The following is a 57,671-nucleotide window of genomic DNA, read 5'->3' as shown; positions in this document are numbered from 1 at the left end:
CGATTTTCACCCTTGACAGCGGGACAACCAGAACCAGGATTGCGCTTATTGCATGGACTATCTGGCTGATAAAAATAACAACAACGGGTACGCTGTAATAGATTTTCGCCTGTGGTTGCTTTATTACGCAGTTGCCCTGATGCACCTGCTAACATTGCCCGTGCTAATACAGGATAGCCTGCAGTGACTAAGGGATGTCCGGCCAAGTCGCTATTGGTGACTAAAGCACCGATGCGCAAACCTCCATCAGTAGTAGGTTCGACTGCTGCTAATTCAAGGCGCGTGATATCAACCAATTTTTGAGGCGTCTCAATCTCAATCTTCATTAAATCTAATAAATTGGTGCCACCAGCAATAAATGAAGCGTCTTTAGGAGTAGCAAACATCACGGCTTGTTGCGGTTAAAGAGCCCGGATATATTCAAAGCGTTTCATGAACGTTCTCCTTTAGCACTGGCAGCACTGGCAGCATTGGCAGCACTGGCAGCACTGGCAGCATCGGGAACATAGGCATGGACAGTCGGCTTTACTATGGACTGATTGCCAATTTGTGCTTCGCTTGGCGGTGGTGACCAAATACCGCTAATAGTTAGAGCCGCTGCCTCATTATTGCGTGTATCGTTAAGCACTGAAGAAGAATCTGATAGTTGGTTTTCGAGTACCTGTGAGATGGCTTTGATAATATTAGGATAGGCTGAACAGCGACAGATATTGCCACTCATGCGCTCAGCAATTTCTTGTACTAGCAGCCCATTGGGATTTTGCAAATCAGTAGTGACATGACTTGGCCATTGTTGCTTGATTTCTTCTATCAATGCCGTTGCTGAACAAATTTGCCCAGGCGTACAATAGCCACACTGAAAGGCATCATGATCTTTAAAAGCTTGTTGCAACTCTGATAGCGATTCAGGTAGTCCAATACCTTCAATGGTGGTAATCTCATCACCATCGTGCATGACCGCCAATGTCAAACAAGAATTGATTCGTCGCCCATTAATAAGCATGGTGCACGCGCCGCATTGCCCATGATCGCAGCCTTTTTTGGGTCCGGTGATATGTAAATGGTGACGACAAACGTCAAGTAGTGTCGTGCGCGGGTCAAGAGTATCAAACTCATAATCCTGCTGATTAATCGTTAATGTTAAGTTAGACATGCTGGCTTCCCGCTGGCAAAAGATAATAAAATCTTAGAGGGTAAGTCGTTATTAGTCTACAAACGATATGTTAGAGCAATGTTATTAATGTACAACGGACGTAGTTTTAGAAAACCCTTATTTACTGTTAAATTTACCCCAGTCACCCATAGCTACAAGTCTCTTGATTTTATTTTGAGCAGATTTTATTAGATTTATTTCTCTTCAGAGATGGATTGCTCTTGAAGTTTTGCTAGTGTCTCAATAAAACTCATAATTTGAGAAGTACTCATAAGATAAGGATTAAATTCATGGCTTGCTGAGAACTTCTGCATATATTCTTTATTCTCATCGCTCGGCGTTAAGTATTTCATTGACCATTTATCCCAGCGCTGTTGTTCAACCTCATGACAATCAACGATCTGAAACGAAAAATGGCGATTGTCCTTGATTAACTTTGCCAACAATTCATTAATAACAGGTCTTGTACCCTCAATACTCTGGAGAAAATAATCCTCATTCATCACCAATACGCCACTAATACCATTGCGCTCATTGTTCCGTCGCGCTTGCTCAAGGATTCGTGCGACTTCGATATTCGCATTATCGGTGTTATAACGACTGATATAAGTTAGGCGCAAGATAATACGCTCGCCATGCTGTGTATCTAGAGTATTTTTTTCTGAAAGATTGGCCAGCTTTGGTTCCATCATTAGTTTCCTTTTAATAAACGATTATTGTCATTTGATTAGTTATGCCTATTTAAGACACCATAGGGAACAAGGTTACTGGCTATAATCATAAAACCTGTATAAGAGATGTAGGTTAAACACAGGATTATGTTGTCTGGCATTTATTCTAAGCACTTAAATTTCAAGTATTTATATTATAATAACCTAAATTCTAAGCGCGTAAGCTAATGATTTTCATGCATTTTAAACCATTTATCATGACGTCTTTTATTGGCGTCATGATAAATGGTGATACGTTACTTGTAGCTATCTTAATCAGCTTTTGGTGACTTGATAAAAAACGATATCATCAGCCCGAAAACCGCTAAGACAATGCCCAAAATAAACGCCGTTTGTACCCCAGCGGTCAATGACGTACTTACTAAAGACGGATCTGATGGATCGGCAACCGTCTTTAAGAAGTTATTTTGCGAAGTAGACATTATCGTGATGGCAAGCGCGGTTCCGATTGAGCCTGATACTTGCAGTAAGGTGTTTATCAACGCGGTTCCATCTGGATATAGGTTTTTGGGTAGCGCATTTAGACCATGGGTTTGCGCCGGCATCATAATGAATGTCACACCAATCATAAGACCTGAATGCAAAAAGATGGCCATAGGAATAGTAGTTTCGGTAGTCACATTCGATAGCAACCACAGCATGATAATCATGATGATAAAGCCCGGTGTCAGTAGCCATTTTGGACCATACATATCATAAACACGCCCTGCGACTGGAGACAAACACCATTTAATGCGCCCCCCTGGCATCAGTATAAGACCGGCCGTAAGCGCTGTTAAGCCAAGACCAATTTGTAAGTATAAAGGCAATAGAATCATACTTGATAAAATAATCATGAATGTCGCCGAAACACTCAATAAGGCTAAGGTAAACATAGGATATTTTAAAGTGCGCAAATCTAACATGGGCTTATCGAGTTTAAACTGTCTTGATGAAAATATGATCAGAGACATGAGGCCAATTATCAGGGTGCTAATGACCACTGGACTGCCCCAGCCTTTGTGTCCTGCGACACTAAAGCCGTATACGATGCCACCAAAGCCAATCGTCGATAACAAGATTGAAAGCACATCTATTTTGGGTTTTGTCAGAGTCGTAACATTCTGTACAAAAAGCAATCCATGTACCAATGAAAAAAGCAAAAATGGAATAAGTAACCAAAGAATCCAATTCCAACTCAAGACCTCAATGATTAACCCCGCAGTGGCCGGTCCAATAGCCGGTGCTGACATCATCACCAGCCCAACCAACCCCATAATGGTCCCTCTTTTATGAATAGGGAAAATCACTAATACGGTATTGAACATAAGCGGGATTAATAAGCCGGTGCCGATTGCCTGAATGACACGGCCTAGAAGCAGTGCACTGAAAGTGGGTGCCATACCAGAGACTATCGCGCCGGCAATGGAAAACAGCAATGATGCCACAAATAACTGCCGAGTACTAAACCACTGAATGAGTAGTGCGGACACGGGAATAAGTATCCCCATCGTCAATAAATAACCTGTGGTTATCCATTGTACTGTCGAAGAAACGACATCAAATTCAATCATTAAATTGCCAAGCGCCATATTTAAAGCTGTTTCGCTAAATAATCCAACGAACCCTGCGATTAAAAAGGCGATTAAAATTGGGATTGGTTTGATACCGGTTTGACTTTGTTCCATTGCAAGGCTAGACATTAAAACTCTCTATGATTATTAACAGAATCAATTTTTGATACGCTAAGTGGGTATTTCTCAGTAAATTATTTTATAAATAATGAAGGGATTTGCTCTGCGATTGTTTCCAGTGGTTTGCCGCTTTTCATCGTTAACGCTAGCAGGATGCCGCCTTCCGTCAGTGCATGGAAAACGGTGGCTAAACTGGTGGCTTTTTGCTCAGGATAGCCTGCTTCAACAAACTTCTCTGTATAAAGAGATTGCCAATCCTTGAAAGTCGCTTCACACGCCAATCGGATCGGCTCGCTTGTAGAATGCTTTTCTCCAGCAATGGTGCCAATCGGAGAACCAATCGGATCACCACCATCACCGAATACTTTCGATAATTCATAGACATAAGCTTGCAAGGCCTCGATTAGATTGCCAGTAGCTAGATTAGGAGTAGCATCAAAGACCTGCTTAATATCTTCCATCACCAGTTTTTTGGTATTTTCAATCGCGGCAATGGCCAACTGCTCCTTGCCTTCTGGAAAGTAATAATATAGCGAGCCTTTGGGAATCCCGCTCTCTTCAATGATGTCGTTAAGCCCCACGCCGCAATATCCCCGTACCTTAAAAAGACGTGATGCCGTCTCAATGAGAACGTCCTTTGATTTTACTTTTTTATTCATGACCAAACCCTTTTTTAAAATTATAACAACTGGTCTATTAGTGAGCGTATGGTAGAGATGAAACCAACCTATGTCAATGTCTTAAAATATGACAATGGTAATTGTCCTCTGTATTCTGTATACAACAAAAAATACAAAAAAACACCCAACCAAGTTGAGTGTTTTTTATCTTGAAAATAGATATTAATTTGGGAGTATTTCTAAAGAAGAGATGACATTAATCATTTATCATGCTTGGTACTATAAGCGTTCAAAATTAATATAATGTCATTCTAGTATTTTCTCTATACAATCGTTTTATCAGCGTTCAGTAAACGTACCATGAACATGTTAAATATAAAATTTGCGCTTAAGTCTAAAAATTCACAACAATCACAACAATCACAACAATCACAACAATCACAACAATCACAACAATCACAACAATCACAACAATCACTATTACGCTTCAATCATGAACGTATTAACAGCCCCTAAACCTTTTTAATAGAGAGTATTCAATTAAATGATAGAGCTTCTAAGCGATCCTTCGATATGGCTTGGTTTCTTCACACTGGTTAGTCTTGAGATTATTTTAGGTATTGATAATCTCGTTTTCATTGCCATTCTCGCGAATAAGCTGCCCCCGCACCAACGCAGCAAAGCGCGCAATCTGGGTCTTGGACTCGCGCTCATTATGCGCTTAGGCCTGCTGTTTGTGATGTCATGGCTCATAACTTTGACTGAACCTGTGGTGAGTTATGGCACGTTTGATTTATCCGTCAGGGATTTGATCTTGATAGTCGGTGGCTTCTTTTTATTACTCAAAGCCACGCTTGAGCTACATGAGCGCCTAGAAGGCAAGCTTGAGACCAATAATAATAGCAAAGTCTACGCAGGCTTTGCCGCGGTCGTTGCGCAAATCGTTATCCTAGATGCCGTGTTCTCGTTTGATGCGGTCATCACAGCAGTCGGCATGGTCAAGCATTTAGAAGTGATGATGGCCGCGGTTATTGTGGCGATGGCGGTAATGGTTTTGGCCGCCAAAACCTTAACGGATTTTGTTGGTAAGCACCCAACTGTCGTTATCTTATGCTTAAGCTTCTTACTTATGATCGGCTTTAGCTTGATCGTTGAAGGCTTAGGCTTTCACATTCCAAAAGGCTACTTATATGCCGCCATTGGTTTCTCTATTATTATTGAAGCCTTTAATCAATTCATGCAGCGTAACCGTACGAAATATGAGAGCGCCATTCCGCTACGCGACCGAACCGCAGACAATATCTTAAGACTGATGGGCGGCAAAACCGCTAATCACGAGGAAGAGTCGCTCACAGAAGACGATACTTCAGTACAGACCATCCCTTTTGCAGAAGAAGAGCGCTACATGATTAGTGGGGTGCTGGCGCTTGGCGAACGTGATGTTGAAACCATCATGACGCCGCGCTCAGAGATATCTTGGGTGAATATCGAAGGCAGTCTAGACGAGATTCGCGAGCAAGTATTATCCACGCCGCACAGCTTATTACCTATTTGCCAAGGACAGTTAAACAAGGTGCTCGGCGTCGTACGGGCCAAAGATATCTTAGCGGCACTCGACAAACAACCTAACGATATCCATCTGGCTCTAACGCCTTTATTCAGCAAGCAGCAGCCCGTTTTTGTCTCTGACACCATTGATAATTTGCGTCTTATCAATTTACTCAAGAATGCCAAAGGTAACTTGGCCATCGTAGTCGATGAGTATGGGCAAGTGGCAGGACTGGTGACGCCTTTGGATTTATTTGAAGCGATTGCTGGTGAATTCCCTGATGAAGATGAGACGTTAGTGATTTTTAAACAAGAAGACCACTGGATAGCTGAGGGCACTATTAGCTTGGATCAGTTGCGCCTTGAACTAAATGAGCCAAACCTCTTGGCAGATGCCGAGCAACTGACCATCGGTGGCTATATCAATTTTAAACTCGATGGCATCGCGCAAGTGAATGAACACGTCAGCAGCGAAGGTTATACTTTTACTGTGTTAGAAATGCTGTCTGCAAGAATTCTTTTGGTCAAAATTGCAAAAGAGCTCAGTTAATAAAATTAACAATAGTATCAATGATTTATATAGCTAGTGCTAAGCGTGCTAGCTATAACCTTTATCACAGAGGCTACGGAAAATTTATCACAGTCGCACTGTATCTGTTTTAAGGTGAAGCCACTTTATTAGCTCCCACCAAATATATTGCTAGCCTATAGCCATATCCGCACTCTAAAAAACATCCAAACAATGCCTTAAAAACTAAGGTTTTCTGCTCATCTTACGTTTTAACACTGCACATCTTTATACTTTCTTTATACCCCACCGCGTTATCTTGACAACACTTTTATACCTCTCTCGGCATACTGTTGCTATTAAGAAGTAAGCAATAAAGAAGTAATAAAAGATCAGTCTAACCATCGCTGATCTTCATTATTCATGGTTCGTTGTGCATTTTTGGAGAGTGTCATGGAAGTTTTTGCAGGGTTTCTAGCCCTTGGTTTATTCATCTATTTGTTATATGTACTGATTAAACCGGAGGCATTTTAATGACAATATATGCGCTATCACAGCTGATTATTTATCTAATCATTCTATTTACTTTAGGGTATTTTCTATCAGGTTACCTGCTGCAAAGGATGCAAGCCCCCGTCTCTCGGCTTGAATCCCGTATTTTTACGACGCTGGGTATGATCGGTCAAGATACCAAAGGCAACCCTGCTTTTGGTATGAATTGGAAGCAGTACGCTGGCGCCATTGTGCTATTTAACCTCATTGGATTATTGGGGTTATTTGTGTTGCAGTTGGTGCAAGGACACTTGCCGCTAAACCCTGCCAATATGTCAGGCGTCACGTGGGACTTGGCAATGAATACCGCCATCAGTTTTATCACCAATACCAATTGGCAGGCTTACGGCGGCGAAAGTAGCATGAGCTACCTGACCCAAATGATGGGTATGTCGTTGCAAAACTTCTTATCAGCTGCAACCGGTATCGTGGTGGCTTTTGCCTTAATGCGTGGTCTGGTATTTAAAAAGAGCGCGCATCTGGGTAACGCTTGGATAGATTTATGGCGCTGTAATCTTTATATTTTGCTGCCGATAGCGGCAATTATAGCCGTGCTGTTGATGAGCCAAGGCGTCATACAAACGCTATCCCTGTATACCGAGGTGCAGACTCTACAAGGTGAGTCGCAAACGATTGCTTTGGGCCCTGTTGCCTCGCAAGAAGCGATTAAGATGCTCGGCACCAACGGCGGTGGCTTTTTTAATGCCAACTCTGCTCATCCGTTTGAGAATCCCACCCCCTTTTCTAACTTGATCCAAATGTTGGCTATTTTCCTTATCCCAACGTCGCTTTGTTTTTGTCTTGGCAAAATAAGCGGCAACCTAAAGCAAGGTATCGCTATCTTAAGTGCTATGACGGTCTTGTTTATAGCGATGTATTCTTTGACTGTCAGCAGCGAGCTTGCCGGCAACCCTTGGTTGGCGTCACAAGTTCAAGGCCTTACCGATGCGAGTGTGAGCGGCAACATGGAGGGCAAAGAAGTGCGTTTCGGCATTGTTGCCACGTCATTGTTTGCCACGATTACCACTGCCGCTTCGTGCGGAGCGGTCAACGCCATGCATGATTCATTTACGCCCCTCGGTGGACTGAGCACCATGTTGCAAATGCAATTGGGCGAAGTGGTGTTTGGCGGTGTGGGTGCAGGTCTCTACGGTATGCTGCTATTTGCCATCTTGGCGGTATTTATATCGGGGCTGATGATTGGCCGTACTCCCGAATATCTTGGCAAAAAAATCGAACCGTTTGAGATGAAAATGGTGGTCTTGGGCTTATTGGCCGCGCCAACGATGGTGCTAGTAGGCACCGCTATTAGTGTGATGACGACCAGTGGGCAAGCCGGTATCTTCAATCCGGGTGCTCATGGTTTTAGTGAAGTGCTCTATGCCTTTAGCTCGGCGGCCAACAATAATGGCTCTGCCTTTGCAGGCTTGGGTGCCAACTCTGTGTTTTATAACTCCATGCTTGGGCTGGCGATGTTGGTTGGTCGCTTTGGGGTCATTATTCCGGTACTGGCTTTAGCAGGATCGTTGGCCAAGAAACCCAGATTAGAGGTTAATAGCGGCACCTTGCCAACCACCACCCCATTATTTGTCGGGCTTTTGGTCGGCACAGTGCTGATGATTGGCGCCCTGACCTTTGTCCCTGCTTTAGCGCTCGGACCCATCATAGAGCAGATTTGGATGTTGGGAGGCTAGCCGATTAAGTATAGGCAAGCATTAAACGAGTCGTTATTTAGTTATTTAGTTAGTTAGTTAACTTATTACTAATAACGTGACTCGCTACCCAATAGTGAATCGACCCATTTTATGATTACGTGAGGAATAAAAAACATGAGCGTTTTATCAGACACTAATACACAGGCTGCAAATTTACAGTCGCAGCAAGACCCCAATCATTCAAACTTACCCGAAAAACCAGCGCAAGGCCTCCTTGACCCTGCTTTGATCAAGCCCGCCTTAAAAGACGCTTTACTTAAGCTTGATCCAAGAGTGCAATGGCGCAATCCGGTGATGTTTGTGGTTTATATCGGCTCGCTACTGACCAGTATCTTAGCCATTACAATGTTGATTCAAGGGCAAGCTGGCATTGTTTTTACCCTATCCATTACCTTTTGGCTATGGTTTACCCTACTGTTTGCAAACTTTGCAGAAGCATTAGCCGAAGGACGTAGCAAAGCCCAAGCCGCCAGTCTAAAACAGGCGCGTCAAGACGTTCAAGCTCGCAGGCTTGCGGGCACTGACAGGCATTCTGTACCTACCATGATTCAGGCAACTGAGCTTAAGCAAGATGATATCGTTCTGGTCAATGCAGGCGAGATCATTCCTGCTGACGGCGAAGTCATAGAAGGTCTAGCATCCGTCGATGAATCGGCAATCACCGGTGAATCTGCACCGGTGATTCGTGAAAGTGGTGGCGATTTTAATGCGGTGACAGGTGGCACTAAGGTGTTGTCTGACTGGTTAATGATACGTATCACCCAAGCTCCTGGACAAGGGTTTTTGGATCGTATGATTGCCTTGGTAGAAGGTGCCAAACGCACTAAAACGCCAAATGAGATAGCGTTGACCATTTTATTGGTGGCGCTAACGCTGATATTTTTGCTGGTATGTGTGACCTTATTGCCTTTTTCACAGTTTGCCGTATTGTCTTCGGGCAATGGCGAGCCGATATCGATTGTGGTCTTAGTGGCGCTGTTGGTCTGCTTGATACCAACGACCATTGGTGGTTTGTTATCAGCGATTGGCGTGGCGGGCATGAGCCGGATGATGCAGGCCAATGTCATCGCGACCTCTGGACGCGCGGTAGAAGCAGCAGGCGACGTTGATGTTTTGCTACTTGATAAGACTGGCACGATTACTTATGGCAATCGACAAGCGTCGCAATTTATACCCGCACACGGGGTGACAGAAAGTCAGCTTGCGGAAGTAGCGCTGATCAGCTCATTGACCGATGAGACACCAGAAGGTCGCAGTATCGTCAAGCTTGCCCAAAGCCGTTTTGATATTGATGAAAATACATGGAAAGCAAAGCCGTTTGACACCATTGAATTTACCGCACAAACGCGCATGAGTGGCACCAATATTGATCAGCGCCATATCCGTAAGGGGGCGTTTGATGCAATCGTAAAATGGGTAGAAGCACAAGGCGGCATCTTACCTACTAATCTACAGCAACAAGTAGAGGAAGTCGCGCGCCGTGGCAGTACGCCGCTACTGGTCGCCGATAGCCAGCAGTTGCTTGGCGTCATCGAGCTTAAAGACGTGGTCAAATCCGGCATAAAAGAGCGCTTTGCCGAGCTGCGCAAGATGGGCATTACCACCGTGATGATTACGGGCGATAATCCTCTGACGGCGGCGGCCATTGCTGCCGAAGCAGGAGTCGACGACTTTATGGCGGAGGCAACCCCTGAGCAAAAGCTTGAGAGAATACGCAGCTATCAGCGTCAAGGTAAGCTAGTCGCCATGACTGGCGATGGCACCAATGATGCACCGGCACTGGCGCAAGCAGATGTGGCTGTCGCTATGAATAGTGGTACTCAAGCGGCTAAAGAAGCCGCCAACATGGTCGATTTGGACTCAAATCCGACCAAGCTGATTGAAGTGGTGCAAACCGGCAAGCAGATGCTCATGACTCGCGGCGCACTGACGACATTTAGCTTAGCAAACGATATCGCCAAGTACTTTGCCATTATTCCAGCCGCCTTTGCCAGCACCTACCCTGCGCTTGGGGTATTGGACATTATGCGACTAGGCAGCCCTCAAAGCGCGATTTTATCGGCTATTATCTTTAATGCGTTGATTATTGTGTTTCTCATTCCACTGGCGCTGCGCGGCGTGACTTATAGACCTGATTCTGCCATCAATCTATTGCGGCGCAATTTGCTGATATACGGCTTGGGTGGGCTGATTCTTCCCTTTGTCGGTATCAAAGTAATCGACATGCTCATTAATGCCTTGCACTTGGTATAACCAACGATACGGATGACGACTATGCAACCTAATAAATCTACGCAACCTAATAAATCTGTGCAATCTAGTAAGTCTATACAAGCTGATCCTGTTGACTCTAAATACCAACAAGCCGATGTTAAAAAGGCGGATGGAAACAACTTTTCTAAATTGGACAACTCTATATTGGACAATAGTGCTGCCCGTATGCCGATGCTCAAGCCCGCGCTATCATTATTTATAGCCTTGGCGCTCATTTTAGGTTTATGCTATCCCTTATTGATGACCGGCGTTGCCCAAGTGACCATGGCGGATAAAGCCAATGGCAGCTTGGTAGAACACAATGGCAGCTTAGTGGGTTCTGCGCTTATCGGTCAGCGCTTTGATCAGCCAGAGTATTTATGGACGCGCCCCTCAGCAGCGGGAGACGGTTATGATGCCGCGCAATCTTCGGGGAGTAATTTGGGACCTTTAAATCCTGAATTGGTCACTGCTGTCGAGGCGCAAGTACAAAGACTAAAAGCCGCTGATCCACAAAACACCGCGCCCATCCCTCTTGATTTGGTCACCATGTCAGGCAGTGGTTTAGATCCGCACATCTCACCGGCGGCAGCCGAATGGCAAATCAACAGAGTGGCGCGTATACGTGGCATCAGTGCTGAACAAGTCCAAACAGCCATCGATGAGCATACAGAAGCGCGACAATTCAATCTGTTCGGCGAACCGCGCGTGAATGTATTGGCGGTCAACTTAGCCTTAGATGAGATGGCAGTCGTTAAATGAGTCAACCCATTAATCAGCAGTGAGCATCAGCATGAGTGAGCAGCGCCCCAATCCAGAGGATTTACTCCAGCAAATAAAGCAGCAAGAAAATACGCGCAGCAGAGGTAAACTAAAAATCTTCTTTGGGTCATCAGCAGGCGTTGGCAAGACTTATGACATGCTCTCTGCCGCCCATCGAGATCAAGCGCATGGACTGGATGTCTTAGTCGGCATCGTAGAAACTCATGGCCGTAGCGAGACAGCAGCATTGTTAGATGGATTGACAATCCTGCCGTTACGTCAGGTTGAGTATCGAGAGCAAACCTTGGCGGAGTTTGATATTGATGGGGCTTTGGCGCGGCATCCAGATATTTTATTGGTTGATGAGCTGGCTCATAGCAATATCCCAGGCTCCAGACACCCAAAGCGCTGGCATGACGTTGAGGAGTTATTAAAGGCAGGTATCAGCGTCTATACCACAGTCAATGTTCAGCATTTAGAAAGCCTGAATGATGTGGTGAATCAAATCACCGGGGTGGTGGTACAAGAAACCATCCCCGATTGGTTCTTTGATCAGGCCAATGAGGTGGTATTGGTCGACCTGCCAGCCGATGGGCTATTGGCTCGACTGCATGACGGCAAAGTCTATATCCCAAGCCAAGCCAAGCACGCGATAGAAAACTTCTTTCGAAAGGGCAATCTGCTTGCCCTTCGCGAGCTGGCATTACGCCGAACTGCTGACCTAGTCGATGCCGATATGCGAGACTATCGCAATCAATCGCGTATTTCATCTATCTGGAATACCACCGATCAGTTATTAGTAGGTATCAGTACGCGCGCGCATAGCGAGCGCCTTATTCGTCATGCCGCCAGACTCGCCAGCAGCTTACACTCGCAGTGGTATGTTATCTATGTCGAGACACCGCGAAATGCCTATGAGCTGTCCAAAAATAAGCAAAGTATTTTAGAGGCATTACGCTTAGCAGATGAGTTGGGCGCTAAGACAGAAATCATCAGCGCCATTAGCGTCGCTGAAGGCTTGGTCAGTTATGCCCATCAATTTAATATTGGACGTATTATTATCGGGCAAAATCACTCTAGGTTTTATTATGATCAATCATTGGTCAAACAGATCTCACAGCAGGATATCAATTTAGACTTGATATTGGTCAATCAAGCCAAACAGACAAAAAGCCCCCGTAGCAAACGACAACTGCCTACTTGGGATATGGCCGCCCTAGCCTCTAAAGACAATCGCATCGGTTATCTGATGGCCGTTTTAGGTTGTACGCTCGTCACCGTCAGCCTAGTCGCCCTCACTCGCTGGTTTGATTTAGCCAATGTGGTGATGCTGTATTTGTTGGTCATTGTGTTCATCTCGGTTCGCTTTGGACGCGCCCCAGGCATCTTTGCAGCGCTCTTAAGCGTCATCAGCTTCGACTTATTTTTTGTAGAGCCCAAGCTTTCTTTTAGCGTTAGCGATGTGCAGTACTTAGTCACCTTTGCGGTGATGATTGTCGTCTCATTGATTATTAATAACTTAGCGGTTGGGCTGCGTTTTCAGGCGCAAAATGCCCGTAGACGTGAGCAACAAGCGATCTCTATGAGTCATTTGGCACAAAGTCTCAGTGCGGCGCGCAAAAATGAAGAAATCATCAACCAAGCCATTATTTGGCTAACCAAACATATCGCTAGTAAAGCGCTCATAGCGATGCCCAATGCTGATGGTAAATTGACTGTCGTCTCAGAATCGAGTATTCCTTCAGAGTTTAATTGGAATGTGACCCAATGGGTGTTTGATCATAAAGAAAGCGCGGGTCTAGCGACACATACGCTGGCCGCCAATCCTATGCAATATCGGGCGCTTGCGACCTCAAGTCAGGTACTGGCGGTATTGGCACTGATGCCAACCGACATCGATAATTTTAATCAACCGGAACAACAACGTACCCTCGATGTCGCTATCGCCCAAATTACTTTAGCTTTAGAGCGCGTCTATTACGCCAAAGTTGCACAAAATGCCCTTATCAAAGTAGAGTCAGAACGCCTGCGCGGCTCGCTGTTATCCGCCTTGTCTCACGATATTCGCACACCAATTACCGTGCTATCAGGATTGGCGGCTTGTCTTGCCAGCCAAAACCTAGCGCCTGCTGAACAAAAGCAGCTTGCTATCGACATCGAACAGCAAGCCAATGTCATTCAGCGTTTGGTCATCAATATCTTAGATTATGTGGCGCTGCAATCCGGCGGTATGAAACTCAATAAGCAATGGGTAAGCTTGGAGGAGATTATCGGTAGTAATATACGCCAACTCGAACCGTATCTACAGAATCGACAAGTCAAGATAGACGTGGCCAGTGCTGTCGATTTTATTTATACCGATGAATTAATTTTGGTGCGGATTTTAAACAACCTGCTGACCAATGCGATTAATTACACCTCAGACAATGCAACTATCACCATTCAAGCGACACTCACTAATCAGCACAACACTCAAAACCTGCAGAATAATAGAAACCTGCAGAATAATAAAACCGTGCAAAGCTACCAAATAACGGTAACCGACAACGGTCAAGGGCTACCAGTAGGGATGGAAGCTCAAGTATTTGAACGTTTTACCCGCGGTGATAGTGAAAGTAATACAACAGGATTAGGATTGGGACTGGCGCTCAGTAGAGACTTGGTCCAGCACTTAGGAGGCACGCTAAACGCGAGCAATATACAACCGCACGGCGCACAATTTGTTATAGTGCTACCATGGCAGCCTTTAGAAAATCTAGATATATTTGATGATAAATTCACATCAAATACGACTCAGATAGATACAAATATAGATGCAAACATAACTACAAATATAGCTACCAGCTCAGAAAACTCATAAGATAAGTTTTTTCAACATTATTAGAAACTTGGGCGCAGTTATTACTTCATTATTTCATTACTGCCTCAAGCTTCCCCTATAAGTAGCAAATACCCTACCATGAAAACCATCTTAATCATTGAAGACGAAGCCCATATTGCCCGCTTTATCAAATCAGCGATGGAGCAAGAAGGCTATCAAGTCTACGCTGCCGATAGCTCGCAACGCGGGTTAATTGAAGCCGCCTCTCGCCGTCCAGACTTATTGATATTAGACCTAGGTCTCCCAGATGCGGATGGTTGCGATGTCATCTCAGACATTAGAGCGTGGTCATCGCTGCCCATTTTAGTACTGTCGGCGCGCAGTGACGAGCAAGATAAAATCAAAGCTTTAAATTTAGGTGCCGATGATTATTTGGTAAAACCCTTTAGCATGGGCGAGCTAATCGCTAGGGTCAACGCCCAGATGCGCCGCTGGCAAGCCGGTTATGAGGCACCGGTTGTCTTAGAATTGGGCAATGTCACTATTGATTTGGCACAACGCCAAGTCAAGAAAAACGGTGAAGACATTCATTTAACCCCGATTGAATATCGCTTACTGACCGTACTCATTAAAAACGCCGAAAAGGTCATGACGCATCAGCAACTGCTAAACGAAGTCTGGGGAAAAGGCCACAACCACCAAGAGCATTATGTACGCATATTTATGTCAAATTTACGTCAAAAACTAGAGGACAACCCTTCTAGACCTAGTTATTTCTTCACTGAAATTGGTGTTGGTTATAAGCTGCATATTCCCAAATAGCTATCACTATTAAATAGTTATATTATTGAAATTTCCATTAATTAATGATTTATAAATAACAGTGATCCTTATTTACAGCGTCAATCACTGCTTAAAAATTGCTGTTATAGATATTGCCCTACGTCTCGCATCGGGCTAAGCCCTGTTTCTGTTTACGTCTCATCATTTAATATCGCTGCGGTTTCCTCGACCTACCTCAACTTTTAGGGATTTAGGGGTATTGGTTATATGAAATAGGTGCATTTTACAGTGTTGTATATTCCAATTTGTGGATTGACAGGTTTAATCACAGATGTGTACACTTGTATACCTAAAATCATGTACAGTTGATTCACTTTTAACTGTGTAATTAGCCTCCTAATGCTGTAATTGGAAAATACTCCTTAATCCTTTTGAAGATAAGAGATGCACGATGCGTGATGACACGGAACTGTCAGTTTATGAGCTAGGGCTAATTAAAAACTCTCTGAGAGAACGATTAGTCACAATCGAAGAGTTTAGAACTGATCTTGTGACCGAAGATGAAGAAGAAGAAATGAACAAGCGCGTGGATGCTTTCGGACTGGAATTAAAGACCATTAGCGACAAAGTTGAAGTAATCATTTTAAATAAGTTGGATGCAGCTAGCCAATAACCTACCTAGTAGTAAACATACCGCTTTGGCTATTTGCCATACTAATTTTTATGCTGCGGCGCTGCGTTAGCCTACTAACACAGCCATATCTAACGCTCACATGCTATTAGCATCATAAAAACATCATAATAATTTGAACAATCGCTCAAAAAACATTACAATTCATAAATACAATATTTAGTGGATTTCTTACGCTTTTAATAGAGCAATCACTCAAAACATAGCAAATTTTGGACTCAGGATTAACCTTTCTAAGCTTAAAAAAGCCGCCAGTCATTCTCAACAATATGGTGTCTATCTATATAACTAAAAAGTAACATATAACCACCCGTAATGAAAAAGTAGATTATAGTAAGACTAATGACATCTATAGATGCTTATAAACAATACTTTTTAAATTCTATCCCTTGCACCCTTTGCCCCACTATTTAGCCGGACATTTCATGATTAAAAGAATATTTTTAATACTGTTAATATTGATATTAGCGGCAAGCTTTTTTTATTTTGACCTAAATCAATTATTGACGCTTGACGGCTTAAAAGGGTCGATGGCGCAATTTAATGACTACAAAGCTCAATCACCGCTGTTGATTATTGGTGGGTTCTTTTTGCTTTATGTCGTCGTCACCGCCCTATCCTTACCGGGTGCAGCTATTTTAACCTTAGCAGCTGGGGCGTTATTTGGCTTATGGCAAGGGTTACTGGTCGCATCCTTTGCCTCCAGTATTGGCGCGACACTCGCCTTTTTAACCTCCCGTTATTTACTGCGCGATTCCATCAAACAGCGCTTTCCTGAACGCTTAGCAGCCATTGATGCTGGCGTTGAAAAAGAAGGCGGGTTTTACTTATTCACCCTGCGCTTGGTGCCGATATTTCCCTTTTTTTTGATTAATTTACTCATGGGCGTCACCGCAATTAAGGCGAGGACATTCTACTGGGTAAGCCAAGTTGGTATGCTTGCAGGCACCTTTGTATTCGTTAATGCCGGTACGCAACTGGCGCAAATTGACAGCTTGTCAGGGATTTTATCGTTTAATTTAATTGTCTCATTTGCGTTGTTAGGTTTCTTCCCATTAATAGCAAAAGGGATATTAAATATGCTAAAAAAGCGCCGCGTCTATAAAAACTATAGCAAACCTAAAAAATTCGACCGTAATATGATTGTGATTGGCGCTGGTGCCGGTGGTTTAGTGACCAGCTATATCGCAGCGACCGTCCGAGCAAAAGTGACATTAATCGAAGCGGGCGAAATGGGTGGCGACTGCTTAAACTATGGCTGTGTACCTAGTAAAGCTTTGATTAAAAGCGCGAAAGTCGCTGAACAAATGCGCCATGCTGAGCGTTATGGTTTAGACAATACGCCACCAGAGTTTTCATTCAAAAATGTCATGAGCCGTATCCATAAAGTCATCGCTGATATTGCGCCAAATGACAGCGTCGAGCGTTATACGGACTTGGGTGTCGAAGTGTTAAAAGGCTACGCTAAATTTATCGACCCATGGACGGTAGAGATTGCGCTAAACGATGGCGGCACGCAAACACTAACCGCACGCTCCATCGTTATCGCGACTGGCGCGCGTCCATTTGTACCAGACTTGCCCGGTTTGGAAGAAACCGGCTATGTGACCAGCGACACCATATGGAATAAGTTTACCGAATTAGAAGAAGCACCGAAAAAACTGGTCGTACTTGGCGGCGGGCCAATCGGCTCTGAGCTGGCGCAAGCCTTTGCACGTTTAGGCTCCAATGTGACCCAGATTGAGAGAGGCGCGCGTCTCATGAAAAAAGAAGACGTGGAAGTCTCTGAATTTGCACAGAAAGTACTCGTCGAGAGTGGCGTAAATGTCTTAACCTCGCATCAAGCAATTCGCTGTGAAGCTCGCGATGGTAAAAAGTTTATTATCGTTGAACCGCAAGGCGATAGTACAGTTAAAAAAAGCGGTACAGATAAGCAAGAAATCGCTATTGAATATGACGAATTGCTTTGTGCCGTTGGACGCAGTGCGCGCTTAGAAGGCTATGGCTTAGAAACATTAGGGATTGAAACGGAGCGTACCATCGAGACCGATGACTATCTAGAAACGCTCTACCCCAATATATACGCCGCAGGTGATGTCGTCGGCCCTTATCAATTTACCCATGTGGCCTCCCATCAGGCATGGTACGCTGCCGTGAACGGTTTATTTGGACATCTAAAGAAATTTAAAGTAGATTACCGCGTCATTCCATGGACAACTTTTATTGATCCAGAAGTCGCACGCGTTGGCTTAAATGAGCAAGAAGCTATCGAAAAAGGCATCGACTTTGAGATTACCCGCTACGACTTTAAAGATTTAGATCGTGCGGTGACAGAAAGCGCCAACGATGGCTTTATCAAAGTAATTACCCCTAAAGGTAAAGATAAAATACTCGGCGTGACCATCGTCGCTGAGCATGCTGGAGACATCATGCCGGAATTTATACTAGCGATGAAACATGGCTTAGGGCTAAATAAAATACTTGGCACTATCCATATGTATCCAACGTGGGCGGAGGGTAATAAATACGCGGCTGGTGAATGGAAACGCAATCATGCACCTGAAAAAGTATTAAACTGGCTTGAGAAATATCATACATGGCGTCGAGGCTAGTTGAATTCTTATCAACTGCGCTAAAAATATATCATCATAACGGAAACTTAAATGTACGTTATTAAATCTTTACCAGCTTTGGTAATGTTAAAAAATCTAAGCCGCTATAGCGCCTATGCTATGGCGCTTAGCGTTTGTACAGTTATTTCTTCAAGCATCTCTGCCAGCACCGCTTCCTCCGTTGCCAGTGCAGCAGAACCCTCACATTGGCAGCAGATAGAAGCCCAAGGTAGCAATCAAGACGTCTATTTCTATGCATGGGGCGGTGACCCGCAGATAAATGCCTATTTACAGTGGGCGGCTAAGCAAGTCGATGACAAATATAATATTAATATGGTTCATGTCAAATTGAGCGATACCAGTGAAGCCGTTAGTCGCGTACTCGCGGAAAAGTCTGCCAACAATAATGATGAAGGCAGCGTTGATCTCATCTGGATAAATGGCGCAAACTTTGCCACCATGAGTGAGAACTCATTATTGCTGAAACAATGGGCGAATAAGCTGCCTAACTTTGCCTTGACCGACCCAAACAACAACCCTACCGTTAACTTTGATTTTGGTGTGCCAACCAATGGTATGGAAGCGCCATGGGGACAAGCCTCACTAACCTTTTATTACGACAGTTTATCAACTGGCAAGCCACCAACCACTTTAAATGAGCTAGTCCATTGGACGGCGCAAAACCCCGGGCGTTTTAGTTACCCAAAGCCGCCTGACTTTTTAGGAATGAGCTTTTTAAAATACGCTTTAGTCATGCTGCACGAACAACAGGATGCTAAAACAGGCGAAAATATCAAAGCACAGCTCAACCTGCTAGCCACTGAGCAAAATACAGATATGATATTAGCCCCTTTATGGACGTTTCTCGATGATTTGCATCCAACTCTATGGCGTAAGGGTGAGCAATTTGTGCAAACGGGCGCGCACATGCGGCGTTTGGTCGATGATACCGAGCTGAGTTTGGCCTTTACTTTTTCTGCACCTGAAGTGCCAGCTGCCGTGCAGCGGTATGATTTACCCCAGAGTATTCGTAGCTACGCAATGAGTGATGGCAGCTTAAGTAACACCCATTTTGTGGCCATTCCTTATAACGCCAGCCATCCGCAAGCGGCGCAGTTAGTCGCAAATTTCTTGATGAGCCCAGAAGCACAGGCCAAAAAACAAACGCCTTCTATATGGGGTGATAAAACCGTACTCGTCCAATCGACGCTTGACCCTGAGCAACAAGCGCTATTCAAGACTAACAAACCCCATCCGAGCGCCCTACCGGTTGACGCGATAAAACGTACCGTAAATGAACCACATCCGAGCTGGGTTGATGCCATTATGCAAGGCTGGCAGGCGCGTTATGGGGTCAGCCCATGAGTGAAAATTTTAACGATAAAAAGGATGATGCAAATACTCAAACGACAGCGGTCTATCAAACAGACCTATTTACACGCATTGTATCTCTGAGTCCGAAACTTTTACTGCTACTGCTGATATTACCGGTGCTCGGTGGTTTGCTCAGCGTGCTGTTGCCTGCCTTTAGCTGGGTGCCTGCACTTGAGCAAACGACCATTAGTCTACAAGGCTTTAACGATCTTTGGCAGACGCCGGGTCTTATCCAAATGGTAGCGTTAAGCATCGCTACTGGATTAATCAGCACGCTACTCGCTTTTGTCATGACCTTAATGATATTGGCGGCATTTTTTAATAGCGTTTGGCTGACCCGTATTGAGCGTTTGCTGAGTCCAATCTTAGTCATTCCTCATGCAGCGGCAGCCATCGCGGTTGGTTTTTTAATTGCGCCTTCTGGTATGTTTTCACGCCTTATCTCACCGTGGCTAAGCGGTTGGGAATTGGCTCCAGGCGGTATCTTTCCGCATGACCCCTACGGTATCAGTATCATTTTGGGTTTGACGTTAAAAGAGCTGCCGTTTCTATTACTCATGGCATTAGGCGCTTTGGCACAACCTGAGCTTGGTAAAAAGCTGCGTCAGCAGTATAAAGTTGCGCTAAATCTCGGCTATTATCCCATTACTGCCTTTTTTAAAGCCGTCCTCCCAATCCTCTATCCTTTTTTACGTTTGCCTGTCTTAGCCGTGCTTGCCTACGCCAGTGCCAGCGTAGAGATGCCATTGATACTCGGTCCAAACACGCCGCCAACGCTCGCGGTTACTATCATGCAATGGTTTAATGATGTTGATTTGAACTTACGTATAAAAGCCTCGGCGGGCGCGTTATTACAGCTGGCGTTAACGAGTGGTTTAGTCGCCTTGTGGCTTGGTAGCGAGAGAGCGATAAAAGCTCGCTTTAATGGCACATTGATAAATGGCAAGCGCAACTATGCCGATGCATTATGGCAAAAAATTACCGCAGCGTTGAGCACTGTAGTAATTGGCTTTATTTTGCTGGCGCTCGTTGGTCTGGTCATGTGGTCAGTAGCTGGTTTTTGGCGCTTTCCCGCCCTATTGCCAGAGCAATTGGTGTTATTACATTTTCAAAGTGCCTTTACGCAAATGGGTACGCCATTATTTAATACTCTTGCTATCGGTATCGTGAGTACCCTATTTGCCATTGTGCTGACTTTATTACGTCTAGAAGCTGAACAACTAAGTAAAAAACCACTTTCAACATTTACCAGTTTTATTATCTATTTGCCGCTGTTAGTACCCAGTATTGCCTTTTTATTTGGTTTGGTGTGGCTACAGCAACTGGTGAATAACCAAACGGCGTTTTTTAATGTGGCGTTTACCCATCTGCTTTTTGTGCTGCCTTATGTATTTTTATCGCTTGCCAGTAGCTATCGGCGTCTAGACCCGCGTTTTGCTCATGTAGCCGCGAGCCTTGGGGCGACCCCAGCAAAAGTATTTTTGCAGGTGAAATTACCACAGCTGTTTGCACCAATTTTGATTGCCATTGCCCTTGGTCTAGCCATTAGCTTTGGTCAATACTTGCCAACATTATTAGCAAGCGGCGGACGTATCGCCACCATCACTACAGAAGCTGTGACTCTCGCAAATGGTGCCAGTAGGCGCACCAGTGCGGTGTATGCCATCATCCAAATGGCGTTACCGTTAATTGGCTTTATATTGGCGTGGGTATTGCCGAAGTGTTTCTTTAAAAGTAGCACTCGTTAGAAATAATATCTATCAACTTATTGTAAAAGTAACTAAATGGTCCTTGATGCAATCCTCTTTACAGATAAAAGACTTACAGTTATATCGACAAGGCACGCTACTCCTCAGCCTAGATGAGCAGTTTTCTGGTGGTGAAATATTGACTGTCATGGGCCCATCTGGTAGTGGCAAATCAAGCTTATTGAACTGGCTAACAGGTACTTTACCAAACGGTTTTACCGCTACTGGTGAGGTCTGGTTAAATGATAAAAATGTAAGTAGCTTACCTACGCACCTGCGCCATATTGGGGTACTGTATCAAGATGCCCTACTGTTTTCGCATTTATCAGTAGCGGGTAATATTGCTTTTGCGATGCCTAGAAGTAATAAGACGGGAGATAGAAAACAGCGTAGTGAAAAAATAGAACAGGCGCTTGCACAAGTTGGTTTAGCAGGCATGGGAAATCGCCATCCTGACAATTTATCGGGCGGGCAACAAGCACGAGTGGCGCTACTGCGCACCTTGCTCAGCGAGCCAAAAGCGATACTGCTCGATGAGCCTTTTAGCAAGCTCGATACCCAGCTAAGAGTAGATACGCGGCAATTGGTATTTGAGCAAATTCGCACTCATAAGCTCCCTGCCATAATGGTCACGCACGATCATAGCGATGCTGAGGCTGCAAAGGGTAAAGTTATTCATTTAGAGCTGTAGTTCTAGAACTCTAATCTGAAACACCAAAGCGATATATAAAAGGCAAGCGCATGCTAGACAAATTTCTCACGCCCATGATTAAGCCGATACTAGCCCCTGTGGTAATTGTATTGCACAAACACGGTATTACGGCTAATCAACTCACGGTGACGGGCTTTTTAATCGGTATGTTAGCCTTACCATTACTTGCGTTTGAGCTTTGGTATGGCGCACTGGCAGCGATTGCGTTAAATCGTATTTTTGACGGTCTTGATGGCGCGCTAGCTCGCCATGCACAGCAAAGCTCAAGCGCAGGCGGCTACTTAGATATTACACTCAACTTTTTATTTTATGCAGCAGTCCCGCTGGGTTTTATCTTGGCAAATCCTGCACAAAACGCCATTGCTGGCGCTTTATTACTTGCTACCTTTATCGGCACAGGCTCTAGCTTTTTAGCGTTTGCCATCGCTGCGGAAAAGTTTAAACTGGATAAACCACAGTTTAAATATAAAAGCTTTTATTATTTGAACGGTTTGACGGAAGGCACCGAAACCATTGCGCTGTTTGTCGCCTTTTGCCTTTGGCCGCAGCACTTTGTACTACTCGCAGGTATTTTTGCCACTGCCTGTGCGATTACGATTTTTACCCGTATCCATGGTGGCTATCATACCCTTAAACAGCTAGAGGCGAATGTCAGTAGCTCAGCTGGTTTAAACCCTCAAGAGGTAAGCAATGACTAACGAAGTATGGTGGCGGCTTGGGTTCTTTTTGAGCATTTTAGTGATTATGATGCTGATTGAATGGCGCATGCCTGCACGTAAAGCGCCGATCAAAAGCAGCAAACGCTGGTTCGCTAACTTTGGCTTGGTGTTTGCGTCATCCGTTATTGCTCGTCTAGCCGTGCCTGTCGGTCTAACGGCTGTGGCGCTTTATAATCAGCAGCATGGGATTGGTCTATTCAATATTATCGATTTGCCAAGCATTGTTGTCATCATATTAAGCTTAATATTGCTCGACATCATCATTTACTGGCAGCACCGATTATTCCACCGCGTGCCTATTCTGTGGCGTTTGCATAAAGTCCATCACGCTGATGCGCATGTTGATGCCAGTACAGGGCTTAGGTTTCATCCTATTGAAATTATTTTAAGCATTTTAGTGAAGCTTATTGCCGTCAGCTTGTTGGGTGTCCCTGCCATTGCGGTACTGATTTTTGAGATTGCGCTAAATGGCTTAGCGATGTTTAACCACGCCAATATTCGTTTGCCGCCCGCAATTGAAAAGCCTACGCGCTTAATATTAATGACGCAGATTTTGCACCGTATCCACCACAGCCAACGCGTTAGTGAAACCAATTCAAACTATGGTTTTAGCGTCATTTGGTGGGATTGGATTTTTGGTAGTTATAAAAGTGAAGCAAAAAAGCCTGATAACGAGCTAGATATTGGGCTAAAAGAATATCCCTCACCTAAACAGAATGCTTCGCTTTGGGGATTGCTCGTAATGCCGTTTAAAGGCCATTCATTTAAACGCAAATAAAGTTTTGCCTTCATCTACTCATCTTTGAATGTAAATCAAACTTACAAATAAATGAGCATTCATTCAATTATAATTTGAGCGTTTGCTCAAAATGATTTATAGTGGTCGCAGTTGTTGAGCTACCCCAGAAAATACTATCTATCGAATTGAGCGTTCACTCAAATATATATGGTTTATTTTCTAATACCTCACTTCATATGATTACTACAACCATTCATTAATTACGATTAGAAGGACTTTTATATGACTGAATTTACCCTACACGACAAAAACACCGCTCCAGCAGAAAGCAAAGACTTGCTCGATGTTTCTATCAAAGCGTTTGGCATGGTACCTAATCTACATGCCGTCATGGCTGAAGCGCCTGGCTTGCTCGAAGGCTACCAACAGCTACATCAGTTGTTTTTAGACAGCAGTTTCGATGATGAAGAAGTCACGGTCGTCTGGCAAACCATCAACGTCGAGCATGAGTGCCATTACTGCGTCCCTGCCCATACAGGCATCGCCAAAAGCATGAAAGTAGATGACGCAGTCACCGAAGCCTTGCGCAACGAGACACCTCTACCAACTGCCAAACTAGAAGCATTACGCGACTTTACGCTATCGGTCGTTCGTGATCGTGGTAATGTGAATGATGATGCAGTGCAAGCGTTCTTGGATGCAGGCTTTACTAAACGTCATATTTTAGAAGTGGTACTTGCAGCGGCGCAAAAAGTGATGAGCAACTACACCAACCATTTGGCCAACACGCCAATCGACAAGCCTTTCCAAAAGTTTGAATGGCATAAAGTAAGCTAGTAAAAGATTGGTTAAAGGATAGCTAAGCTAAAGATTTAGGTTAGTCTTAGGATTTGGCTTTGGCTCTTTAATAGCATTTGCGGCTGTATGGTAATCATCATACAGCCCTTTTATTAGGATAAAGAATTATACCTTGGTTTGTTTTGGCTTAGCCATCAATACGTAGCGCTTCTATAGACAATGCCATATCTTCAGCCAATGCATGTACTGCAGCGCTATCGACATCACGCTGGGCAAAGGCGCGTAGACCCATGACTTCAGCCTGCAAGCGCCGCCCTAGTCTAGTCGCATCCAGCGTACTATCCAGCTCACCAAGTTGTTGCGCGGCACTAAAGCAATCGATAAAGCGCGTCTCCATACCTGCCAGCAGCATTTCAACTTTTTTTAGCGCTGCTTGTTCACGAGCGCCAAGCTCGAGCAAGCTTTTGACCAACATACAGGCCTGACTTGGCAGCTCCTTGTCCCGTATGCCGCCGAGCTGACGCACATAAGCGGCCAATCCAAGCAAAGGCGATTCGTGATGGCTTAATATACGCTCAAGCTCCGTCAGACCCAATCGAGCATAATAATCCAATGCTTCTTGAAACAGCCCATCTTTACTGCCAAATGCAGCATAAATACTACCTGGACGCATATCGAGCGCCTCTTCAATATCTTTTAAAGATGTGGCATGAAAGCCTTTTTGCCAAAAAAGCTTTAGCGCTCGCTCTAACGCTTCCTGACGGTTATACAGTGCGGTACGTGACATAATATATTCCCATGTTTAAAAACCATGACCTCAAATGATGAAATAAGCACGGCTGTACTATTTGAGTAATTACTCAATTTTATCTTGAATGATTACTCAAGTCCAGTTAAAGTAAATTGAACCAATTCTACAATCTTACCCGCAGTCAGAACCATACACCCCTAACTATAAAGCTGCGGACAGCATCTATCACGATATATAGGAGCCTTTATGCCCTCTAGTCCATCACCCTCAGTCATCGTATTCGATGTTAATGAGACGCTGCTCGATATCGATAGCCTCGCGCCTTTACTTGCTCGACTATTTGGTGACGATAGAATATTAAGGGAATGGTTTGCCCAATTGGTGCTTTATTCGCAAACCATGACATTGTCAAATCTTTACACTCCTTTTGGCGAGCTTGGCGTTGGTGCATTACAGATGACAGCCGATATACATAGCGTTACGCTGACAGATAGCGATATTAATGAGTTTAAGCAGCGTATGAATGAGATGCCAGCGCATCCTGATGCTGCACCAGCTTTAACCAAACTACGTGACGCAGGGCTTAGGCTAGTAACCTTGACCAATTCAGCCACTAGGGCCTCGCCTACGCCACTTGAACAGGCAGGATTAAGTGAGTTTTTTGAGCAGTCTTTTAGCGTTGAGACAGTAGAAAAATTCAAGCCTGCACCTGAAACTTATCAGATGGTGGCTAAGGCGTTATCTGTAGAGATGGCAGACCTCTGCCTCGTTGCCTGTCATCTTTGGGATACGATTGGCGCACAAGCGGCGGGCTGTCAGGGAGCCTTTGTCACGCGACCTTATAACGCCTTACTGCCCGCCGCCAAAGTACCAACGCCGGACTTTATAGCCTCAGACCTTATTACCCTTGCTGAAAAAATTATTGCTAAAAGTCAAACTTCGTAAAAGACTTATGCCAAGCCCATTAATATAAAACGTCAAAGGATAGCACCATGCAATCAGATAATAGCCAAAAACTTCGCGCCGGCACTCCATTTCCTGACATACAGGTACAAATGCTAGATGGTGAGATAAAATCGTTAGGCAAGCCTGAAAATGGTCACGATTGGAAATTGGTAGTTGTTTACCGCGGTAAGCATTGTCCCATTTGTACTAAGTACCTCAATCAGTTAGAGACGATAAAAAGCGCATTTTTTGATACTGGTGTCGATATCATTGCCATATCAGGAGATAGTAAACAGCAGTTAGAGGAGCATTTGGAAAAACTAACTATCAGCTTTCCGATAGCTTATGGTTTGACGATTGAGCAGATGCAGACGCTAGGTCTGTACATCTCTGACCCACGCTCAGAGAAGGAAACCGATCATCCCTTTGCCGAGCCTGGGGTGTTCGTGATTAATGCTAAAGGGGCAATTCAAATCATAGATATCTCGAACGCGCCGTTTGTCCGACCTGAGCTTGAAGCCCTTGCAAACGGCTTGTCTTTTATTCGAGAAAACGATTATCCTATTCGTGGCACACATGAGTGATGATAGGCGTAAAAACTTAGCGAACGCTACTAATTCGCTATGCTACTGGTGCAATTCCGATAATACTCAGTAGTGATAGCGTCTTGAGTATTGAGTATTGAGTATTAAGTATTAAGTATTAAGTATTAAGTATTAAGTATTAAGTATTAAGTATTAAGTATTAAGTATTAAGTATTAAGTATTAAAAGTAACGCATAAGAATAAATTTAATGTCAATTGTTTGACTTTGCAAAAGCAAGCATGATATCAATCATGCCCTGCTTTCCATGCACCCATAGAGCCGAGATAAATATCAATATTATCGAACCCTCGGCTTGCTAGCCAACCAGCAGCTACCGTCGCCCGCGCGCCGCTGGCACACATTAAAGTATAGTGATGATTTTTATCAAGTTCGCGCCAGCGCTCGTTCAGTTGACCGACATAAATATGCTGTGACCCTTCAATCGCTGTGGCAGCGCGCTCGTCGGCGTCGCGGACATCAAGCAGTGTCCAAGTGTTGTCCTCTTTGCCTTTATTATTCATCAAACGTGCTTCAACCTCAGCGGTATCTATCATAGGGGTTCGTTGCATCTCCTGACCCTGAGCCGCTGCCGGTACTACACCAACATAACCACCCATAATGTTATCAAAGGCGATTCTTACCAGATGCACCATTGCCGTGGCAAGCTGCTCCTCATCTGAGGCAATCAGCACCATACTTTCCCCTTCACGAATGAACCAACCCGCAAAAGCAGATATCATGCCCACAGGCAAACTCATTGACCGCGGAAAATGACCAGCAGCATACGCCATCGGCTCGCGAATATCGATCAGATGGTCAGCCGTGCAGCTTTGAAGTTGCTTTAGCGACAGATGACGCGGGCGCATCACCGGCGGTGGCGCATCACCACCTTCCATGTTGAGCCGCTCCATCAGCCTAAAATACGGCGGCTGATAATGGTTTTCACTGACTTTAAATCGAATAAAGGCCTCACGATCCGTCATCTGTAAACGTGGGTTATTCACTCTCTCGTGGCCAACAGTAGAAAACTCGCGTTCTGCCATGCCAGAGCCGCACACAGATCCCGCACCATGAGCGGGATATATAATCGCCTGATCCCCCAGCGCCAGTATTTTTTGTAGTGAATCATACAGCAGACCCGCGACTTCCTCGCGCCGTTCAGGATAAAAGTCAGTTCGACCAACATCTCCCACAAATAAAGCATCACCTGTAAAAACACCCACCGCCTTGTCTGGATAAGCAGTATCGAATAGCGCGTAGGCAAGGTGATCATCGGTATGGCCGGGCGTTTCTAGCACTTGGATTTTAAGCTGACCAATGGTGAAGCAATCACCATCACGTACTGTTTGAGCATAGACTATGGGCTGTTCAGGATTAGGCCCATGCAATACGGTCGCCCCTGTCATGTTTGCTAAAATGGGGGCGCCAGAAACCAAATCTTCATTGCGATGGGTTTCAAATATATGGGTAATTTCAAGACCTGCTGCGCGAGCTTTCTCCACATAAATCGCGCAATCACGACGTGGATCTATCACCGCCGCTTGCCCGCCTGATCCCACTAAATAAGACAGATGAGCAAGACCAGGTATTTTTATTTTTTCGAGCAGCATAGCTGTCTCCTTGTTTGAGGTAGACCAGTATCCAACCGCAGATTGCATTTGATTTTGCGCAAACAAATTACTTTAAATAAACAATTCAAAATAAAGCGGTTTTTATTGGAAAACCTCAAATACGATAAATGATTAGCTGTTTTTAAAACTAGCACGAATAATTGTCATATATCAATATACAACAACACATATTAACAATTCGCCTTTCATAATTGCTCTTTCGTATCTAGAGCCAAGGCTAACGACTTGCGGAAATTTAGAATTATTACGGTATTCTCAGCGAAGACACTTCAATCAAAAATGGCGTCTTTAACGCTTTCTTATATTTTTATAGCATTCTCATTAAACTATCTTAACGCTTTCTTAATAACATCAAGCCTATACTCTTATTTAAGTGCCAACTCCTAACCATCTCCTACACTAGGCTGGCTAAAAGCATCGATTACGCTCGTCATTTATGGATGAATACTTACGGCTAAATACTATAAAAAGGAAGCTGGCGATGAGCACTATATTAAGGAATAAAAAATTAGAGATTAAAAAAAGCCGCTACTTACCGATGTTCTTAATATTATTAATTATGGTGAACACCATAGGTGGTAGTTATGCGGCCAGTTATATCATTAATCCGAATAACACAAATGTAAGCTTTGCTATCGAACGTTTTAAAAGTCCTGCTATGACCGGCGGCTTCTATCAGGTCAAAGGACAATTGCAATACGATGCAATTTTAAAAGCAGGTGATATCTCATTAATTATACCTATTAACTCTTTGGATACGGGCAGTAAGATTTTTAACAAAAATTTAAAAGGGGTCGATTTTTTCGATATAGAGCGCTTTCCCTCTGCTCACTTTCAATCCACCAGCTGGCACTTTAATAAAAGTAAGGTGACGCGTGTCGATGGCAATTTAACCTTACATGGTGTGACCCATCCTATCAGTCTCACCGCCAATGCATTCGACTGTTATCTAAGCGCTACTGCCAAAAATGAGGTTTGTATTGGGGCGTTTTCCACCACGATAGACCGAACCAATTGGAATATAAATAAATATTCATGGTTTGGTCTCAGCAAAAATCTTGATTTAAACGTTGAGGTTGAAGCGATGAAACAGTAGCTATTACGGGCAAATAGTTTTATTTTAGTAAGAGCAATCAAGGATGATTGACAGGCATTATTTGCTTAGTGTTATAAGGATATTATGAAGCCACTTTCTATCACGATGTCAGCATTGGCATTTAGCTTGATTCTTAGCGCGACCTACAGCCCTGATTCGAGCGCTGCTATGGCTAAAGATATAGACCCTTCTATAACTGACTTGCCTGCTAGAATTAGCTTGCCTAATGTCAGCCCTAGTAACAGCGATTTAGCCAATCGCGGCGCTTATGTGGCGCGAACTGCTGACTGTATGGCGTGCCACCGCGAGGATTACAGCGGCGGCGTGGTCATCGAAACGCCTATCGGCGATATTTATTCGACCAATATCACGCCGTCCAAGCGCTATGGCATTGGCAACTATACCGAAGCTGACCTTAAGAAAGCACTACGCAAAGGTCGCTCTCCTAACCATCATCTGTATCCCGCTATGCCCTATCCGTCTTATCACGGCATGAGCGATGCTGATATCAGTGCCTTATTTGCTTATTTTCAGACTGTTCCTATCGTCGACAAACCGCCTGAAAAAACAACTCATCTACCTTTCCCTTTAAACATTCGCAGCTTCATGCTGGTATGGAATCTTATCAATGTGCCCGCTACCGAGAATCGCGACGATCTTACGCCAATTCAGCAGCGCGGCGAGTATCTGGTTAATAACCTAGAGCACTGCGGTACCTGCCATACGCCGCGCAATCTCACTCAAGGTCTTGATAACGCTCGCTATCTCTCTGGTGCGCCACTCGGTAAATGGTTCGCGCCTAACATCACCCCTGATAATGAGACTGGCATAGGGCGTTGGAGTGAGCGCGACATCGTCATCTATTTGCGTACTGGCAAGCTTGATAAACGGGCTTATGCAGGTGGTCCTATGGCAGAAGCGGTTGCTCATAGTACGCGTTATCTTACAGATGCAGATTTGAGTGCAATAGCCAATTATCTAAAAGTCGTACCCGCTATTAAGACGGATGATTATTTGATACCCGTCAACGTTGCAAAGCTGCCAAATCCTATCAGCCCTTCTATTACTTATAACTTACTTGAGCAAAAAGACTATCTGGCCGAGGCAAAAGCCAATGCGACCCTTGCTCCTAGTAGCGTAAGCACCAGCTCTATTAATAGTAGCGATTCGCCAAAATCCTTATATCTCACTCACTGCGCTAGCTGTCATGGCGTTGACGGTTATGCGCAGCCTGATGCCCGTTATGCATCCATCGTTGGCTTAAGTAGCATTCGCCGTGCTAAGCCTGACGCGCTTATTGGCGTGATTTCTTTTGGCGCAAAAGGTGCTTTTAATACGGCGCCCAAAATGCCCGGTTTTAAGAAAGACTTAAGTCATGCACAGATTGCCAGTATTGCCAATTACGTACGCGTCAATTTCGGCGGTTTACCTAGTAGCGAAGTCACTGCTGCAGAGGTTAAACGTGTGATCAAAGAGAAACGCTAAACCTATAGAAACCTAAACCTCCCGACTTTCTCATTGCGTTACTACTTATGATAAGCCCGATAAGGATGATTAAATGAAAGACTTGCTGTCCTCCCCGACACGGCGACAACTGCTCGCCATGATAGGTAAAACCGCTGGCGCAACCGCTATGTATCAAGCGATGACTGCATTAGGTTTCGCCTCCGAGTCGAGCTTTAAACAAGAGATAGAACTGAAAGGCGCACCTGCTGGCGCTAGCATCGTTATCCTTGGTGCAGGATTGGGCGGGCTTACAGCAGCTTACGAGTTACGTAAAGCAGGTTATAAAGTGACGGTACTTGAATACCAAAATCGTGGTGGCGGACGCAGCTGGACATTAAATAGCGGCGATAAATATACTGAGCTTGGCGGCGAAGAAGTCACTTGCGACTTTAAAAAAGGCAATTACTTCAACGGTGGACCTTGGCGATTGCCCGTGCATCACTATGCGGTGTTTCATTATTGCAAAAAGTTTAATGTCGCCCTGCAACCATTTATTCAAACCAATGACCGTGCGTATTTACATCGTACCAATCATTTTAATGGTGCGCCGCAGCGCTTGGGTGAAGTGCAAAGCGATATTCGCGGCTATGTGTCTGAGCTATTATCCAAAGCCGTCAATAAAGGCCGCCTAGATGATACCGTTACTCAAGAGGATAAAGAAAAACTATTAGAAGGTCTTAAAGGTTGGGGTGTGCTGGATAATAATTATCGTTATGTCAAAAGCGCCGAGACCAGTAAACATCGCGGCTATAGCGTTTATCCCGGTGGCGGGCTTATGCCTACTGCCAAGCCTTCAACTCCGATACCGATGGGCAAGTTATTAAATTCAGGCATGTGGGCGGATCTCTACGCCAATTATACCGTTTACGTGCATCAACCCGCGATGTTCCAGCCTGTCGGTGGTATGGGGAAAATTGGCGATGCTTTCACCCGCGTGTGTCGCGATATGATTACGTTTAATGCCAAAGTTACTAAGATCCATCAAGATGAAAGCGGCGTTACCGTTGATTATGTCGATACAGCTAACGCTAAAAGCAGTAATTCTAATAGCAGTAATTCTAATAGCAGTAATTCTAATAGCAGTAATTCTGAAGGTAGCGCTAAAAGCATTCGCGCCGATTGGTGTATTTGCACGATTCCGCTGTCAGTATTGACGCAAATTGATATCAATGTCTCAGAGCCGATGAAGCAAGCGATGGCGGCTGTTCCTTACGATAGCTCCTTTAAAGTCGGGCTTGAGTTTAAACGGCGCTTTTGGGAGGAGGACGAATGGATTTATGGCGGCATCACTTATACTGATCTGCCGATTACCCAAATCTCTTATCCTTCCCAAGATTTATTTACCTCAGGGTCGGGCGTGTTACTTGGCGCTTATGGCTTTGGCGAAGCGTCTTATAAGTTTAACTCCTTAACGCCAAAAGAGCGCATCAACGCGGCATTAGAATATGGCAAACGCATCCATCCGCAATATACCAAAGAGTTTCGCTCGGGTACTTCAGTCGCTTGGCATCGTATCCCTTGGTCACTGGGCTGCTATGGGCTTTGGAGTGAGTCAAGCCGCGAGCAATATTACGATACGTTATGTGCCATCGACCACCGAATTGTATTAGCAGGCGAACACTGCTCGCACATTCCTGCTTGGCAAGAAGGCGCCATACTCTCGGGTCTAGATGCCGCCAAACGCTTACATCAAATAGCCAAAAAACTAGGCTAGTTTAATAAACAACTTTTAAAATCATTGGTTAGCAGACAGTATTTAGTCAGTATAAAATTAAGGTAAGCAGGCATGATAATAGTAAAATCAAAGCATTTAAACTTATATAAGTCATCTCACTTGCCAGTTATATTAATAATAAGTGGCACGGCTTTTATATCAGGCTGTAGTCAACATACTAAAACCAATGCTCCTACCATTGCTAGCCTGCAAGCAACGGCGATGGTCTTTGATGACAGTTTTAACAATCAGGCCAGCCGTAATAATGGCGCTTGGGGCGCGGTTTATATGTCCAAAGAAGAACTTACTCGCCCGCCCATGAATATTGTCGATGTCAGCTCGATAGCAAAGATGAGTGATGATACAAATTTGCAAAAGTGGCAGACCAAATTTGAAGGCAGCGGACAAGGTAAGACGGGGTTTTTTAGTAATGATGGCAAAAAACTTTACGACGACTCTTGCGCAGGCTGTCATATGTCTAAAGGCGAAGGCGCACAAGGAGCGGGTTACTATCCGCCACTCGCGAACAACAGCAAGATGCAGTCTAAATACTACATTATTAGCGTCGTCATCAATGGCTTGCGCGGTATGCCCTCATTTCATAGCATGATGAATGATGAGCAAATTGCAGCGGTCACTCAATATGTACATAGTGATTTAAATGGTTTTACAGATAAAGTGACTGCTGCCAATGTCGCGCAGCTGCGTCATGACTTCCCGCCGGGTGCAGACCCTAGTGAATAATTTTATTATAAAAAATGGTTTTATTGTAAAAACAGCTTCATTAAAGGAATATAGCGATGAAAGGGAATATGGCGATGAATAAAAAAAGTGGCGTTTATCACTGTATTGTCTGCGGACAAAATTATCCTATAAAAGCCCTTACCCCTATAGGCACCATACGACAGGCAATTACAGAAGGGATTTTACATGATTTCCCTGAATGCTTACCTACAGATTATATTTGCCAAACAGATTTAAGTAAGTATCGAATGCAGTATGTGCACTCATCGCTAACGTCTGAAAAAGGCGAGGTGACCGTTCTTGAATCTGAACTAATTAAAAGCATGCAACAGCATGAACTCATCACCAAAAATATTGATAAGACTCTAGAGCAAAAATGGACTTTCGGTGAACGATTGGCAGATAAAATTGCAACCTTTGGTGGTAGTTGGTCATTTCTCATCTGTTTTGCTATTTTTCTAGCCATTTGGATCATCGTCAATACTGTGGTGATGGTCGCCCGTCCTGCTGATCCCTACCCGTTCATTCTATTGAATTTAATATTATCCTGTATCGCTGCCATTCAAGCACCTGTGATTATGATGAGCCAAAACAGGCAAGAAACCAAAGACCGGTTACGTTCAGAAAATGACTATCAAATTAACTTAAAAGCTGAGCTTGAAATCCAACACTTGCATGAAAAATTGGATCATCTGTTAATGCATCAATGGGATAGACTCGCTGAGATACAAGAAATACAACTCGACTTATTATCTGAAATGAGCAAAAAGCAATAGGACAACCTCAATAAAAGCTATAACTCTCCCGAGAATTGATAACGATCGCCTGCATGCCACATCTTCACAAAGGTCAATACTTGACCAGCCGAATAAGTCTGACGACACAATACTAACGTCGGTGACTGAGGGGCAATCTGTAGTGCATCAGCAATCTCATCGGGCGCTGCTAAGGCTCGAATGGTGTAGCTACCACGCTCAAGCGGACTCTTAGCAATCAGATAATCACTGGTATTTACCACACTAAAATCTTGCTCAATAAATTCTGGTACTTTTGTCGCATCGACCCAGCGCTCTTCAAACTGTATCGGCTGACCATCCGCAAAGTGGATGATTTTTACTTCATATAAAATCGCTGCTTCAGCGCTATTAGTAGTGCTATCAGTTTCATTTGCATTAGAAGAAAAGACTGCTTCATCAATGTCAAACTTACGGCGCATCTCATCGTCTAACATGCTCGCAGTAATAGCGCGTTTGCTTGGCACTTGTGCCTGATAATCGCGATTGGCTGATTTTAAATCTTGAGCGATATTACGTACTTCTACAAAGGTATGATTAAACTGCTGCTGTGCAACAAATGTCCCCGACCCTTGCCGACGCTCTAATACTCGCTCCTCGCTTAGTTCTTTTAGGGCGCGGTTTACTGTCATTCGCGATACCCCAAACTCTTCTGCCAGCGCCATTTCGGTGGAGATAGCTGCGCCCGCCTGCCATTTTCCAGAATGAATATTATCTAAGATTGCGTTTTTAATCCGCTGATAGGCTGGAACTGTTTTTGTCATATCACGCTTCACCTTTGTCATGCTTATATTCAACCGTCAACTTTACTTATGCAACTACGAAAGTGCCAACATAATATCATGACAATTATCCTAATCACCATGAGAGCAGCCAATCGAATAAAGCAGTGTTATAAATAATTTAGCTACTGATAAAAAAAATGCTTGCATGAAAAAATTATCTTTGATAATTTGTATATACAAATTAATAATACCACCAAATAATGCTGCCAACAAACGGCAACTAGCAAACTGTATAAACAATCACAAGGATTTGAGCATGACTACCGATAATGGATTGAGCAGAAACGCCACAAGCAACAATAATAAATTCACCCGCCGTGATGAGAGTCGCAATATCGCTGCACCTACTGGCAGTACATTAAACTGCAAAAGTTGGCTGACCGAAGCGCCTTATCGCATGCTGCAGAACAACCTACACCCTGATGTGGCTGAAAACCCAAAAAGCTTAGTCGTGTATGGCGGTATCGGACGCGCAGCCCGTAACTGGGAAAGCTATGATCAAATCCTCGCGTCACTCAAAGAATTAGAAGACGATGAGACACTATTAGTGCAATCAGGCAAACCGGTTGGTGTCTTTCAAACTCATGAAAATGCGCCGCGCGTATTAATTGCCAACTCCAATCTTGTCCCGCGTTGGGCAACGTGGGAGCATTTCAACGAGCTAGATCGCAAAGACTTATTTATGTACGGCCAGATGACCGCTGGTAGCTGGATATATATCGGCACCCAAGGCATCGTCCAAGGTACTTATGAGACTTTTGTAGAAGCAGGTCGCCAGCATTATGACGGCAGCTGGGCAGGACGTTGGATTTTGACCGCAGGTCTTGGTGGTATGGGCGGCGCACAGCCATTAGCCGCGACTTTTGCTGGTGCGACCTCTCTAAACATTGAGTGCCAGCAATCTAGTATTGATTTCCGTTTGCGTACGGGTTACGTCGATAAACAAGCAGACGATCTTGACCATGCTTATGAGCTGATTAAGCAGCATACCGCCGCGGGTGAAGCGGTCTCAATCGCGCTACTTGGTAATGCCGCAGATATCTTGCCTGAGATGGTCAAGCGCGCTAACGCAGGCGAGATAAAACCTGACTTGGTCACTGATCAAACTTCTGCTCATGATTTGATCAATGGCTATCTACCAAGTGGTTGGACAGTTGAAGAATGGAAAGCCGCTCAAGAAAATCCAGACCAACATGCCGCCTTAACCAAAGCTGCCGCAGCGTCTTGTGCCGTACACGTACAGGCGATGCTGGACTTGCAAGCAATGGACATTCCAACGACTGATTATGGTAATAACATTCGCCAAGTTGCGTTTGATCAAGGAGTTAAAGATGCTTTTAATTTCCCAGGTTTTGTCCCTGCCTATATTCGTCCGCTGTTTTGCCAAGGTAAAGGGCCATTCCGCTGGGTCGCATTATCAGGCGATCCAGAAGATATCTACAAAACCGATCAAAAAATTAAAGAGCTGTTCCCTGAAAACAAACATATTCATCGCTGGTTAGACATGGCGAGAGAACGCATTCAATTTCAAGGCTTGCCAGCACGTATCTGCTGGTTAGGCTTAGGTGAGCGTGATAAAGCAGGTCTTGCTTTTAATGAGATGGTCAAAAACGGTGAATTAAAAGGTCCTATCGTTATCGGTCGTGACCATTTGGATACTGGCTCTGTTGCCAGTCCAAACCGCGAAACAGAAAACATGAAAGATGGCTCAGATGCGGTATCTGACTGGGCACTATTAAACGGCATGCTCAATGTCGCAGGCGGCGCCACTTGGGTGTCATTGCACCATGGCGGCGGTGTTGGCATGGGTTACTCGCAGCACTCTGGCATGGTCATCGTCGCTGACGGCACAGATGCCGCTGCTAAGCGCTTGGCGCGAGTACTGGTCAATGATTGCGGCTCAGGAGTGATGCGTCATGCGGATGCAGGTTATAAGCTGGCCATCAAAACAGCAAAAGACTATGGCTTAAATCTACCGATGATTAAATAGAACAAACCACTTTTACACTATAAAAATAAATAATTATATAACTAGGATAACTCGCATGACCACTATCAAAAAACTAACCCTACACCCACGCCAATTAAGCTTCGAGATGTTGCGCGATATTTATGAGCAACCTGTCATATTGACACTACCTGAAAGCGCTTATGAAGCGATAGATGCCTCACACGAAGATGTACGTACCATCATTGCGCGTGATAAAAGCGCTTATGGCATCAATACCGGTTTTGGCCTGTTAGCAAAAACCCGTATCAGTGATGATCAGCTTGAGCTACTCCAGCGTAACCTTATCGTTTCTCACTCAGTGGGTACGGGTGAAGCGCTACCAGACAATGTAGTTCGGCTAATTATGGTGATGAAAGTTGCCAGTTTAGCGCAAGGCGTTTCTGGCGTTCGCCGCGTCGTGGTCGATAGCCTACTCGGTTTGATTAACAATCAAATTACGCCAAACATTCCGGCTAAAGGCTCCGTTGGCGCGTCTGGTGACTTAGCACCTTTATCGCATATGACGCTGGCCATGATGGGCGAAGGCGATGTCTATGTTGGCGGCAAAAAAGTACCTGCTGCCGATGCGTTAGCGCAGCATGGTCTTGAGCCCATTACCCTAGCGGCTAAAGAAGGGTTGGCATTAATTAACGGTACGCAAGTCTCAACGGCATTGGCATTGCGTGGTTATTTTTTAGCACGGGACTTACTTGAGACAGCCACCATCGTCGGCTCCATGTCTATCGATGCCGCCAAAGGCTCGGATGCCCCATTTGACGCACGCATTCATGAAGTACGTGGTCATCATGGCCAAATTGAAATAGCTAAAGCGCATCGCCAGCTGATTAAAGGCAGTGCAATCCGCGCCTCCCATGATGGCGAGCAAGACGATAGAGTACAAGACCCTTATTGCTTGCGTTGCCAGCCACAAGTCATGGGCGCTTGCCTTGATATTATTAACCAAGCGGGAAAAACCTTATTAATTGAATCTAATGCGGTGACTGATAACCCACTTATCTTCACTAATGATGATGGCCCTGTTGCTATCTCGGGTGGTAATTTCCATGCCGAGCCAGTTGCCTTTGCTGCAGACATTTTAGCCTTGGCAATTGCTGAGATTGGTTCTATGTCTGAACGCCGTGTGGCTTTATTGATTGATGCAACCTTGTCAGGCGGCTTACCGCCATTCTTAGTTAATAATGCTGGGGTGAACTCAGGCTTTATGATTGCTCATGTGACGGCAGCGGCTCTGGCTTCAGAAAACAAGTCTATCGCCCATCCAGGCAGTGTCGATAGCATTCCAACCTCTGCCAACCAAGAAGATCATGTATCGATGGCAACTTATTGTGCACGACGCCTATATGAGATGGCGCAAAATACCGCCACCATTATCGGCATTGAGCTCTTGGCTGCTGGTCAAGGTATCGACTTCCATCGTGGACTAAATACCTCAGAGCCGTTACAGACAGCGCATCAGAAACTACGCGAGCAAGTCACTTTTTATGATAAAGATCGCTACCTAGCGCCTGATATTGAAGCAGCAAAACAACTGGTATTAGATGGCACGCTCACCGAATATTGGCAATCACTGCGTAGCGATTGGTATGATTCTAAATAGGAAAGTTTTATATATTTAAAATCTACTCTCAATTATCTAATTTTATTGACATAGGCCATACTAAATTGAGAGTCAGGTTTTATATTATGAAAGGAGGTCAACAATGACAATAGCCGTTAGCCACACTGCAGCTGATATGAGTCGGTGGACAGGACGTGCAGAGCCGTTTGAGTCTGCGCGCGCCCGCTACTGGTATCAAATAGCCCAGCCTTATGCCTTTGATAGCACCAGTCAGCAGAACGGCCAGCGTATTGGACTGGTCGGGTTCGCTTGTGACCAAGGTGTCAGACGTAATCAGGGACGCGTGGGTGCACGAGCTGCGCCTCCATTGATTCGTCAGGCATTTGCTGCGCTACCAGTCATCGCTGAGTTACAACAACGCTATGAGGGTCAACTGCCAACCTTATTGGGTGATGCTGGTGATATCCATTGTCATGATAATGATGACTTTGCCGAGCGTACCCTTGAGCAAGCCCAAGTAAAGTATGCCGATAAGATAAGTCATATTATTAAGCAAGGCGGTTTACCTATCGGGCTTGGTGGTGGTCATGCCATCGCTTATGGCAGTTTTTTAGGATTATGGCAGGCGCTGTCATCAGAAACCGATCAGCCTACTAATGACGTTAGCAATATCGAAAGGAATGTTAAAAATGATGTCAAAAATAATGTTGAAAGCCATGTTAAAAGCCATGCGAGAACAATGCCTAGCATCGGGGTGATTAACTTTGATGCGCATTTGGACATTCGCCAATCTGATGTGGCAACGTCTGGTACGCCATTTCGCCAAATAGCCGAGCACCTTGATGAACAGGATCAGCCATTCCACTATTGCTGTATCGGCGTCAGTCGGTTTTCAAATACTGCCGCTCTCTTTGACCGTGCTGAGCAGTTAGGCGTACACATTATCAGTGACGAAGATTGCACCAATAAGAAATGGAAAAGAATTGCTGCTCAAATAGAGGATTTTATCAACGAAGTTGATGTGGTCTACTTAACTATTGATATGGATTGCTTGCCATCGAGCGTCGTTCCTGGTGTCAGTGCGCCCGCCGCCTATGGTATCGAGCTCAGTTTCGTTGAGCGCGCGGTCAAACGTATCATGGCATCAGGCAAAGTAAAGATGGCTGATATTGCCGAGATTAACCCGACCTTTGATGTTGATGGACGCAGCTGTAAAGTTGCCGCTCGCCTCTTGGCGACTATTATCGAGCAGCATTTACTTACCACCGAAACGCACTAGCTTCAAAATAAGCAGGAGCACATCATGACTAACACAACAAATCCTACAGACCAAATGCATATAAATGATTCCACTCTGACGTCGTTTGACCACCTCATTATCAATGCCAATCTCGCAACCTTTTCAGCGCAATACGGGTTTGATATTTATAATGACAACCAAGAAAAAAGCACCCCTTATGGTCAGTTAGAAAACGCCGCTATCGGTATCAAAGACGGCAAAATTGCATGGGTTGGTACGCATGAGCAAATAAAGCCGCATCTTACTCATTATAAAAGCGATCAAATCAAAGACGTTAATAGCAACTGGGTCACGCCTGGACTCATCGATTGTCATACCCATATCGTTTATGGCGGTAACCGCAGCAACGAGTTCGAAGCGCGATTGCAAGGTGCCAGTTATCAAGATATCGCGGCACAAGGTGGCGGCATTGTCTCAACCGTTAGCGCCACCCGCGCAGCGAATGAGGAAGAATTGTTTGCGCAAAGTGAAAAACGTCTGCTCGCGCTCATCAAAGAAGGCGTGACTAGTGTCGAAATCAAATCTGGCTATGGACTGGACCTAGAAACTGAACGCAAAATGCTAAAAGTCGCCCGCGCACTCGGTGACAAACACAACATTCATGTCAGCACCACTTATTTGGCCGCCCATGCTCTACCGCCAGAATATAAAGACAATGCCGATGCATATATCGAGCAAGTTTGCCAGTGGTTGCCAATCCTGCATAGCGAGGGCTTGGTCGATGCGGTCGATGGCTTCTGCGAAAACATCGCCTTTACTGCTGAGCAGATTAAGCGCGTCTTTGAAGTCGCTCGTTCATTAGACTTGCCAGTTAAGTTGCATTCCGAGCAGTTATCAAATATAGGCGCCAGTGCTTTGGTAGCAGCATACCAAGGGCTATCAAGCGACCATCTTGAGCACTTAGTAGAAGACGATATTAAAAAAATGGCTGCAAGCAACACGGTGGCGGTGCTATTGCCGGGTGCTTTTTATACGCTACGTGATACTAAGTTGCCACCGATAGAAGCATTGCGCAAACATCAAGTTCCGATTGCCGTTTCAACAGATTGCAACCCCGGTACTTCGCCACTCACCTCGCTGTTATTAGCAATGAATATGGGCTGTACACTATTTCATCTCACTACTGAAGAAGTATTGGCAGGGGCAACTGTTCATGCGGCACAAGCGTTAGGTCTAGCCAAAAAAGGCAAAATAGAAGTGGGTTACGATGCTGATTTGGCATTATGGGATATCGCCCGCCCTGCTGACCTTGCTTATCAAATGGGGCTAAACCCTATTGCAGGTATTATGGTTCAAGGTCAGTGGCATACCTAAGCAAAGTAACAACTGAACGCATAATATATTCTTAAAACTGACGTTTAAAAACACAATAACCAATATACTTGCATCCTTATTCCCTATAAACAGAGAAAAGAATATCAAGCATATTGGTTTTTTTGTTGAAGATTAAGAGGATTCTTAAGTGCTACTACTGTTAAGTGCTACTGCTTACGGTATCAAATGACTCAGCCAATATCACATCGCCATCTTCACGCGTAATCATGACCGTCGCTGAGCGCGGGGTACTGCCACCTGCAACGGCGCCCCAGCTGTTGCCTGGATGTTGAATGTTAATAAAGAGGGTTTTAAAGTCTGGTGTCATGGTGATACCGGTCACCTCGCAGCCCTCAGGACCGACGAAAAAGCGTTTGATATTGTCATTACTGGCAGGCATGCCGACTCGGGTTTGCTGCCCTGCTGAAGTGGTCATAAGCGAACCATCGCTGACTGTGCCCGGTAGTGCCGCAAGCAACATACAACTGCTGGTATCCGTATAAGCGCCATCATCTGTCTGAATCCATAACACCCCGCGTGGATCAAAATACAGTCCGTCTGGCGACGATAAATCGTTGTTGTCATTTAGCTGTGATAAGTTCTCCGCTGACAAATCACTTGGCGAGGCAAACAAATAAATATCCCACTCAAAACTTGTAGCTGCATGATTGCCGCCTGCTTCTGCCCAGCGAATGATATGACCATTGTCATTACCGCGCACTTTGCCGCCAACTTGATAGCTGCGTGGATTCGACGCTGAGAGCGGTTGATCATCACTTACGCCGCGATATTTATTATTGGTCAAGGTCACATATACCTCACCCGTTATTGGGCTGACCGATACCCATTCAGGTCGATCCATCTTAGTCGCCCCAACGACATCAGCCGCGGCACGAGCAAAGACCAATACCTCATCTTGTCCATGAAACGGCAAGACAGTATTAGAGGCATCCAGTCCATTTTGACCATGGACAAGTGCTTTCCACGCCCCGCTGCCATCTTCATTAAAAATAGCAACATATAGCGTGCCATCGTCCAAATATTTATTGCCCGCTTTTAAGCCGCCGCCAATATCAGCATTTGACCACGTGGCTTTTGAGACGAATTTATAAATATATTCGCCGCGGGCATCATCGCCCATATAAAAGACCACGGGTTTACCTTGTTCAACAGGCGCATAGGCACAGTTTTCGTGAGCAAAACGACCCAATGCCGTGCGTTTTTGCGGTATAGAATGTTGGTCAAAAGGGTCAATCTCGGTGATATAACCAAAGGTATTGAATGCATGACGGTAGTCATCGGCAGCGCTGGCACCCACGGCGGTCATATCCCAACGTGAAAACTCGTCAGGGATAGCAGCATCTTTGGCATCAGGCGTATGCCACAGATATTCCCAACCGGGGAAATCCTCTGTCGCCCCGTAGCGCTCACGACCGTAGTTGTGTCCAGCGCTCAATTGATTGGCATCTTGTCCACGGGCAAAAACCCCTAAAAAGTTCTCTTCTGTGGTCAGATAAGTGCCCCAAGGTGAGAGACCTGCACCGCAGTTATTATTAATGCCGCGAGTTTGAAACCCTATCGGATCAAACTTGGTCTTAACCAAATCAGATCCCGCAACAGGACCTGTTAATTGGGCAGTCGTACTGCTGGTAATGCGGCGATTGTATTTCAAATTGGGTACCATCTCATAACCCATACCATCAGCGCGGCGGCGAATATCAACCACAGCGACCCCATGGAAGTTGACCTCGCGGCGCACGTCACTTGCAAGGCGACGGTTTTGAAAGATGGGTGCAGCGTTACTATCTTGGATGACATGATAACCAAACGGGCTAAGCTCACTACTGTTTACATATTCATGATTCATGACTAGCAGACCATTTTCTGACGCTTTGGCATCGTACGCATTGCCGTTTTTACCAAAAAACCACATGCCATCATGGTTGTCACCCATACGCCACTCAAACGACTCAGCGGACTGCTCGCGATTGTCTTTCCAATCCTCGATACCAGATATCAGCGGCATGCCTAGTGGTAATATCATCTCGGCTTTATAACCTGCTGCCACGCTCATCGTGTCAGCTTTTGAATGCGGTACGGCTGTAAACTTCAAAGTCTCAGGACGTTTTAAGTCACCTTGCGCAGGAATAGCGGCACTGTTATCGTCGCTGGGTTTAACAGGTAAATTGCTATCATCATCGTCGCTACAGCCGACCAAAGGTAGTGCGCCAAAAAACGCCGCCGCCGTCAACCCTGTGCCACCTTTGAGGATACTGCGGCGATTCATACGGCGATTGATAATGGTTTGAAAGTCAATATTATCAGTCGGGTTAGAATCTTCAATAACTTCGTGCGCAAGCGTTTGCTTGTTATTCAATGAGGTCATGTTCAGTCACCTTGTTAGGCTGGATTTAGTAGGCTGAGTTGGCATAAAAAATATCGCGGCGTTATCGTTATAACGACCAATATACGATTTATGTTTGAGTCTACTGAAACTCCATGACAACTTGATGACAAATTTTTAGATAATAATCTTTAAAAAACCATGCTGTTTTTGATATGTTAATCTAAGCATATAAAGCGCTACGTTATTTATATTGACGCCTTAAGAGCAACCTTCGACCAAATAGATAGCATCTGGTAACCCAATATCAATACTTTCAACCTCTCCCTTTAATAAGCTCCGATTATCTGCCGTCCACTCTGTTGAGTTAATTCTATAACCATTCAGCTTTTGACCGCCCTTGATATGATATTCAATCTGTATGGGCAACTTGTCTTCTTTATTATTCAGCTTGATGTTTTCGGCTTTTAACAACTCTCCGAGTTGTGGCTCTTTTAGCACCTCGAAGTTAACGTTAGCAATCAGGCTATAGTAGTCACCATCAACCGCATACTTATCGACTTCATAAGTCAGCTCGTTGTTATGCGCTTTCATCACCTCTGTCACTGCATCGCCAACATGGATGTCTGTATAAAAGGGTATATTTGGATCCTGAATAGCAATAAGAGCAACTTTGTTATCGATGATTTGATAGAGCACAGAGGCACGTTTACCGTATTCTTTATCCACATAGCTTAGGGCTGGATTACTGACGTAATAGCACTGCTCGTTGTCAGTTCTTTCTTTGGTCAGTCCTAGCTCATTTAGTAATTCAGGGGTAATAATCTGCCCAAAGCTTAGCTTTTGGTAGCCTGATGGATTGACGGTTTTATCATTAGATAACTTTTCTGCTTCGTTATTCTGTGCTTTATCCGCATTAGCAGGACTTATAGGCGCAGGATTTATAGAACTAGAATTGATAGACGCATTATCTTTCTCAGCCGTATTTTTATCTATATTATCCGTTTGCGCCGTGACATTATCATTTTCATTTGAATTTGCAGGCTGCGAGTCACAGCCTGCCAGCAGTTGCACCGTACCGAGCAATACAGTAGTAAATAGTACTGTTTTAATAGTTGCTAAAGATGAGCCTTGGGTAAAATCTAACATGGCAACTCTCCTAAATTTGGATTATCCATATTAATAAAGCATAAACAGCCATCACTACAAAACCGGCGTACCCTGCGTACTAAAAGCAAAGCCTTTATTGCTAAAATTACCGATCATCACGGCCTCAATGACGGGCTTGACGGTTTCATCTATCCCTTCAACTTCAATGATGAATTTTGCCCCAGAACCCCCTTTATCCTCTTCTTTTTCGACGATATAATTTAACGTCGCCATAGCGGGCAGCTCAATAGGCTCTTTTAAATACGACTTTACAAGGTCGCCATCGGTACTGTAATAATCTGTCTTATTAATATATAGCGATTTTTTTAAGGTGGTATTGCGCACGCTCAAAGTTGCTGATAATAAAACCTTACGATTATCCCTATCGGTATAAATATCTGAGTAAATTGGCACATAAAAGGTTTGTTTATAGCCAAACTGGCTATGATCGACTTTTTTAGACCGCTTCTCAAGCTCTTGAATGGGGTCTTGATGCTTCTCTGAAAACATGACATTCGGGTTTTGTTTCGACTCATCACAGCCGCTGAACAGCATGAGACTGGCAAGACATAGCACGGATATGCAGCACTTATTCATAACGTTATCCCTAGCGATTAGTGTACTTTAACCCCTACACTACGTAAAAAAGTATTGATATGTTTGTTAGCGCCATATACCACTAGCACATCATTTTCTTGTAGCACTTGCTCTGGTGTCGCTAGTCCCTGAATACTGGGTTTGCTTCGCTGACGGCCAAAGCTGTCTTCATAATGCTCATAGCGCATGGTACTCAATAGTTTGATATTAAACTTATTTTCTAGCTGTAATGTCGCTATTTGTTTGCCAATCAAAGGAGTAGGAATAGCAATCTCGACAATACTAAAGTTGTCAGTCAATTCAAAAGAATCAACGAAATAACGCAATGACAGCCGTTTTGCCCAGCGCATCGCCGATTCTTTTTCAGGATGAAAAATATCGTCGACCCCAATCGCTTGCAGTACTTTTTCATGTAAGGGGTTGATACTACGACTGATTAAGCGCTTTGCTTTTAAAGTTTTAAACAACGCCGTTGCCATAATGTTGGCCCCTTCGTTTTCCCCAATCGCCACCACCACTATATCGGTATCCATAATAGGCAAGCCATTGACCGTATATTCGTCGGTGGCATCCATGCAGATAGTATGAGTGATGGCTTCTTTATACGCTTCAACCTTTTGCATGCTGCTATCAATGGCGATGACTTCAAGACCTTGGCTCGTCAACGCCATGCCTAACGAAGACCCAAAACTACCCAAACCTGCAATGATGTATTTCATAATATTCCTTGTCACTCATGCCACCGTAAAAGCAGCAATTGCGACGTGTTTAGTTAATGCCTAATGAGTTATAAATTATTTTTTAATTAACATTTTTTAATTAACATTAAGTTAATTGATAGTAATCTCTTCAGTCGGATAACGATAGTTACGCTGATATCTATTCTTCAGTAACGCAATAAATATCGTCAACATCCCCACCCGCCCAACAAACATAATCACCGAGACAACCAGCTTATTAAAGGTCGATAGCTCGGTGGTCAAATTTAAGCTCAAACCAACCGTACTATAGGCAGAAAAGCATTCAAAAATCACTTTAATCAAATCAAGCTCGGGCTGATCGTAACTGATAAGAGTGACCCCCATGCCAATCACAAATAAAGACAGCCACATAATGGAAAACGCCCGACGAATAGAGATGTCAGCAATCTCGCGCTGAAACACTTCAACCTTGGTCTGACCACGGGCTAAGCTCAAGGTGTTTAACACTGCAATGGCAAAGGTGCTGGTTTTTATACCGCCGCCGGTAGAATTTGGTGAAGCACCAATCCACATCAAAAAAATCGTCAGCATAATAGTCGGAAACGCGAGCGCATCCATATCGGCAATATTAAAACCTGCGGTACGCGGAGTGGCCGCCGTAAATAGCCCTGTGATTAGCTTAGCGTAAAAACTCTGATGCTCAGCAAGGATGCCGTTATATTCAAACAGCATGACCCCGACCACACCAATTAATAATAAAGCACCAGAGGTAATTAACGTAATACGGCTATTGATACTCAGTAGCCACGGCTGATAGCCGTAACGTGGATCATTTTGGAAAATCGCCCTTTGGGCCCGGTGACGCAGAAAGCGCAATAGATTGACGACAATGATAAAACCCATGCCGCCAAATAAGAAAGTGGTACTAATAATAAGCTGTAGCGGATAATTAAAGCGTAGCGACTCATCGTATAAGCCGGCGCTAAAGGTCGAAAATCCTGCATTACAAAAAGCAGAGATGGCATGAAATATCGCAAAAAACAGCCTTTGTGTAAAGCTCATCCCGGGTAAATCATAGATACTAATATAAATCAAAATCGCAGCCAGTGCCTCAACCCCAAAAGTCACATATAAAATGGACTTAAGGGTGGTGACCATATCGCCCATCCGTCGTGAGACGTTCATTTCACTGATACTAAGCTGCGTCTCATAACTGACGCCGCCCTTAAAAAAGTAACTAAAGTAGGTCACAAAGGTCAGAATACCCAAACCGCCAATTTGAATCAGCCCGATGATAATCAGCTGCCCAAACGTGGTAAAACGGGTCGCCGTATCCACCACAATCAGCCCTGTCACACAGACTGCACTAGTGGCCGTAAATAGCGCATCGACAAAGGATATCGGCTCAGTGGTGGCATTGGGCATCATCAGCAGCAATGCTCCGACCAATACCACGGACAAAAAACTTAAGATAAAAAATTGACCCGGGTTTAAAAAAGCCCGATTAAGGCTGAAATTATTGTCCGATATCTCACGGATAAAGGTGACAAAAACAGCAATCTTAATCGCAATAAAACCATCTACCGGCATCGATAATCCGGAGCGCGCCAGCTCAAAGAAATGCACCGCCAATAGCACAACAATAGCGACACTGGTTAGTAAATCGAAAACTGCAACTTTATTGACCGACAAGCGCGACTTTGAGCGCATATAGCGCCCTACCGTGGCCACAAAACCCAATAAAATAATCGTTAAATAAAAAATATGAAAAATATGCTGTAGCCATGTCGTGAGCGTAAAACCACTATCGACTAAGGCAATTCCAACGCCAATGGCGCCAATAACAATCGTGAACTTATTCAACAGCCGATACGGCAGGGCTGGATGCATAGCCTAATTCCATGAAAGGAGTAACGATAATACTTATACGCCTTTTTTTCGCCATCCACTAAGACTGTTTTTAAAGAATCGTAACCAGTTATGACATCTTTTATGCTTGTCTTTTGTTCAATATCTAACCTCGCAGCCTTTATTGTAAATACAATTATTCTGCACCGATAGGCAATCTATATTTTTTGAATAAAATGATTAGGATTTCAAAATCGATACCAAGCACAGGCGTCATATACAGACTTGCTTAACCTTAAAGCAAAAAAGCTTTCAAGCTATATATCTTATAGCTTGAAAGCTTTTTTAGCACTTATTTACAGCAGGTGTTTACAGCGATTCTTTATAACAGTTATTAATATCAGACATAACCTAAATTATTGTTAGCTCGACTTATATAGAAACCGCGCTATTTTTTACATATTTAAAATACTGTATCGGGAAAATCTTGTCATAAGCCCAGTTATAAGAGAAGGTATAAGCCAAATAAAATCCAACCAATGACGCATCCATAATAAAGGCTTGCCATAAACTAATGCCAAGATACCATGAGACCATGGGCAGATATAGAAGCAGCAAACCGCCCTCAAATAGCAGTACATGAAGCACTCGAATCGCTGGGGTCTTAAATGTGCTGCGTTTAAACTTTACCATGCCTTTATCAAAAACAATATTGAAACCGTAGTTCCATATAGTCGCTATGATAGAGCCTACGATGGCAATAACACCGATATCTTTGATATCAAAATCGAAAAAGAAGCTCATAATGGGAATGGATAGTATTAATGCAATTATTTCAAATCCAACAGCGTGACGTATACGATCTCTATGAGTTCGCATGATTAATCCTTATAGAATATACATTCATATTACTTAGTTGACTCTATTGTATCTGTTAAACTAATAGATCAAAGTTACTGTCTATAGGAAAAACCGATACATGAACTTTTCTTTAGAGCAACTACAAGCATTTGTGGCAACGGTAGAGACTGGCTCGTTTTCGGCAGCAGGACGGCGGCTTGGCAAAGCACAATCATCGGTTAGTGCGGCGGTGGCAAATTTAGAAATCGACTTGGACAACGTGTTATTTACTCGAAATAGTCGCTATCCTGAATTGACGGAGGAAGGCAAACGGCTGCTAGCTGAAGCGTATTTAATACTGGAGCGCTGCGCGCATTTCTTCGGGGTGGCCAAAAGCTTAAGTGAAGGTGTCGAAAGCCGTTTGGTGCTGGCAGTCGATGACCTTTATCCGTCAGAGTGGCTGGCGCGATTGCTCGATGAGTTTGATAACTTGTTTCCTACTGTGGAGTTAGAATTGCTGTTGCCCATCATGGAAGATGTTAGTCGTTTGATTTTAGAAAAGCGCGCGGATCTAGGCATTACGTGGAGCCAAGAGGATTTGCCATCGGCTATTAGGTTTCATACCTTAGGCTGGATTCCGCTTAAGATGGTTTGTGCCCCTGAGCATGAAATAGCAAACCGAGTGGTCAGCTGGGAGGACTTAAAAAGATATCGTCAGCTCATTGTTGCAACGCGCAACGAGAGTAAAGAAAAATCACGCCTACGGGTTGCCGCCGATGTATGGTGGGTTGAGAGTCAGTGGGTGATTATTGAGCTTGTCCAGCGTAACCTTGGTTGGGCATTGGTGCCTGAGCATATTATCGTTGATGCGTTAAAGGATGGCTCTTTGGTGTCGCCAAAACTGGATTTTGATAAGCACAGTTGGCCCGTTGCGGTTGAGCTGATTTGGCATAAAGAAAAACCGTTAGGTAAGGCTGGCACGTGGTTAAAGCAGGCGGTTATTACCTTAGATCAGCAAGCGTAATAGCCTTTCTTTATAGCTATCAATCAAGGGCTGATACCCTATCAATTATTCATTCGTTAAAATGGTGAAAAGCCCTCTTCGCTATTTTTACATAACGTAGAAGGCTTTCAGCAGAGTATTACTTTATAGACTTGCCTTATAGATTGATTTTTAAATCAACTGAGCCATATCAGTCAATTTATCCAATACTATATCTGGCAAGGACTTTTCAAGCTGTGCTTTGGTTTGCGCGCCGGTCAACACGCCTATACATAAGCCACAATTGGCATTTTCCCCTTCTCCGATATCGATGCCACTATCCCCTGCTTTTAACACTTGTTTTGAATCCTCAATACCAAATTTATCCATGGCAAGCGTAATCATATCTGGCGCAGGGCGACCATTCACCACATCATCAGCTGTAATTAGTGCATCAATCTCGCGACCTACTGACCACCCTAAAATGTCTAATATCTTATTGGCAGTCTTTGCGTCATAGCCCGTATTTAAAACCACTGTTCTACCACTGGCTTTTAGCTTATTAAACAGCTCCAGCATGCCATCAAAGGTAGCCAAAGTATCTGCTGTATAAGCCTCTGCCAAGTGAGTTTTGAAAATCGTAAATGCGGTATCGGTAAGTGACTTAATATCAGCCTCAGCGATATCTAATTCATTCAGTATGTCATTGATCGCTTGACGTTTTTCCTTGCCAGCGCCAAATTCTAAGCAGATATCTAAATCAACTTCTTTATCCGCTTTATCGCCATCGCTAAGCGCTTGATTGATCGCATCGCGTACTGTTTTATAAACGAGATTGTCTTCATTGACAGTCGTGCCTGCCATATCAAAAACGCATAATTTAATATGATTGAATGGTTCTTTAATACTATTAATATCTGTACTCATTATTTTGACTCCAATACGAAATGAATTAACTCTTCACCAAATGCAAAGCCTGTCGATGCGCCAGCGCCGCTAGTGACAGAGCCGACAACCACGCCTTTTTCTGGTGAGGCTTTAAAAACCACGTTATCACCGCTGGGATAAACACCTAACCAATGCTGCACGATATCAATCTCGCCAACATCCATGACTTGATGGAACTCGTTAATGATTAAATCATCAACTCGCACATCTCTAAATGGCAGCTCTCTATCGTTATAATCATGGCTATCACCAATGATGAGAGAACCGTCAGCAGATTGCACTACAATCAGATGGACGCCTGCTTTGCGCTCAGCTGACTGAATATTATCCAGCAATGAGATTAACCTTTGGGCTTCAGGTAATTGGGCAAATCCATCATAACGAGCAAAGCTTAAATCCGACATCACCGCTGCATTTAGCTTAAATGCTTTTTTTGGCATGACACGCATCATATTGAGCGTGCAAAGTTTGGCCTTAGCCTGCGCTAAAGTCTCTGGATATAAGCTATGCAAGTCTGTACCGGGACAGACCACACAATGCTCTGCTTGCAGCGTACCACGACTGGTATGAACGATAGGTAGCTCGATGGAATGCACAGTGGTTTTATTATAAAAATCTACGCCATGCGCTCGACTTAGCCAATTCGCCAGTTTGCCAATGGCGGTTTTTGATTCGACTCTGAGCTCATGAGGACTATATAACACCCCCAAACCGTCTTTAAGATAAGGCGTATTTTCTGCTATTTCAGCTTGCGTCAGCAATCGACAAGACGCGCCCATCTCTGTTTGTAAAAATGCTTCAGCGATATCCATCGCTTCCGGGCGTTGAATGAGCATATGCAGACCGCTATGCTCCACCTCGATACCTGCTTTGGGAGCAATATCTGCCCAGATATTACGCGTATGCATGGCTCGCTGCCAATGCGCGCCACTTTGCTGCCCACTCACGGTGACAAAACCAAAATTACGTACTGACGCATCTTTATTTTGTGACTCACGCTCGACCAACGCCACACTCAGACCTTTTTTAACCGCAGCATAAGCGCTGGCAAGACCGACGATGCCACCACCGACGATTACCACATCGTATTTTTTTTCAGACAATTTGCTTGTTAACTGCACTTTGATGTTCCTTAATTTTATTTACTTTTAAATGCTATTTTTTTAGGAAGCTTAGAACTTATATCTCAAATTTAGCCAGCCCTGGTTGCAACGCTTATAGCTTTTGACCGTGAAAAAATGCTCTGTGCTTATCTAATAGCTCAGCGGTAAGTGGCTCAGCATAGGTTTTTACATTTTTGATTTGATTCTCAGATGCAACAGTTTCACCGTCATAGATGATATTTGGATATATTTCTAACAGTTGCGGTCGCGCATTTTTGACGATGATTTCGGCCATTTTCATCGCATTTTTATTGGTTTTATCGCCTTTATCGATGACAGCAACCGACTCACTCAGCGTATAGTTACCTTCGCTAGGATCGATGTAATCAATAGGCAGTCCTTCTGCTTTATTAACGACTGCTTGATGGCGCATGCCAAAGCCAATAGGCACTTCACCTGCCATTACTTTCTTCAATGGACCTGACCCTGATAATTCTAAATTTGGCCCCGCGTTTTCACGAATATTATTCATGATGGTTTGCCCCTCGGCATCCATGCCATAGGTAGCAGTGATATTCTGCACAAATAACCAACCGGTCGATGAGCCATTGGGATCAACCATGGCAAGTTTATTTTTATAGATGGGTTTTGCCAAATCTTTGGCACTGGCTGGTCTAGGCAAATTTTGCGCGGCCATCTCTTTGGTGTTTAAAATAATCGCGCCAGTAAAGCTTAGAATGGGTGCATAGTAACTAGGAACCGCTACTTGGGGATTGACCTCAAAGCTGACATCCTTAAACATCGAATGTTTTGCCTGCGCGCTCTCTAAATAAAATGAGCTCATGGTGACTAAATCTGCCTCTATGTTCTTACCTTCGGCCAATAAACGCCCGCCAAGCTCACCCGTACCAAAGGATTGAAATATATATTGACCTTCATACCCAGCTTTATCTAATACTTCCTGAATAACCTCTACCGCTTCTTCGTCGGCATTGCTATAGATGATGACCTCCTCTGCGCTATTTCCCTCTGAAGAAGCTGAGCTACAGCCGGTCAAAATAATGCCGCACGTGAGACCTATTATTAACGTTTTTAATGAAAACATTTTTTATCCTATAGATTTTATTGAGTTTTAATGATTAAAGTTTGATTTGTATGGTCGATAACTATGCTTAAGTCGTCGTTGGCGCAACAAGCGTCCCATCTTTAGCTTTCGGTGTACCGTAGAGTCGTCGGCTATGTATATGACGAATGATGGCAAACAGTATCAAGGCGCAGATATTGGTCAGTAATATCATCAGCGATAAGATAAAAATCTCATCAAAGCGCGCAAAGTGCTGTAACTCTACGATTTTGGTGGTGAGCACCATGGTTTTGGCACCAGAGATAAAGATAACCGCGCTAATCGTTACCATGGCACTGATAAAATAAAACGAGGCCACTTCAATTAAGGTAAAAAATGAATTGGGAATCACAATGCGCCGCAGGGTCGTAAACCATGAATCACCCAATAAACTCGCCGTCGTCTCCCAGCCTAAGTTCATTTTAGCCAGTGCGTTTTTACTCATCAGATAAGGGGTGGCGAAGTAGTGAATGATGTTGCTTATCACGATAATAAAAATAGTATTGGCAATTGCTGAGCCTGAAAGCATCATAAGATAGGCAATTCCCACGACCATCCCTGGTACGGTGTTGGTGACCAAAGCTGAACTCTGGATACTGAATTTACCAATTCTGAATAAACCTGAGCGCTCGCATAATAACGCTGAAAAGTAAGTGATTAAGGTACCGAAGATAGCCGTCAATACCGCTACGATGAGTGAGTTTTTATAGACCCGCATTAGATTGGCAGATTCTAAAACCTTGCTGACGGTTTCCGTGCTGAATTGCATTTGATAAGGCCATGTCTTTATCCATGGAATGATAAATATCACCGCAAAGACCATCAGTAAGCAAAACAAGATAACGCTCGATAATACGGCTAATACTCGGTCTTTGATTTTCGAAGAAGGCAAGTCGATATTTTCAACCGAATCGTAGCGGATATTAAAGCGCGCGACATACCAGAGTATGGCAATACTCAATACCGATGGAATGAGCATAAACAGTGCGACCACCGCCCCTTTTTCAAACGAAGGAGACGCGCCTAATATTTGTGTATAAAGCTCAATAGCGATGACTTTATATTGCCCACCAATGGACGCTGGGATACCAAAATCCGTAAAGGCTAAAAAAAAACATTGAATCATTGCCGCCATATTATGTATTAAATAAATGATCAGTAATAAATACTATAAGAAGGAAAAATAACATGGCAGAGAAAAATTACTATGACATTTTAGGGGTCAAAAAAGACGCCACAGATGCTGAGATTAAAAAGAAATACCGTAAGCTGGTACGTCAATATCATCCTGATGTCAGCAACGCCCCAGATGCTGATAATAAGATTGCTGAAATTAATAATGCTTATGAAACTATTAGAGATAAAGATAAGCGCGCTGAATATGATGCCATGCTAAACAATCCATTTGCCGGTCAGGGTGGTGGCGGCTTTGGTGGCAGCTCTGCTGGCGGCGCACAAGGCGGTTTCCGCTGGGAAGATATCAAAGATCAGTTTGGCGAAGGCCAAGCTTATGGCGATGGCGGTTTTCGCTTCGACGATATTTTCTCCGCTTTTGGCGGCGGTGGCGGCGCGCGCGGACAATCGCAGCAGGGCGGTTTTAGGTCGCAAAATAGCCAAGGTCAAGACCAACATGCAGAGATTACCGTTGATTTGTCCTCGGTCTACAGCGGCGATGACTATAGTATTAAATTAAACGTTCCCGTTCGCCAGCCAAATGGCAGCGTCGATTACGAAAATAAAACCTTGAAAATTAAAATTCCAAAAGGCATTACTGATGGCAAGCAAATTCGTTTAGCAGGGCAAGGTGCGGCCGGTATTGGTGGCGGTAAAAACGGTGATTTGTTTTTAAAGGTAAAAATCCGTCATGCGGATAATATCCGTATCGAAGGCGCTGATGTCTATCAGACGGTCAATGTAGCGCCATGGGAAGCGGCACTGGGCGAAAAAATTAACGTCAGTACCCCAGCAGGAACGCTTGGCGTGACGATTCCCAAAAATAGCAAATCAGGTAGCAATTTACGTTTAAGAGGTAAAGGTATTCCTGCTAAGCAAGCGGGCGATTTATATTTAACCTTAAACATCGTCAACCCTGATATCAGCAGCGAGTCCGCTACCAAAGCCTACGAGCAGCTTAAAGAAGCCTTTGCTGAAACCAATATCAGCCGTTAATAAAATCGCATTTAAAAACGCCAAAAGCTACGAAAATAGCAGCAATATAACAAAGCAAACAGCAGAGATGAAGACCATACGATAACGATAAAATAAAGAGCAAACGAGGATAATCGCCATGAAACACTCGCCTGAATTTACCGACATTATCTTGAGCTTAGATGAGCTTGTATCTGCCTGTGGTCAAGAGCGCCAATGGGTCATCGAATTGATTGAAGAAAATATCATCGAATATGATGTGCCAGAGCGTCAGCAATTTACTGGTTATCAATTGACGACTGTGCGCCGTGCCTCACGCCTAAGTCGCGACTTTGAAGCGAGCGTACCGGCAATTGGACTGATACTTGAGCTATTAGATGAGGTGGAACAATTGCGTCAATTTAAACGCCAGCTAGACATGCAGACACCAGTGATTGAAGTAGATGTCGATCATTTAAAATAGTTTTTACAATAACAGTCTAAAGCAGTTATTTAAAATCACTGTTTAAATTAATAAATCACCCAATATTCAACACAAAAAAAGGGTCTCTATAATGAGACCCTTTATTATTTGCAAGTATCGTTTTAAAAACTAGCGCGCATATTTTGGATCAGCAGCGGCAGTAAATAAAACGTCGGTTGATGAGTTCAAGGCAGTTTCTGCAGAGTCCTGCACCACACCGATGATAAAGCCAAGTGCCACTACTTGCATGGCAATATCGTTTGGAATACTAAATAAGCTTGCTGCTAATGGAATCAAGAGTAATGAGCCACCAGCGACACCTGAGGCGCCGCAAGCACTAATCGTCGCGACCAAACTTAATAATAGCGCTGATGCAAACGATACTTCGATACCAAGCGTATGCGCTGCCGCAAGGGTCAAGACGTTAATCGTGATAGCAGCGCCTGCCATATTGATGGTTGCACCGAGTGGAATGGTGACCGAATAAGTGTCTTCGTGTAGACCCAATTTGCGCGCAAGGTTCATATTGACAGGGATATTGGCCGCTGAACTACGGGTAAAGAATGCGGTAATCCCTGACTCACGTAAGCAGGCAAACACCAACGGATAAGGGTTTTTACCTGTTTTAACCAATACAATCAGCGGGTTGACGATTAAAGCAATAAATAGCATACAGCCGACCAATACCATCAAGATATGGGCATAGCCCGCCAACGCGGCAAAGCCTGTCTCAGCAACGGTATTGGCAACCAAGCCTAAAATACCAAAAGGCGCTAGGGCGATGACCCATTTGACCACTTGTGAGATGGCGTCAGAAAAATCGCTGACCACGGTACGCGCGGTATCGCTGGCTTGACGTAGGGCAAAACCAATGATAATTGCCCACGCTAAGATACCAATATAATTGGCTTCAGCGATAGCCTGAACAGGGTTGGCGACCAAATTCATCAGCAAGTTGGTCAATACTTCTTGAAGGTTGGCAGGTGGTACTTGCTCAATGGTGGCATTGACCAATATCAGCTCTGTCGGGAATAAAAAACTTGCCGCAACCGCCGTTAATGCAGCCAAAAAAGTGCCGAACATATACATAATAAGCACAGGTTTGACATCCACTTCATTGCCGCTACGGTGTTGGCTAATGGCTGCCATGACCAAGATAAATACCAGTATCGGCGCGACCGCTTTTAGCGCCCCGACAAATAGCGTCCCTAATAATCCTAACGCAATACCGATATTTGGTGCCAGCCAGCCAATCAAAACCCCCAGTATTAAACCAATAATAATGAGCGGCACCAGCCCTATACGCTGATACATCGCAATCAATGAACGCATCTATACACCCTCGACTTTGTCAATAAATATAAAATTTATAATAGAACGGAAAAGTAATCGAAGGATGGTAGCATTTTTTGCGATAAGCGCCTACCTCTCACCCACGTAGACATGGGGTTATAGGGTAGTGAAAAAGCGTGGCACGGTAGGCAAATAAAGGGCGCTAGCAAGGTGAGAAAATAAAGATAAAAATCAATAAATTAAACTTTAAAGTGCGTGAGCTCATAGCCTAATTGTTGATAACTCTTATACTTATGACGACCTTCTTGCACGCTATTGGCATCAGGTTTTATCAGCTCAAGTACCCGAGTAGGCTGGGCATTATTGGTCGCTGCCATAAAGTCATTAACAGGATGGATGGTGGTATTCAGGACAATACCTTTAAAGTCGGCTGGCATATAGCTGCCCAATAAAACGGGTGCTAACGGTTGACTGTTGATAGGGTTAATAGCCGTATTTTCGCTATGGCTAGTATCAGTATCAGTATCAGCACCAATATTAGAATCTAAAAGCCGCTGATGCGGTATAAAGCTTGTGGCATCATGTGCCCATAGTGCTTCATCAAGCGTCGATAGCAAGGCATCTTGTTTGTCGATAAGAATCAGTAACGACTGGCTGCTTTTATTAAGCGCCGTTTGGGTTAGCTGACAAATAAAGCCCAAGAAATCTTGGGCTTTACTCTCACTTAAAACATAAAAACTAACTTTCATAAACTGGTCTTCATCAATGAATTATTCACAACTGATTAAGCCATGTTTGCGCTGTTTTTGAGGTATTGCATAAACAATGGTACAGGACGACCGGTTGCCGCTTTATCTTTACCTGAATTCCATGCGGTACCAGCGAT

General features: G+C 44.2%; 49 protein-coding genes (1 of these 49 running past the window's edge). 29 read left to right on the top strand and 20 right to left on the bottom strand.

Going from position 1 to position 57,671, the window contains the following annotated elements; genetic code table 11:
• The 5 genes from JMX94_RS05905 to JMX94_RS05885 form a co-directional block, all read right to left on the bottom strand.
• On the bottom strand, window positions 1-386 hold the beginning of the coding sequence (locus tag JMX94_RS05905; protein ID WP_227673532.1) for a xanthine dehydrogenase family protein subunit M. It extends 559 nt beyond the left edge of the window; the window shows 386 of its 945 coding nt (coding positions 1-386); the start codon lies at window positions 384-386; its stop codon lies beyond the left edge, outside the window.
• A 44-nt stretch (window positions 387-430) separates the two neighbouring features.
• Window positions 431-1,153: a 2Fe-2S iron-sulfur cluster-binding protein gene (locus tag JMX94_RS05900; RefSeq protein WP_201564092.1), complete on the bottom strand. Its 723-nt coding sequence runs from the start codon at window positions 1,151-1,153 to the stop codon at window positions 431-433.
• 194 nt (window positions 1,154-1,347) lie between these two features.
• Window positions 1,348-1,845 (bottom strand): BLUF domain-containing protein, encoded by a 498-nt coding sequence (locus tag JMX94_RS05895; protein WP_227673531.1) that lies wholly within the window; start codon window positions 1,843-1,845, stop codon window positions 1,348-1,350.
• A 290-nt stretch (window positions 1,846-2,135) separates the two neighbouring features.
• Window positions 2,136-3,566 (bottom strand): MDR family MFS transporter, encoded by a 1,431-nt coding sequence (locus JMX94_RS05890; protein ID WP_201564090.1) that lies wholly within the window; start codon window positions 3,564-3,566, stop codon window positions 2,136-2,138.
• Window positions 3,567-3,631: 65 nt separating this feature from the next.
• Window positions 3,632-4,216, bottom strand: coding sequence for a TetR/AcrR family transcriptional regulator (locus JMX94_RS05885; protein WP_201564088.1), 585 nt, complete (start codon window positions 4,214-4,216; stop codon window positions 3,632-3,634).
• A gap of 505 nt (window positions 4,217-4,721) precedes the next feature.
• On the opposite strand from JMX94_RS05885, the gene JMX94_RS05880 reads away from it, so the two are divergent.
• The 15 genes from JMX94_RS05880 (at window position 4,722) to JMX94_RS05810 (ending at window position 24,551) form a co-directional block, all read left to right on the top strand.
• Window positions 4,722-6,275 carry a TerC family protein gene (locus JMX94_RS05880; RefSeq protein ID WP_307843722.1) on the top strand — a complete coding sequence of 518 codons (1,554 nt, stop codon included), beginning with the start codon at window positions 4,722-4,724 and terminating at the stop codon, window positions 6,273-6,275.
• 381 nt (window positions 6,276-6,656) lie between these two features.
• The gene (kdpF, locus tag JMX94_RS13570; protein ID WP_201564086.1) at window positions 6,657-6,767 is read left to right on the top strand and encodes a K(+)-transporting ATPase subunit F; all 111 of its coding nucleotides are present in this window, start codon (window positions 6,657-6,659) and stop codon (window positions 6,765-6,767) included.
• A complete protein-coding gene (kdpA, locus tag JMX94_RS05870) occupies window positions 6,767-8,479 on the top strand; it encodes a potassium-transporting ATPase subunit KdpA (RefSeq protein ID WP_201564084.1) in 1,713 nt (570 codons plus the stop codon). Before kdpF ends, kdpA begins: the two co-directional genes overlap by 1 nt.
• Window positions 8,480-8,614: 135 nt before the next feature.
• Window positions 8,615-10,753: a potassium-transporting ATPase subunit KdpB gene (kdpB, locus tag JMX94_RS05865; protein ID WP_201564083.1), complete on the top strand. Its 2,139-nt coding sequence runs from the start codon at window positions 8,615-8,617 to the stop codon at window positions 10,751-10,753.
• Window positions 10,754-10,774: 21 nt separating this feature from the next.
• Window positions 10,775-11,515, top strand: a complete 741-nt coding sequence (gene kdpC / locus JMX94_RS05860; RefSeq protein WP_201564081.1) for a potassium-transporting ATPase subunit KdpC — start codon at window positions 10,775-10,777, stop codon at window positions 11,513-11,515.
• Between the two features lie 31 nt (window positions 11,516-11,546).
• A complete protein-coding gene (locus JMX94_RS05855) occupies window positions 11,547-14,375 on the top strand; it encodes a DUF4118 domain-containing protein (RefSeq protein WP_201564079.1) in 2,829 nt (942 codons plus the stop codon).
• A gap of 99 nt (window positions 14,376-14,474) precedes the next feature.
• Window positions 14,475-15,158 carry a response regulator gene (locus JMX94_RS05850; protein ID WP_201564077.1) on the top strand — a complete coding sequence of 228 codons (684 nt, stop codon included), beginning with the start codon at window positions 14,475-14,477 and terminating at the stop codon, window positions 15,156-15,158.
• A 412-nt stretch (window positions 15,159-15,570) separates the two neighbouring features.
• Window positions 15,571-15,792, top strand: coding sequence for a hypothetical protein (locus tag JMX94_RS05845; protein WP_201564076.1), 222 nt, complete (start codon window positions 15,571-15,573; stop codon window positions 15,790-15,792).
• 443 nt (window positions 15,793-16,235) lie between these two features.
• Complete coding sequence (locus tag JMX94_RS05840; RefSeq protein ID WP_201564074.1) at window positions 16,236-18,422, top strand: FAD-dependent oxidoreductase; 2,187 nt, start codon at window positions 16,236-16,238, stop codon at window positions 18,420-18,422.
• 51 nt (window positions 18,423-18,473) lie between these two features.
• Window positions 18,474-19,787 carry an ABC transporter substrate-binding protein gene (locus JMX94_RS05835; protein ID WP_201564072.1) on the top strand — a complete coding sequence of 438 codons (1,314 nt, stop codon included), beginning with the start codon at window positions 18,474-18,476 and terminating at the stop codon, window positions 19,785-19,787.
• Window positions 19,784-21,544, top strand: a complete 1,761-nt coding sequence (locus JMX94_RS05830) for an ABC transporter permease (protein ID WP_201564070.1) — start codon at window positions 19,784-19,786, stop codon at window positions 21,542-21,544. The genes JMX94_RS05835 and JMX94_RS05830 overlap by 4 nt, the downstream gene beginning before the upstream one ends.
• Window positions 21,545-21,590: 46 nt before the next feature.
• A complete protein-coding gene (locus JMX94_RS05825; protein WP_201564068.1) occupies window positions 21,591-22,235 on the top strand; it encodes an ATP-binding cassette domain-containing protein in 645 nt (214 codons plus the stop codon).
• A gap of 50 nt (window positions 22,236-22,285) precedes the next feature.
• A complete protein-coding gene (locus JMX94_RS05820; protein ID WP_201564066.1) occupies window positions 22,286-22,954 on the top strand; it encodes a CDP-alcohol phosphatidyltransferase family protein in 669 nt (222 codons plus the stop codon).
• On the top strand, window positions 22,947-23,753 hold the full coding sequence (locus JMX94_RS05815; protein WP_201564064.1) for a sterol desaturase family protein: 807 nt from the start codon (window positions 22,947-22,949) through the stop codon (window positions 23,751-23,753). The genes JMX94_RS05820 and JMX94_RS05815 overlap by 8 nt, the downstream gene beginning before the upstream one ends.
• 243 nt (window positions 23,754-23,996) lie before the next feature.
• Window positions 23,997-24,551: a carboxymuconolactone decarboxylase family protein gene (locus JMX94_RS05810; protein WP_201564062.1), complete on the top strand. Its 555-nt coding sequence runs from the start codon at window positions 23,997-23,999 to the stop codon at window positions 24,549-24,551.
• A 148-nt stretch (window positions 24,552-24,699) separates the two neighbouring features.
• On the opposite strand, the gene JMX94_RS05805 is transcribed toward JMX94_RS05810, so the two are convergent.
• Window positions 24,700-25,299: a TetR/AcrR family transcriptional regulator gene (locus JMX94_RS05805; RefSeq protein ID WP_201564060.1), complete on the bottom strand. Its 600-nt coding sequence runs from the start codon at window positions 25,297-25,299 to the stop codon at window positions 24,700-24,702.
• 210 nt (window positions 25,300-25,509) lie between these two features.
• Here JMX94_RS05805 and JMX94_RS05800 point away from each other — a divergent pair, with 210 nt between their 5' ends.
• Window positions 25,510-26,208: a haloacid dehalogenase type II gene (locus JMX94_RS05800; RefSeq protein WP_201564058.1), complete on the top strand. Its 699-nt coding sequence runs from the start codon at window positions 25,510-25,512 to the stop codon at window positions 26,206-26,208.
• A 47-nt stretch (window positions 26,209-26,255) separates the two neighbouring features.
• The gene (locus JMX94_RS05795) at window positions 26,256-26,792 is read left to right on the top strand and encodes a peroxiredoxin-like family protein (RefSeq protein ID WP_201564056.1); all 537 of its coding nucleotides are present in this window, start codon (window positions 26,256-26,258) and stop codon (window positions 26,790-26,792) included.
• 246 nt (window positions 26,793-27,038) lie between these two features.
• On the opposite strand, the gene JMX94_RS05790 is transcribed toward JMX94_RS05795, so the two are convergent.
• Window positions 27,039-28,403: a rhodanese-like domain-containing protein gene (locus JMX94_RS05790; protein WP_201564054.1), complete on the bottom strand. Its 1,365-nt coding sequence runs from the start codon at window positions 28,401-28,403 to the stop codon at window positions 27,039-27,041.
• A gap of 502 nt (window positions 28,404-28,905) precedes the next feature.
• Between JMX94_RS05790 and JMX94_RS05785 the strand changes: the two genes are divergently transcribed.
• The 5 genes from JMX94_RS05785 to JMX94_RS05765 all read left to right on the top strand — a co-directional run bounded on the left by JMX94_RS05785 (window position 28,906) and on the right by JMX94_RS05765 (window position 34,260).
• A complete protein-coding gene (locus JMX94_RS05785; RefSeq protein WP_201564052.1) occupies window positions 28,906-29,520 on the top strand; it encodes a YceI family protein in 615 nt (204 codons plus the stop codon).
• A gap of 84 nt (window positions 29,521-29,604) precedes the next feature.
• On the top strand, window positions 29,605-31,005 hold the full coding sequence (locus JMX94_RS05780) for a cytochrome c (RefSeq protein WP_201564050.1): 1,401 nt from the start codon (window positions 29,605-29,607) through the stop codon (window positions 31,003-31,005).
• 73 nt (window positions 31,006-31,078) lie between these two features.
• Window positions 31,079-32,740, top strand: a complete 1,662-nt coding sequence (locus JMX94_RS05775; protein ID WP_201564048.1) for a flavin monoamine oxidase family protein — start codon at window positions 31,079-31,081, stop codon at window positions 32,738-32,740.
• Window positions 32,741-32,812: 72 nt separating this feature from the next.
• Complete coding sequence (locus JMX94_RS05770) at window positions 32,813-33,484, top strand: cytochrome c (protein WP_201564046.1); 672 nt, start codon at window positions 32,813-32,815, stop codon at window positions 33,482-33,484.
• Window positions 33,485-33,558: 74 nt separating this feature from the next.
• Window positions 33,559-34,260 carry a DUF1003 domain-containing protein gene (locus JMX94_RS05765; RefSeq protein WP_201564185.1) on the top strand — a complete coding sequence of 234 codons (702 nt, stop codon included), beginning with the start codon at window positions 33,559-33,561 and terminating at the stop codon, window positions 34,258-34,260.
• A gap of 17 nt (window positions 34,261-34,277) precedes the next feature.
• On the opposite strand, the gene JMX94_RS05760 is transcribed toward JMX94_RS05765, so the two are convergent.
• Window positions 34,278-35,042, bottom strand: coding sequence for a UTRA domain-containing protein (locus tag JMX94_RS05760; RefSeq protein ID WP_227673530.1), 765 nt, complete (start codon window positions 35,040-35,042; stop codon window positions 34,278-34,280).
• A gap of 277 nt (window positions 35,043-35,319) precedes the next feature.
• Here JMX94_RS05760 and hutU point away from each other — a divergent pair, with 277 nt between their 5' ends.
• From hutU to hutI, 4 genes are all read left to right on the top strand, one after another.
• Window positions 35,320-37,053, top strand: coding sequence for a urocanate hydratase (hutU, locus tag JMX94_RS05755; protein WP_201564042.1), 1,734 nt, complete (start codon window positions 35,320-35,322; stop codon window positions 37,051-37,053).
• Between the two features lie 55 nt (window positions 37,054-37,108).
• On the top strand, window positions 37,109-38,671 hold the full coding sequence (hutH, locus tag JMX94_RS05750) for a histidine ammonia-lyase (RefSeq protein WP_201564040.1): 1,563 nt from the start codon (window positions 37,109-37,111) through the stop codon (window positions 38,669-38,671).
• 103 nt (window positions 38,672-38,774) lie between these two features.
• Entirely contained in the window at window positions 38,775-39,911 is a 1,137-nt protein-coding gene (locus JMX94_RS05745) for a formimidoylglutamase (RefSeq protein ID WP_201564038.1), read from the top strand.
• A 24-nt stretch (window positions 39,912-39,935) separates the two neighbouring features.
• The gene (hutI, locus tag JMX94_RS05740) at window positions 39,936-41,246 is read left to right on the top strand and encodes an imidazolonepropionase (protein WP_227673529.1); all 1,311 of its coding nucleotides are present in this window, start codon (window positions 39,936-39,938) and stop codon (window positions 41,244-41,246) included.
• 160 nt (window positions 41,247-41,406) lie between these two features.
• Here the strand turns inward: hutI and JMX94_RS05735 are convergent, their stop codons facing one another.
• The 6 genes from JMX94_RS05735 to JMX94_RS05710 form a co-directional block, all read right to left on the bottom strand.
• Window positions 41,407-43,632 carry a PhoX family phosphatase gene (locus JMX94_RS05735; protein ID WP_201564036.1) on the bottom strand — a complete coding sequence of 742 codons (2,226 nt, stop codon included), beginning with the start codon at window positions 43,630-43,632 and terminating at the stop codon, window positions 41,407-41,409.
• 219 nt (window positions 43,633-43,851) lie between these two features.
• Window positions 43,852-44,739 carry a hypothetical protein gene (locus tag JMX94_RS05730; protein ID WP_201564034.1) on the bottom strand — a complete coding sequence of 296 codons (888 nt, stop codon included), beginning with the start codon at window positions 44,737-44,739 and terminating at the stop codon, window positions 43,852-43,854.
• A gap of 54 nt (window positions 44,740-44,793) precedes the next feature.
• Window positions 44,794-45,336: a DUF3124 domain-containing protein gene (locus JMX94_RS05725; RefSeq protein WP_201564033.1), complete on the bottom strand. Its 543-nt coding sequence runs from the start codon at window positions 45,334-45,336 to the stop codon at window positions 44,794-44,796.
• A 17-nt stretch (window positions 45,337-45,353) separates the two neighbouring features.
• Entirely contained in the window at window positions 45,354-46,055 is a 702-nt protein-coding gene (locus JMX94_RS05720) for a TrkA family potassium uptake protein (protein ID WP_201564031.1), read from the bottom strand.
• A 111-nt stretch (window positions 46,056-46,166) separates the two neighbouring features.
• Complete coding sequence (locus JMX94_RS05715; RefSeq protein ID WP_201564029.1) at window positions 46,167-47,927, bottom strand: TrkH family potassium uptake protein; 1,761 nt, start codon at window positions 47,925-47,927, stop codon at window positions 46,167-46,169.
• Window positions 47,928-48,317: 390 nt separating this feature from the next.
• Complete coding sequence (locus tag JMX94_RS05710; RefSeq protein ID WP_201564027.1) at window positions 48,318-48,764, bottom strand: PACE efflux transporter; 447 nt, start codon at window positions 48,762-48,764, stop codon at window positions 48,318-48,320.
• 100 nt (window positions 48,765-48,864) lie between these two features.
• Here JMX94_RS05710 and JMX94_RS05705 point away from each other — a divergent pair, with 100 nt between their 5' ends.
• Window positions 48,865-49,749 carry a LysR family transcriptional regulator gene (locus JMX94_RS05705; RefSeq protein ID WP_201564025.1) on the top strand — a complete coding sequence of 295 codons (885 nt, stop codon included), beginning with the start codon at window positions 48,865-48,867 and terminating at the stop codon, window positions 49,747-49,749.
• Window positions 49,750-49,899: 150 nt separating this feature from the next.
• Here JMX94_RS05705 and JMX94_RS05700 read toward each other — a convergent pair whose 3' ends face one another.
• The 4 genes from JMX94_RS05700 to JMX94_RS05685 all read right to left on the bottom strand — a co-directional run bounded on the left by JMX94_RS05700 (window position 49,900) and on the right by JMX94_RS05685 (window position 54,007).
• Window positions 49,900-50,634, bottom strand: coding sequence for an HAD family hydrolase (locus JMX94_RS05700; protein WP_201564023.1), 735 nt, complete (start codon window positions 50,632-50,634; stop codon window positions 49,900-49,902).
• On the bottom strand, window positions 50,634-51,776 hold the full coding sequence (locus tag JMX94_RS05695) for a TIGR03364 family FAD-dependent oxidoreductase (RefSeq protein WP_201564021.1): 1,143 nt from the start codon (window positions 51,774-51,776) through the stop codon (window positions 50,634-50,636). Before JMX94_RS05695 ends, JMX94_RS05700 begins: the two co-directional genes overlap by 1 nt.
• A gap of 94 nt (window positions 51,777-51,870) precedes the next feature.
• A complete protein-coding gene (locus tag JMX94_RS05690; protein WP_201564019.1) occupies window positions 51,871-52,863 on the bottom strand; it encodes an ABC transporter substrate-binding protein in 993 nt (330 codons plus the stop codon).
• A gap of 67 nt (window positions 52,864-52,930) precedes the next feature.
• Window positions 52,931-54,007, bottom strand: a complete 1,077-nt coding sequence (locus JMX94_RS05685) for an ABC transporter permease subunit (RefSeq protein WP_227673528.1) — start codon at window positions 54,005-54,007, stop codon at window positions 52,931-52,933.
• Between the two features lie 62 nt (window positions 54,008-54,069).
• Here JMX94_RS05685 and JMX94_RS05680 point away from each other — a divergent pair, with 62 nt between their 5' ends.
• Together JMX94_RS05680 and JMX94_RS05675 are read left to right on the top strand one after the other, a co-directional pair.
• The gene (locus JMX94_RS05680) at window positions 54,070-55,050 is read left to right on the top strand and encodes a DnaJ C-terminal domain-containing protein (protein WP_201564017.1); all 981 of its coding nucleotides are present in this window, start codon (window positions 54,070-54,072) and stop codon (window positions 55,048-55,050) included.
• A gap of 118 nt (window positions 55,051-55,168) precedes the next feature.
• Entirely contained in the window at window positions 55,169-55,492 is a 324-nt protein-coding gene (locus JMX94_RS05675; protein ID WP_201564015.1) for a chaperone modulator CbpM, read from the top strand.
• 129 nt (window positions 55,493-55,621) lie between these two features.
• On the opposite strand, the gene sstT is transcribed toward JMX94_RS05675, so the two are convergent.
• Both sstT and JMX94_RS05665 read right to left on the bottom strand, forming a co-directional pair.
• Window positions 55,622-56,824 carry a serine/threonine transporter SstT gene (gene sstT / locus JMX94_RS05670; RefSeq protein WP_201564013.1) on the bottom strand — a complete coding sequence of 401 codons (1,203 nt, stop codon included), beginning with the start codon at window positions 56,822-56,824 and terminating at the stop codon, window positions 55,622-55,624.
• A gap of 200 nt (window positions 56,825-57,024) precedes the next feature.
• Window positions 57,025-57,534, bottom strand: coding sequence for a DNA polymerase III subunit chi (locus tag JMX94_RS05665; protein WP_201564011.1), 510 nt, complete (start codon window positions 57,532-57,534; stop codon window positions 57,025-57,027).
• Between the last annotated feature and the right edge of the window lie 137 nt (window positions 57,535-57,671).

Origin of the sequence: Psychrobacter sp. CMS30 (assembly GCF_904846565.1) — a bacterium.
In the GTDB taxonomy this organism is placed as follows: Bacteria; Pseudomonadota; Gammaproteobacteria; order Pseudomonadales; family Moraxellaceae; genus Psychrobacter; species Psychrobacter maritimus.
The sequence above is the reverse complement of the archived record's forward strand: the minus strand, read 5'-3'. Positions and strand labels throughout refer to the sequence as shown.

What these genes read in the sequence shown, in the direction of transcription:
- JMX94_RS05900 (WP_201564092.1), bottom strand. Translation starts at nt 1,153, where the DNA reads ATGTCTAACTTAACATTAACGATTAATCAGCAGGATTATGAGTTTGAT.
- JMX94_RS05895 (WP_227673531.1), bottom strand. Translation starts at nt 1,845, where the DNA reads ATGATGGAACCAAAGCTGGCCAATCTTTCAGAAAAAAATACTCTAGAT.
- JMX94_RS05890 (WP_201564090.1), bottom strand. Translation starts at nt 3,566, where the DNA reads ATGTCTAGCCTTGCAATGGAACAAAGTCAAACCGGTATCAAACCAATC.
- JMX94_RS05885 (WP_201564088.1), bottom strand. Translation starts at nt 4,216, where the DNA reads ATGAATAAAAAAGTAAAATCAAAGGACGTTCTCATTGAGACGGCATCA.
- JMX94_RS05880 (WP_307843722.1), top strand. Translation starts at nt 4,722, where the DNA reads ATGATAGAGCTTCTAAGCGATCCTTCGATATGGCTTGGTTTCTTCACA.
- kdpF (WP_201564086.1), top strand. Translation starts at nt 6,657, where the DNA reads ATGGTTCGTTGTGCATTTTTGGAGAGTGTCATGGAAGTTTTTGCAGGG.
- kdpA (WP_201564084.1), top strand. Translation starts at nt 6,767, where the DNA reads ATGACAATATATGCGCTATCACAGCTGATTATTTATCTAATCATTCTA.
- kdpB (WP_201564083.1), top strand. Translation starts at nt 8,615, where the DNA reads ATGAGCGTTTTATCAGACACTAATACACAGGCTGCAAATTTACAGTCG.
- kdpC (WP_201564081.1), top strand. Translation starts at nt 10,775, where the DNA reads ATGCAACCTAATAAATCTACGCAACCTAATAAATCTGTGCAATCTAGT.
- JMX94_RS05855 (WP_201564079.1), top strand. Translation starts at nt 11,547, where the DNA reads ATGAGTGAGCAGCGCCCCAATCCAGAGGATTTACTCCAGCAAATAAAG.
- JMX94_RS05850 (WP_201564077.1), top strand. Translation starts at nt 14,475, where the DNA reads ATGAAAACCATCTTAATCATTGAAGACGAAGCCCATATTGCCCGCTTT.
- JMX94_RS05845 (WP_201564076.1), top strand. Translation starts at nt 15,571, where the DNA reads ATGCGTGATGACACGGAACTGTCAGTTTATGAGCTAGGGCTAATTAAA.
- JMX94_RS05840 (WP_201564074.1), top strand. Translation starts at nt 16,236, where the DNA reads ATGATTAAAAGAATATTTTTAATACTGTTAATATTGATATTAGCGGCA.
- JMX94_RS05835 (WP_201564072.1), top strand. Translation starts at nt 18,474, where the DNA reads ATGTACGTTATTAAATCTTTACCAGCTTTGGTAATGTTAAAAAATCTA.
- JMX94_RS05830 (WP_201564070.1), top strand. Translation starts at nt 19,784, where the DNA reads ATGAGTGAAAATTTTAACGATAAAAAGGATGATGCAAATACTCAAACG.
- JMX94_RS05825 (WP_201564068.1), top strand. Translation starts at nt 21,591, where the DNA reads ATGCAATCCTCTTTACAGATAAAAGACTTACAGTTATATCGACAAGGC.
- JMX94_RS05820 (WP_201564066.1), top strand. Translation starts at nt 22,286, where the DNA reads ATGCTAGACAAATTTCTCACGCCCATGATTAAGCCGATACTAGCCCCT.
- JMX94_RS05815 (WP_201564064.1), top strand. Translation starts at nt 22,947, where the DNA reads ATGACTAACGAAGTATGGTGGCGGCTTGGGTTCTTTTTGAGCATTTTA.
- JMX94_RS05810 (WP_201564062.1), top strand. Translation starts at nt 23,997, where the DNA reads ATGACTGAATTTACCCTACACGACAAAAACACCGCTCCAGCAGAAAGC.
- JMX94_RS05805 (WP_201564060.1), bottom strand. Translation starts at nt 25,299, where the DNA reads ATGTCACGTACCGCACTGTATAACCGTCAGGAAGCGTTAGAGCGAGCG.
- JMX94_RS05800 (WP_201564058.1), top strand. Translation starts at nt 25,510, where the DNA reads ATGCCCTCTAGTCCATCACCCTCAGTCATCGTATTCGATGTTAATGAG.
- JMX94_RS05795 (WP_201564056.1), top strand. Translation starts at nt 26,256, where the DNA reads ATGCAATCAGATAATAGCCAAAAACTTCGCGCCGGCACTCCATTTCCT.
- JMX94_RS05790 (WP_201564054.1), bottom strand. Translation starts at nt 28,403, where the DNA reads ATGCTGCTCGAAAAAATAAAAATACCTGGTCTTGCTCATCTGTCTTAT.
- JMX94_RS05785 (WP_201564052.1), top strand. Translation starts at nt 28,906, where the DNA reads ATGAGCACTATATTAAGGAATAAAAAATTAGAGATTAAAAAAAGCCGC.
- JMX94_RS05780 (WP_201564050.1), top strand. Translation starts at nt 29,605, where the DNA reads ATGAAGCCACTTTCTATCACGATGTCAGCATTGGCATTTAGCTTGATT.
- JMX94_RS05775 (WP_201564048.1), top strand. Translation starts at nt 31,079, where the DNA reads ATGAAAGACTTGCTGTCCTCCCCGACACGGCGACAACTGCTCGCCATG.
- JMX94_RS05770 (WP_201564046.1), top strand. Translation starts at nt 32,813, where the DNA reads ATGATAATAGTAAAATCAAAGCATTTAAACTTATATAAGTCATCTCAC.
- JMX94_RS05765 (WP_201564185.1), top strand. Translation starts at nt 33,559, where the DNA reads ATGAATAAAAAAAGTGGCGTTTATCACTGTATTGTCTGCGGACAAAAT.
- JMX94_RS05760 (WP_227673530.1), bottom strand. Translation starts at nt 35,042, where the DNA reads ATGACAAAAACAGTTCCAGCCTATCAGCGGATTAAAAACGCAATCTTA.
- hutU (WP_201564042.1), top strand. Translation starts at nt 35,320, where the DNA reads ATGACTACCGATAATGGATTGAGCAGAAACGCCACAAGCAACAATAAT.
- hutH (WP_201564040.1), top strand. Translation starts at nt 37,109, where the DNA reads ATGACCACTATCAAAAAACTAACCCTACACCCACGCCAATTAAGCTTC.
- JMX94_RS05745 (WP_201564038.1), top strand. Translation starts at nt 38,775, where the DNA reads ATGACAATAGCCGTTAGCCACACTGCAGCTGATATGAGTCGGTGGACA.
- hutI (WP_227673529.1), top strand. Translation starts at nt 39,936, where the DNA reads ATGACTAACACAACAAATCCTACAGACCAAATGCATATAAATGATTCC.
- JMX94_RS05735 (WP_201564036.1), bottom strand. Translation starts at nt 43,632, where the DNA reads ATGACCTCATTGAATAACAAGCAAACGCTTGCGCACGAAGTTATTGAA.
- JMX94_RS05730 (WP_201564034.1), bottom strand. Translation starts at nt 44,739, where the DNA reads ATGTTAGATTTTACCCAAGGCTCATCTTTAGCAACTATTAAAACAGTA.
- JMX94_RS05725 (WP_201564033.1), bottom strand. Translation starts at nt 45,336, where the DNA reads ATGAATAAGTGCTGCATATCCGTGCTATGTCTTGCCAGTCTCATGCTG.
- JMX94_RS05720 (WP_201564031.1), bottom strand. Translation starts at nt 46,055, where the DNA reads ATGAAATACATCATTGCAGGTTTGGGTAGTTTTGGGTCTTCGTTAGGC.
- JMX94_RS05715 (WP_201564029.1), bottom strand. Translation starts at nt 47,927, where the DNA reads ATGCATCCAGCCCTGCCGTATCGGCTGTTGAATAAGTTCACGATTGTT.
- JMX94_RS05710 (WP_201564027.1), bottom strand. Translation starts at nt 48,764, where the DNA reads ATGCGAACTCATAGAGATCGTATACGTCACGCTGTTGGATTTGAAATA.
- JMX94_RS05705 (WP_201564025.1), top strand. Translation starts at nt 48,865, where the DNA reads ATGAACTTTTCTTTAGAGCAACTACAAGCATTTGTGGCAACGGTAGAG.
- JMX94_RS05700 (WP_201564023.1), bottom strand. Translation starts at nt 50,634, where the DNA reads ATGAGTACAGATATTAATAGTATTAAAGAACCATTCAATCATATTAAA.
- JMX94_RS05690 (WP_201564019.1), bottom strand. Translation starts at nt 52,863, where the DNA reads ATGTTTTCATTAAAAACGTTAATAATAGGTCTCACGTGCGGCATTATT.
- JMX94_RS05685 (WP_227673528.1), bottom strand. Translation starts at nt 54,007, where the DNA reads ATGATTCAATGTTTTTTTTTAGCCTTTACGGATTTTGGTATCCCAGCG.
- JMX94_RS05680 (WP_201564017.1), top strand. Translation starts at nt 54,070, where the DNA reads ATGGCAGAGAAAAATTACTATGACATTTTAGGGGTCAAAAAAGACGCC.
- JMX94_RS05675 (WP_201564015.1), top strand. Translation starts at nt 55,169, where the DNA reads ATGAAACACTCGCCTGAATTTACCGACATTATCTTGAGCTTAGATGAG.
- sstT (WP_201564013.1), bottom strand. Translation starts at nt 56,824, where the DNA reads ATGCGTTCATTGATTGCGATGTATCAGCGTATAGGGCTGGTGCCGCTC.
- JMX94_RS05665 (WP_201564011.1), bottom strand. Translation starts at nt 57,534, where the DNA reads ATGAAAGTTAGTTTTTATGTTTTAAGTGAGAGTAAAGCCCAAGATTTC.